The sequence below is a fragment of the Sphingomonas lacusdianchii genome, assembly GCF_022664395.1.
In the GTDB taxonomy this organism is placed as follows: domain Bacteria; phylum Pseudomonadota; class Alphaproteobacteria; order Sphingomonadales; family Sphingomonadaceae; genus Sphingomonas; species Sphingomonas lacusdianchii.
In genome coordinates this window covers 1-55,570 of sequence record NZ_JAKRET010000017.1, presented here as the reverse complement: position 1 = coordinate 55,570, position 55,570 = coordinate 1, and the positions used below count along the sequence as shown (strand labels likewise).

General features: G+C 65.3%; 58 protein-coding genes, 1 pseudogene and 1 riboswitch (1 of these 60 cut by a window edge). Of the genes and pseudogenes, 26 read left to right on the top strand and 33 right to left on the bottom strand.

What is annotated here, in order from left to right; all coding sequences use genetic code 11:
* Positions 1–52 (top strand): annotated as a pseudogene (locus MF607_RS18650) (Tn3 family transposase) (its annotated part extends 1,592 nt beyond the left edge of the window); the annotation flags it as partial.
* Positions 53–248: 196 nt separating this feature from the next.
* Here MF607_RS18650 and MF607_RS18645 read toward each other — a convergent pair.
* The 13 genes from MF607_RS18645 to MF607_RS18585 form a co-directional block, all read right to left on the bottom strand.
* On the bottom strand, positions 249–998 hold the full coding sequence (locus tag MF607_RS18645; protein ID WP_042469173.1) for an HAD-IIB family hydrolase: 750 nt from the start codon (positions 996–998) through the stop codon (positions 249–251).
* Positions 995–3,496: a heavy metal translocating P-type ATPase gene (locus tag MF607_RS18640; RefSeq protein WP_004212886.1), complete on the bottom strand. Its 2,502-nt coding sequence runs from the start codon at positions 3,494–3,496 to the stop codon at positions 995–997. The genes MF607_RS18645 and MF607_RS18640 overlap by 4 nt, the downstream gene beginning before the upstream one ends.
* Positions 3,493–4,101 (bottom strand): cation efflux transmembrane domain-containing protein, encoded by a 609-nt coding sequence (locus MF607_RS18635; RefSeq protein ID WP_004212885.1) that lies wholly within the window; start codon positions 4,099–4,101, stop codon positions 3,493–3,495. The genes MF607_RS18640 and MF607_RS18635 overlap by 4 nt, the downstream gene beginning before the upstream one ends.
* Positions 4,098–4,784, bottom strand: a complete 687-nt coding sequence (locus MF607_RS18630) for a ZIP family metal transporter (protein WP_004212882.1) — start codon at positions 4,782–4,784, stop codon at positions 4,098–4,100. The genes MF607_RS18635 and MF607_RS18630 overlap by 4 nt, the downstream gene beginning before the upstream one ends.
* A 3-nt stretch (positions 4,785–4,787) precedes the next feature.
* A complete protein-coding gene (locus MF607_RS18625) occupies positions 4,788–5,201 on the bottom strand; it encodes a hypothetical protein (RefSeq protein WP_004212881.1) in 414 nt (137 codons plus the stop codon).
* 47 nt (positions 5,202–5,248) lie between these two features.
* The gene (locus tag MF607_RS18620; RefSeq protein WP_004212880.1) at positions 5,249–5,626 is read right to left on the bottom strand and encodes a hypothetical protein; all 378 of its coding nucleotides are present in this window, start codon (positions 5,624–5,626) and stop codon (positions 5,249–5,251) included.
* Entirely contained in the window at positions 5,623–6,111 is a 489-nt protein-coding gene (locus MF607_RS18615; protein ID WP_004212879.1) for an SRPBCC domain-containing protein, read from the bottom strand. The genes MF607_RS18620 and MF607_RS18615 overlap by 4 nt, the downstream gene beginning before the upstream one ends.
* Before the next feature lie 53 nt (positions 6,112–6,164).
* On the bottom strand, positions 6,165–9,410 hold the full coding sequence (locus MF607_RS18610) for an efflux RND transporter permease subunit (RefSeq protein WP_242121622.1): 3,246 nt from the start codon (positions 9,408–9,410) through the stop codon (positions 6,165–6,167).
* Between the two features lie 3 nt (positions 9,411–9,413).
* Entirely contained in the window at positions 9,414–10,592 is a 1,179-nt protein-coding gene (locus tag MF607_RS18605; protein ID WP_004212877.1) for an efflux RND transporter periplasmic adaptor subunit, read from the bottom strand.
* Entirely contained in the window at positions 10,592–11,869 is a 1,278-nt protein-coding gene (locus MF607_RS18600; RefSeq protein ID WP_004212875.1) for a TolC family protein, read from the bottom strand. The genes MF607_RS18605 and MF607_RS18600 overlap by 1 nt, the downstream gene beginning before the upstream one ends.
* Before the next feature lie 60 nt (positions 11,870–11,929).
* Positions 11,930–12,226 carry a hypothetical protein gene (locus tag MF607_RS18595; RefSeq protein WP_007406840.1) on the bottom strand — a complete coding sequence of 99 codons (297 nt, stop codon included), beginning with the start codon at positions 12,224–12,226 and terminating at the stop codon, positions 11,930–11,932.
* A 73-nt stretch (positions 12,227–12,299) separates the two neighbouring features.
* Complete coding sequence (locus MF607_RS18590; RefSeq protein WP_020486673.1) at positions 12,300–14,267, bottom strand: cytochrome c/FTR1 family iron permease; 1,968 nt, start codon at positions 14,265–14,267, stop codon at positions 12,300–12,302.
* On the bottom strand, positions 14,267–14,893 hold the full coding sequence (locus tag MF607_RS18585; RefSeq protein WP_004212870.1) for a cation efflux transmembrane domain-containing protein: 627 nt from the start codon (positions 14,891–14,893) through the stop codon (positions 14,267–14,269). Before MF607_RS18585 ends, MF607_RS18590 begins: the two co-directional genes overlap by 1 nt.
* A 78-nt stretch (positions 14,894–14,971) precedes the next feature.
* Here MF607_RS18585 and MF607_RS18580 point away from each other — a divergent pair, with 78 nt between their 5' ends.
* On the top strand, positions 14,972–15,388 hold the full coding sequence (locus tag MF607_RS18580) for a MerR family transcriptional regulator (RefSeq protein ID WP_004212867.1): 417 nt from the start codon (positions 14,972–14,974) through the stop codon (positions 15,386–15,388).
* Here the strand turns inward: MF607_RS18580 and MF607_RS18575 are convergent.
* The 3 genes from MF607_RS18575 to MF607_RS18570 form a co-directional block, all read right to left on the bottom strand.
* The gene (locus tag MF607_RS18575; protein WP_081609172.1) at positions 15,382–16,584 is read right to left on the bottom strand and encodes an aspartyl protease family protein; all 1,203 of its coding nucleotides are present in this window, start codon (positions 16,582–16,584) and stop codon (positions 15,382–15,384) included. The two genes, MF607_RS18580 and MF607_RS18575, sit on opposite strands and share 7 nt — an antisense overlap.
* 262 nt (positions 16,585–16,846) lie before the next feature.
* A complete protein-coding gene (locus MF607_RS22810; RefSeq protein WP_081609171.1) occupies positions 16,847–17,068 on the bottom strand; it encodes a GDCCVxC domain-containing (seleno)protein in 222 nt (73 codons plus the stop codon).
* Entirely contained in the window at positions 17,068–17,484 is a 417-nt protein-coding gene (locus MF607_RS18570) for a mercuric transporter MerT family protein (RefSeq protein ID WP_017980799.1), read from the bottom strand. Before MF607_RS18570 ends, MF607_RS22810 begins: the two co-directional genes overlap by 1 nt.
* A 62-nt stretch (positions 17,485–17,546) precedes the next feature.
* Here MF607_RS18570 and MF607_RS18565 point away from each other — a divergent pair, with 62 nt between their 5' ends.
* The gene (locus MF607_RS18565) at positions 17,547–17,963 is read left to right on the top strand and encodes a MerR family transcriptional regulator (RefSeq protein ID WP_017980798.1); all 417 of its coding nucleotides are present in this window, start codon (positions 17,547–17,549) and stop codon (positions 17,961–17,963) included.
* 73 nt (positions 17,964–18,036) lie between these two features.
* Here the strand turns inward: MF607_RS18565 and MF607_RS18560 are convergent, their stop codons facing one another.
* On the bottom strand, positions 18,037–19,284 hold the full coding sequence (locus MF607_RS18560; RefSeq protein WP_017980797.1) for a cytochrome P450: 1,248 nt from the start codon (positions 19,282–19,284) through the stop codon (positions 18,037–18,039).
* Positions 19,285–19,496: 212 nt separating this feature from the next.
* On the opposite strand from MF607_RS18560, the gene MF607_RS18555 reads away from it, so the two are divergent.
* A complete protein-coding gene (locus MF607_RS18555) occupies positions 19,497–20,018 on the top strand; it encodes a DUF6118 family protein (protein ID WP_017980796.1) in 522 nt (173 codons plus the stop codon).
* A 52-nt stretch (positions 20,019–20,070) separates the two neighbouring features.
* Here the strand turns inward: MF607_RS18555 and cueR are convergent, their stop codons facing one another.
* On the bottom strand, positions 20,071–20,454 hold the full coding sequence (gene cueR, locus MF607_RS18550) for a Cu(I)-responsive transcriptional regulator (protein ID WP_017980795.1): 384 nt from the start codon (positions 20,452–20,454) through the stop codon (positions 20,071–20,073).
* The gene (locus tag MF607_RS18545; protein WP_371262954.1) at positions 20,451–22,808 is read right to left on the bottom strand and encodes a heavy metal translocating P-type ATPase; all 2,358 of its coding nucleotides are present in this window, start codon (positions 22,806–22,808) and stop codon (positions 20,451–20,453) included. The genes cueR and MF607_RS18545 overlap by 4 nt, the downstream gene beginning before the upstream one ends.
* Positions 22,809–23,139: 331 nt before the next feature.
* On the opposite strand from MF607_RS18545, the gene MF607_RS18540 reads away from it, so the two are divergent.
* The 3 genes from MF607_RS18540 to MF607_RS18530 all read left to right on the top strand — a co-directional run bounded on the left by MF607_RS18540 (position 23,140) and on the right by MF607_RS18530 (position 25,824).
* Positions 23,140–24,453, top strand: coding sequence for a hypothetical protein (locus MF607_RS18540; RefSeq protein WP_017980793.1), 1,314 nt, complete (start codon positions 23,140–23,142; stop codon positions 24,451–24,453).
* A 70-nt stretch (positions 24,454–24,523) separates the two neighbouring features.
* A complete protein-coding gene (locus MF607_RS18535) occupies positions 24,524–25,402 on the top strand; it encodes a DUF4396 domain-containing protein (RefSeq protein ID WP_017980792.1) in 879 nt (292 codons plus the stop codon).
* An 89-nt stretch (positions 25,403–25,491) separates the two neighbouring features.
* Positions 25,492–25,824, top strand: coding sequence for a four-helix bundle copper-binding protein (locus MF607_RS18530; protein ID WP_017980791.1), 333 nt, complete (start codon positions 25,492–25,494; stop codon positions 25,822–25,824).
* Between the two features lie 45 nt (positions 25,825–25,869).
* Here MF607_RS18530 and MF607_RS18525 read toward each other — a convergent pair whose 3' ends face one another.
* From MF607_RS18525 to copC, 3 genes are read right to left on the bottom strand one after another with little or no spacing between them, the layout of a single operon-like run.
* Positions 25,870–26,139, bottom strand: a complete 270-nt coding sequence (locus MF607_RS18525; RefSeq protein ID WP_242121619.1) for a flagellar biosynthetic protein FliQ — start codon at positions 26,137–26,139, stop codon at positions 25,870–25,872.
* Positions 26,140–26,191: 52 nt separating this feature from the next.
* Positions 26,192–27,118: a copper homeostasis membrane protein CopD gene (gene copD, locus MF607_RS18520; RefSeq protein WP_017980789.1), complete on the bottom strand. Its 927-nt coding sequence runs from the start codon at positions 27,116–27,118 to the stop codon at positions 26,192–26,194.
* Between the two features lie 4 nt (positions 27,119–27,122).
* A complete protein-coding gene (gene copC, locus MF607_RS18515; RefSeq protein ID WP_020486671.1) occupies positions 27,123–27,491 on the bottom strand; it encodes a copper homeostasis periplasmic binding protein CopC in 369 nt (122 codons plus the stop codon).
* A gap of 127 nt (positions 27,492–27,618) precedes the next feature.
* Between copC and MF607_RS18510 the strand changes: the two genes are divergently transcribed.
* From MF607_RS18510 to MF607_RS18445, 14 genes are all read left to right on the top strand, one after another.
* The gene (locus MF607_RS18510) at positions 27,619–27,888 is read left to right on the top strand and encodes a hypothetical protein (RefSeq protein WP_020486670.1); all 270 of its coding nucleotides are present in this window, start codon (positions 27,619–27,621) and stop codon (positions 27,886–27,888) included.
* Entirely contained in the window at positions 27,885–28,325 is a 441-nt protein-coding gene (locus MF607_RS18505; RefSeq protein WP_017980786.1) for a periplasmic heavy metal sensor, read from the top strand. The genes MF607_RS18510 and MF607_RS18505 overlap by 4 nt, the downstream gene beginning before the upstream one ends.
* Positions 28,326–28,335: 10 nt before the next feature.
* Positions 28,336–28,905 (top strand): RNA polymerase sigma factor, encoded by a 570-nt coding sequence (locus MF607_RS18500; protein WP_017980785.1) that lies wholly within the window; start codon positions 28,336–28,338, stop codon positions 28,903–28,905.
* Between the two features lie 67 nt (positions 28,906–28,972).
* A complete protein-coding gene (locus tag MF607_RS18495; protein ID WP_017980784.1) occupies positions 28,973–31,006 on the top strand; it encodes a copper resistance system multicopper oxidase in 2,034 nt (677 codons plus the stop codon).
* The gene (locus MF607_RS18490) at positions 31,003–32,295 is read left to right on the top strand and encodes a copper resistance protein B (protein WP_024310688.1); all 1,293 of its coding nucleotides are present in this window, start codon (positions 31,003–31,005) and stop codon (positions 32,293–32,295) included. The genes MF607_RS18495 and MF607_RS18490 overlap by 4 nt, the downstream gene beginning before the upstream one ends.
* A 3-nt stretch (positions 32,296–32,298) precedes the next feature.
* Positions 32,299–32,895, top strand: coding sequence for a c-type cytochrome (locus tag MF607_RS18485; RefSeq protein WP_017980781.1), 597 nt, complete (start codon positions 32,299–32,301; stop codon positions 32,893–32,895).
* Between the two features lie 25 nt (positions 32,896–32,920).
* A complete protein-coding gene (locus MF607_RS18480) occupies positions 32,921–33,658 on the top strand; it encodes a PepSY domain-containing protein (protein ID WP_017980780.1) in 738 nt (245 codons plus the stop codon).
* 133 nt (positions 33,659–33,791) lie between these two features.
* Positions 33,792–34,184, top strand: a complete 393-nt coding sequence (locus tag MF607_RS18475) for a DUF305 domain-containing protein (protein ID WP_042469554.1) — start codon at positions 33,792–33,794, stop codon at positions 34,182–34,184.
* Positions 34,185–34,252: 68 nt separating this feature from the next.
* Positions 34,253–34,705 (top strand): DUF411 domain-containing protein, encoded by a 453-nt coding sequence (locus MF607_RS18470; protein ID WP_017980778.1) that lies wholly within the window; start codon positions 34,253–34,255, stop codon positions 34,703–34,705.
* Positions 34,706–35,602: 897 nt separating this feature from the next.
* Positions 35,603–36,412 carry a TolC family protein gene (locus MF607_RS18465; protein WP_242121617.1) on the top strand — a complete coding sequence of 270 codons (810 nt, stop codon included), beginning with the start codon at positions 35,603–35,605 and terminating at the stop codon, positions 36,410–36,412.
* Between the two features lie 37 nt (positions 36,413–36,449).
* Complete coding sequence (locus tag MF607_RS18460) at positions 36,450–36,821, top strand: TolC family protein (protein ID WP_347340900.1); 372 nt, start codon at positions 36,450–36,452, stop codon at positions 36,819–36,821.
* Complete coding sequence (locus MF607_RS18455; RefSeq protein ID WP_061780583.1) at positions 36,818–38,317, top strand: efflux RND transporter periplasmic adaptor subunit; 1,500 nt, start codon at positions 36,818–36,820, stop codon at positions 38,315–38,317. Before MF607_RS18460 ends, MF607_RS18455 begins: the two co-directional genes overlap by 4 nt.
* A complete protein-coding gene (locus MF607_RS18450) occupies positions 38,314–41,451 on the top strand; it encodes an efflux RND transporter permease subunit (protein ID WP_018251208.1) in 3,138 nt (1,045 codons plus the stop codon). Before MF607_RS18455 ends, MF607_RS18450 begins: the two co-directional genes overlap by 4 nt.
* Positions 41,451–41,777 carry a copper-binding protein gene (locus tag MF607_RS18445; protein ID WP_017980774.1) on the top strand — a complete coding sequence of 109 codons (327 nt, stop codon included), beginning with the start codon at positions 41,451–41,453 and terminating at the stop codon, positions 41,775–41,777. Before MF607_RS18450 ends, MF607_RS18445 begins: the two co-directional genes overlap by 1 nt.
* Before the next feature lie 21 nt (positions 41,778–41,798).
* On the opposite strand, the gene MF607_RS18440 is transcribed toward MF607_RS18445, so the two are convergent.
* Complete coding sequence (locus MF607_RS18440; RefSeq protein WP_125960891.1) at positions 41,799–42,566, bottom strand: glutaredoxin family protein; 768 nt, start codon at positions 42,564–42,566, stop codon at positions 41,799–41,801.
* Between the two features lie 63 nt (positions 42,567–42,629).
* On the opposite strand from MF607_RS18440, the gene MF607_RS18435 reads away from it, so the two are divergent.
* Positions 42,630–43,034, top strand: coding sequence for a MerR family transcriptional regulator (locus MF607_RS18435; protein ID WP_017980772.1), 405 nt, complete (start codon positions 42,630–42,632; stop codon positions 43,032–43,034).
* Here the strand turns inward: MF607_RS18435 and dmeF are convergent.
* The 6 genes from dmeF to MF607_RS18405 all read right to left on the bottom strand — a co-directional run bounded on the left by dmeF (position 43,031) and on the right by MF607_RS18405 (position 48,236).
* Positions 43,031–43,975 (bottom strand): CDF family Co(II)/Ni(II) efflux transporter DmeF, encoded by a 945-nt coding sequence (dmeF, locus tag MF607_RS18430; RefSeq protein ID WP_017980771.1) that lies wholly within the window; start codon positions 43,973–43,975, stop codon positions 43,031–43,033. The genes MF607_RS18435 and dmeF overlap by 4 nt on opposite strands.
* A 10-nt stretch (positions 43,976–43,985) precedes the next feature.
* A complete protein-coding gene (locus MF607_RS18425) occupies positions 43,986–44,261 on the bottom strand; it encodes a metal/formaldehyde-sensitive transcriptional repressor (protein WP_081609170.1) in 276 nt (91 codons plus the stop codon).
* A 134-nt stretch (positions 44,262–44,395) separates the two neighbouring features.
* Complete coding sequence (locus tag MF607_RS18420; RefSeq protein WP_125960890.1) at positions 44,396–44,878, bottom strand: hypothetical protein; 483 nt, start codon at positions 44,876–44,878, stop codon at positions 44,396–44,398.
* Positions 44,879–44,890: 12 nt separating this feature from the next.
* Positions 44,891–46,126 (bottom strand): molybdopterin-dependent oxidoreductase, encoded by a 1,236-nt coding sequence (locus tag MF607_RS18415; protein WP_125960889.1) that lies wholly within the window; start codon positions 46,124–46,126, stop codon positions 44,891–44,893.
* A gap of 89 nt (positions 46,127–46,215) precedes the next feature.
* Complete coding sequence (locus MF607_RS18410) at positions 46,216–47,367, bottom strand: TDT family transporter (protein WP_125960888.1); 1,152 nt, start codon at positions 47,365–47,367, stop codon at positions 46,216–46,218.
* Positions 47,364–48,236: a LysR family transcriptional regulator gene (locus tag MF607_RS18405; RefSeq protein WP_058733710.1), complete on the bottom strand. Its 873-nt coding sequence runs from the start codon at positions 48,234–48,236 to the stop codon at positions 47,364–47,366. Before MF607_RS18405 ends, MF607_RS18410 begins: the two co-directional genes overlap by 4 nt.
* Before the next feature lie 146 nt (positions 48,237–48,382).
* Between MF607_RS18405 and MF607_RS18400 the strand changes: the two genes are divergently transcribed.
* A complete protein-coding gene (locus MF607_RS18400) occupies positions 48,383–49,450 on the top strand; it encodes a molybdopterin-dependent oxidoreductase (RefSeq protein WP_058733711.1) in 1,068 nt (355 codons plus the stop codon).
* Entirely contained in the window at positions 49,447–49,959 is a 513-nt protein-coding gene (locus tag MF607_RS18395; RefSeq protein ID WP_058733712.1) for an MgtC/SapB family protein, read from the top strand. Before MF607_RS18400 ends, MF607_RS18395 begins: the two co-directional genes overlap by 4 nt.
* Before the next feature lie 51 nt (positions 49,960–50,010).
* Here the strand turns inward: MF607_RS18395 and MF607_RS18390 are convergent, their stop codons facing one another.
* The 4 genes from MF607_RS18390 to MF607_RS18375 are packed head-to-tail and all read right to left on the bottom strand — an operon-like array spanning position 50,011 to position 53,095.
* Positions 50,011–50,781, bottom strand: coding sequence for an anti-sigma factor family protein (locus tag MF607_RS18390; RefSeq protein ID WP_007406229.1), 771 nt, complete (start codon positions 50,779–50,781; stop codon positions 50,011–50,013).
* Positions 50,778–51,287 (bottom strand): RNA polymerase sigma factor, encoded by a 510-nt coding sequence (locus MF607_RS18385; protein WP_007406239.1) that lies wholly within the window; start codon positions 51,285–51,287, stop codon positions 50,778–50,780. The genes MF607_RS18390 and MF607_RS18385 overlap by 4 nt, the downstream gene beginning before the upstream one ends.
* A 1-nt stretch (position 51,288) precedes the next feature.
* Complete coding sequence (locus MF607_RS18380) at positions 51,289–52,728, bottom strand: YncE family protein (RefSeq protein WP_007406255.1); 1,440 nt, start codon at positions 52,726–52,728, stop codon at positions 51,289–51,291.
* A 1-nt stretch (position 52,729) separates the two neighbouring features.
* Positions 52,730–53,095, bottom strand: a complete 366-nt coding sequence (locus MF607_RS18375; RefSeq protein ID WP_219994278.1) for a DUF305 domain-containing protein — start codon at positions 53,093–53,095, stop codon at positions 52,730–52,732.
* A gap of 163 nt (positions 53,096–53,258) precedes the next feature.
* A riboswitch (Fluoride riboswitch) is annotated at positions 53,259–53,335 on the top strand.
* A 23-nt stretch (positions 53,336–53,358) separates the two neighbouring features.
* Here MF607_RS18375 and MF607_RS18370 point away from each other — a divergent pair.
* Both MF607_RS18370 and MF607_RS18365 read left to right on the top strand, forming a co-directional pair.
* The gene (locus MF607_RS18370; protein WP_042489218.1) at positions 53,359–54,717 is read left to right on the top strand and encodes a voltage-gated chloride channel family protein; all 1,359 of its coding nucleotides are present in this window, start codon (positions 53,359–53,361) and stop codon (positions 54,715–54,717) included.
* The gene (locus tag MF607_RS18365) at positions 54,674–55,126 is read left to right on the top strand and encodes a DUF190 domain-containing protein (protein WP_204200589.1); all 453 of its coding nucleotides are present in this window, start codon (positions 54,674–54,676) and stop codon (positions 55,124–55,126) included. Before MF607_RS18370 ends, MF607_RS18365 begins: the two co-directional genes overlap by 44 nt.
* Positions 55,127–55,570 lie beyond the last annotated feature (444 nt).

Sequence of the window (55,570 nt, the reverse complement as noted above, 5' to 3'; positions counted from 1 at the left end):
GGAACACATCAATCCAACCGGGGAATATCGCTGGCCCAAATCCTTAGCGTAGGATTCCGCCCCCTCCCGCAAACGCCCCCTACGATTGAGAAGCGCGGCGGAATCTCTTAGATTGATCGCTGGAGGCTTTGTTCGCGGAGACGCGCACATTGCCTTCTTTTCGTTTTAGGAAGCGCTGCCCTAAGCGACAGAAGCCAGAGCTTTGACAATGCGGCATTCCGCGATGGAGCCGACCATGTATCTTGATCCTATCGGTGCAGACACGCGATGATGGCGGTCACGACGGCGGTGGTTTCCGCGACGTCGCGCACCCTCACTGTGTCGAGGCCGATTTCAGCAGCGGGATAGTCATTCCCACCGGGGAATATCGCATCCCCAATGAACAGCATCCCGTCGAGCGGGACACCGCTCTCGGCACTCAGGCGCTTCAGGCCATAGCCCTTGTCGATCCCTGCTCTGGTCACGTCGATCGATGTCGTGCCACCGAGATTGATCGAGAGCTCCGGCAGCTTCGCGCGCAACGTGGCCTGCAACGCGGTCCTCTTCTTTCGGTCAGGATCCCACGCTTCCTTTTCCTTCAGCGGCGCTGCCTGCCCCAGGCCCGAAAAGGTGATCTGGCTGCCCCGGTCCTCGATCCGTTCGCCCCAGATACGTTCGTCGGCGAGACCGGCATCGGTCAGCGCCTGATCGAAGGCCATGCGGATCTTCGCCTTCTCCGCGTCGTCGAACAGTTCGGCATAGACCGCGCGCCAAGCGCCATTGATGAACCGATAGAGTTTCGTGCCTGTGGTCGGCATCAACCAGAGACGGTCGAGCGCGACGCCGGCAGGAAGGCGCGAGGCGATCTGCTTTTCGAACTGCGGCCAGTCCCCGCCCGAGATCACCGCCACATCCGTGATGGCGAGCAATCGGGCGAGGATTGCGGCCATATCCTCCGATAACGGCCGCTTGCTCTCGGCAAGCGTGCCGTCGAGGTCGAAGGCGATCAGCCACTTCATGCCGCCTTCCCTGCCGGATCGCGGTAGGCGAGCAGCCTGAGCGCATTGATGACGACGAGCAGCGTCGATCCCTCATGAACCGCCACCGCTGGCCCAATGCCGAGGCCGAGGATGGTAGCAGGCACCAGGAAGGCGACGACACCCAGGCTGACGAAGACGTTCTGCCGGATGATTCCACGGGTATGGCGGCTAAGACCGACTGCGAATGGCAGGTGCGCCAGATCGTCGGCCATCAGCGCCACGTCGGCTGTCTCCAGCGCAACGTCCGACCCCGCCGCGCCCATCGCGATGCCGACCGTGGCGCTTGCCATCGCCGGCGCATCGTTCACGCCGTCGCCCACCATCGCGACCTTGTCTTCGCCGGCGAGCTTCTTGATCGCGGCAACCTTGTCTTCGGGCATGAGGTCGCCCCACGCTTCGTCGATCCCGACTTCGTCGGCGATCGCTTCGGCGACTTTCTGGTGATCGCCGGAGATCATTATCATCCGCGACACGCCCATCTCGTGCAGCCGACGCAACGCGGTCTTGGCAGCTTCGCGAGGCGTGTCCATCAGGCCGATCGCGCCCAGGTCGCGGTCCCCCTTGCGGACCACCATTGTCGTGCGGCCGTTCTCGCGCAGCTTCGCGATTGCGTCCTGCGCGCCCTGCCCCAGCGCCGGAATGCCCTCACTTCCGAACATCTCGGCCTTGCCGATCCACACCGTCTCGCCATCCACGCTCGCGGTGACGCCCCGACCGGTCAGGCTCTTGAGGTCGCCGGCAGTCGGCACGGCACGATCGTTCAGACGTTCGCGGCCGTCCTTGACGATCGCTTGGGCCAGGGGATGGTCGCTCAACGCTTCGACGGCGACAGCCAGCGCCAGCAACTCGCCTTCATCGGCGCCATCGACGGGCACGACATCAGTGATGCGCGGACGACCTTCGGTCAGCGTGCCCGTCTTGTCGAAAGCGATCGCTTTGAGCGACCCGAGGTTTTCGAGCGGTGCACCGCCCTTCACGAGCACGCCGCCCCGCGCTGCACGGGCAACGCCCGACAGGACCGCGCTCGGCGTTGCGATCGCGAGCGCGCACGGGCTTGCCGCCACCAGCACCGCCATCGCGCGATAGAAGCTGTCGCGGAACGGCTCGTCGACGACCACCCATGCGAACAGCAGGAGCACTGACAGGACCAGGACGGCGGGCACGAAGATCCGTTCGAACCGGTCGGTGAAGCGCTGCGTCGGCGACTTCTGCGTCTCCGCTTCGCTCACCATCTTCACGACCTTGGCAAGCGCGCTTTCATTGGAACGGCGTGTCACCTCGATCTCGATCGCGCCGCCGCCGTTGATCGTACCAGCAAAAACCCGGCTTTCCGCGTCGACTGCATCGGGCTTGGCGCGTGCCGCTGCGGCATCTGCGACCGGCACCTTGTCGACCGGGATGCTTTCACCCGTGACCGGGGCCTGGTTGATCGCGCTGGTGCCCTTGATGACGAAGCCGTCGGCAGGCAGGCGCTCGTTCGGGCGGACGATGGCAATGTCCCCGACGACCATCTGCTCGACCGGGATTTCGCTGGTCTGCCCGCCGCGTCGCACGGTCGCGGTTTCGGGCGCGAGCTTCGCCAGCGCCTCGATCGCCTTCTTGGCGCGGCCCATTGCATAATGCTCAAGCGCATGGCCGAGGCTGAACAGGAACAGCAGCAGCGCACCTTCGGCCCATGCGCCCAGCGCAGCGGCGCCGGCCGCAGCGACCAACATCAGCGTGTCGATCTCGAACTTCTTCATCCGGAGGTTGTCGATCGCCTCGCGCAGCGTGAAGAATCCGCCGAAGAAATAGGCTGCGATATAGCAGGCGGTCGGCAGCCATTCGGGCGCGCCAGCGACCAGCCTCTCGATCGCGTAGCCGATCCCCAGCAGCGCGCCACAGGCGAGCGCGAAGATCAGCTCGGTATTGGGGCCGAGAAATTCGGCGTGGCTATGGTCGTGGCCATCGCCGGGGCCGTGCTTCTCTTCGCCCGCGCCGTGGCCCCCGGGGCCGTGGTCGTGGCCGGCATGTTCATCGGCAGCGACCCGCTTGCCCACCCTCACCTTCAGCTTGCGAAGCGCAGCGCGCACCTCCTCTTCGGTGGTTTCGCGGCGATCATATTCGACCCGGACAGACCCGCTGGTGCTGGCGCTTGCCTGGACCACGCCGGGCAAGGCGCACAGCGCATCGCTGACCGTGCGCGCCCGACGTTCGTGGTTGATCCCCGTCACCTGCCAGATCGCATGGCCGTAGCGCTCGGTGATTTCGGCACCTGCGGCGCGCACCATTTCGCGCAACCGTGGCAGCGGCAGCTTGGCGGCATCGAAATGGATGCACAGCGCCGCTGGCGTGTTGCCGTCGAGACAGATCACATGCGCCCGCTCGACACCTTCGCGCTTTGACAGGGTTGATACGAGACGGTCCAGGCAGGCATCGGCCGCGTCAGGAAGGTCCGGCAACAACACTGGAATGTCGAGTTCGAGCTTGTCGTTCATGACGACCTCCTTTCGCTTTTCTTGGTTTCGGCGCGCGCGTCGCGCAGGATTTCGACACCGCCCTTGATGGCGATGATGGCGGTGGCGAAGCCGACCAGCAGGTCCGGCCAATTGGTACCCAACCACAGCACCAGCACGCCGGCGATCAGGATGCCGCCGTTGGAAATGAAGTCGTTGAAGCTGAAGGTGGTTGCGGCCCGGAGATTGACGTCCGGATCCTTGAGGCGCTGGAGCAGCCGCAGGCAGAGGTAATTCACGACGCCGGCGATCGCGGACATGACCATCATGGTAGGTCCGATGGGCTCGCTGCCCTGCACGTAGCGCCGTCCGACATCGATCAAGATGCCGCCCGCGAAGATCAGCAGCATGACGCCCGAAGCGACCGCGGCGCGTGTCTTCCATGTCTGGCCCCGGGTGAGCGCCACAAGGCTCAGCGCATACACAGCCGTATCGGACAGGTTGTCGACGCCGTTGGCGATCAGCGCGCTCGAGTCCGCGAAGAAGCCGGAAACGAAGAAGCCCGCAGCGATCGCCGCGTTCAGCAGCAGGACGATCCACAGTGTGCGGCGCTCCTGCCCGCCATTGTTGTCGTTGCCCGGGATCATCCCATCATCTCCTCAAGTGTCAGCAGGGCCAGGAAGCCGACGAAAAACATCGAGCTGATGAGCGGGGTGTCGGGTTTCTCGTGCGCCTCGACCAGCAACTCCTCCGTGACGAGGTAGAGCAGCGCCATCAGCCCGAAGCTGAGGAAGCCGGCGATCATCACCGGCGACAGCGCGGCGACCGGCACGGCAGCGAGCGCGCCGATCGGCAGCAGCAGGGCCAATGCCGAGACGATCACGATGATGCGCAAGCGCGAGCGATAGGTTTCCGCCAGCTCGTCGGTCAGCGTCAGTCCCAGAAATAACACTTCCAGAGTGAGCGCGATCGTCAGCAGGAGACCTGCCTTCTCGCCCGCCACGAAAGCGAGGCCGAGCACCAGGCCGTCGACCAGAATGTCGATGCCGATCGCGGCGAGTAGCGCCATCGGCCCCTTGAAGCGGGCCTCAAGAGCCTTGAGCCCCAGCATGGTCGCGACGCCCGCCGCCCCGCCGATCAACGTCGCGCTGGGCGATGCCTCATGCTTGACCTGCGGCAGGATTTCGGTCGCTGCCGCCGCGAACACGACGCCGGCAGCGAGATGCTGTAGGCCCGCCACGAGGCCAGGTTTCAACTTGGTGCGGCTCGCGACAATCGCGCCGAGCACGACCGCCAGCACAGGCGCAAGCGTATAGAGCAGTGCCTGCATTTCCTAGGACTCCTCCGGGGTTCGGTGGCAGACGCGGATCTTCCCGCGTCGCGTGAACGCGATCGATCCGCCCGCCACGACAGCCCGCGAATGGTCGCCGCGAAACTCGTCACCGGTTCGCTGCGCGCGCAGGATCTCGGTCCTGCCCTTCGGCAGCCAGGTGACGGCCATTTTCAAGCCGTCATCGATGAAGTCGACATCGGCGCGTGTGCCGTCGTCGCAGTACATGATGCGCTGCGCGATTAGTTTCGACGTCAGATGCTTTTCATGCGCCGGCTCGGTAGGCTGGGTCGGCGCTGGATTACACGCCCCTATAACCGCCCCGGAGACGAGAACGACGCCGAGGCGCGCGATCGCCAGACCGGCCCGATTCAGGCCGCACAAGGTTGTCACATTTGAAATCGACGTGTCAGACATCGGTCTCTTCCGACGAAGCGCCCTGTGGCGTTCGAAGGCAGGGCAGTTCATCGCGTGCCTTCCCGCTCGCAGATCCGGGTACGGCCATCGCCTTCCACGATGGTGAGCTGCGACCCCTTGAAGGTCGCGGTGGCTGTTTCGCCGACATATTGCAGGCCCTGCGCTGGCGCGGTCAGCATCATCGGCGGTCCCCCGTTGGAGCGCCGCAAATCGATCTGCAGGCCGTTGTCCTTGTAATCGACGAACAGCGGTTCCCCGTCGGAACAGCGATATCTATGCCGCCCCATTTCCCCGGTCGCCACGGCGCTGTCGGACGAATGGATCTGCTGCTCCGTTGGCGGGGCTGGCGGCTTTCTTTCCGAGCACGCCGCGAGCCCGACAACGAGGATGACGGCGGGCAGCACCCGCTTACAGTGCATCATCATCGCGCCTTCCTCCTGTAGCGGAAGGGGACGCGCTGACGATTGATAGCCCGGGCAGGCTGACCTACCCGCCAGCGGAGATAGGTTGCGAGGCGATCGTCAGATTCGACCATCAGGGATCGCAGGCGGCGCAACATCATCGCCGCGAACGGCAGGGAGAGCGCCCCGCGCAGCGTGCAGCTATGCGTTAGCCTGGTGCCGCCATCGTCCCCCGCCAGCTCGTACCGCTCTTCGAGCGTGAACAGATAGGGGATGCCGCAGGACCAAGCGAAGGCGTGCGGTTTATCGAATCGATCAATCCGTGCTGGCGTCCGAATTGGCCGGGTGATGCCCTGGATCGCAAAGGTGCATTCTGTGTCGCCGAGCCGGGACGGATCATCGAGAAATACGAGCGGACTCCACGCCCGGCGATGATCCGGATCGGTGAGTGCCGACCAGATGCGCAGTGGCCCGCCGTGAAGCATCGAGCTGGTTATGGTGCGAGGCATATCCCCATCTCCCAGAGATGGGCGGGGCGATCGCGGATCGCCCCGCCCATCCATCAGGCCAAGTTGTTCACGAAGGTCTGACCGTGGTCGTCCCCTTCATGCTCCTCATTGTAGTGCTCGGGTTTCTCGATCACTTTCTGCCCGAACCGGGCATAGAGTGTCGGCAGCACGAACAGCGTAAGAAGCGTCGCCGAGATCAGACCGCCGATGACGACCGTCGCCAAAGGCTTTTGAACCTCTGCGCCGGCGCCTTCGCCCAGCGCCATCGGCACGAAGCCGAGGCTGGCGACTAGCGCGGTCATGATGACGGGTCGCAGACGCTGCATCGCGCCAACATGCGCGGCTTCCTCGCGGCTCATCCCTGATCGGATCAGATCTTGGATCGAGCTGACCATGACGAGGCCGTTGAGGACCGCGATGCCCGAGAGGGCGATGAAGCCCACTGCCGCCGAGATCGAGAAGTCCATGCCCCGCAGGAACAGCAACAGGACGCCGCCCACCAGCGCGAAAGGCACGCCGGTGAACACGATCGCGGCGTCGCGGACCGATCCCAACGCCCCGTAGAGGAGCAGCAGGATCAAGATGAAGCAAGCCGGAATGACCAGCTTCAGCCGTTCGCTTGCCGATTGGAGGTTCTCGAACTGGCCGCCCCATTCGAGATAGGTGCCGGCAGGCAGCCGGAGTTGGCTGCCGATCGCCGCCTGCGCATCCGCCACGACGGATCCGACGTCGCGGCCACGCACGTTGGCTTGCACCACCACGCGCCGCTTGCCGTTCTCGCGGCTGATCTGGTTCGGACCATCGACCACCTTGATCTCGGCGACGCTGGACAGCGGTACATAGCCGCCGCCTGCCACCGGCACCTGCACCTGTTGGAGCAGGCCGATGTCGGCACGCTGCGCCTCCGACAGGCGGATCACCACGGGGAAGCGACGGTCGCCCTCGAAGATCTGGCCCGATGTTCGCCCGCCGATCGTCGCAGTCACGGTGTCCTGCACATCCTGAGCCGTAACGCCCAACCGCGCCATCGCGTCGCGGTTGACGCGAATGTCGAGCATGGGAAGACCGGTCGTCTGCTCCACCTTCACGTCCGCTGCGCCTTGCGTTCTGCGCAGCACCGCCGCGATTTGCTCGGCCGTCCGGTTCATCTGGTTGAAGTCGTCCCCGAACACCTTCACCGCGATGTCGCCGCGCACGCCGGCGATCAGCTCGTTGAAGCGCATCTGGATGGGCTGGGTGATCTCGTAGGCATTTCCCGGAATCTTCGCGAGATTACCCTCGATCCGGCTGACCAGCTCCTCCTTGGGAAGCTCAGGATCCGGCCAATCCTTGCGCGGCTTCAGGATGACGAACATGTCGGTCGCGTTCGGCGGCATCGGGTCGGCCGCCAGCTCGGCGGTGCCCGTCTTGGAATAGACGAATTGCACCTCCGGCTGCTTCGACATCATCCGCTCGATCGGCACCTGCATCGCCTGGCTCTGCTGGACCGACGTTGCCGGAATGCGGAGCGACTGGATCAGCAAATCGCCTTCGTCGAGCTGCGGCAGGAACACCGAGCCGAGCGTAGTGAAAGCAAGCGCCGCCACCACAAGGCTTCCCACACCCGCACCGATCGTCAGCGTCGGGCGCTTCATGGCCCGGTCGAGACCGGGTTCGTAGCGCTTCTTCAGCCACGTGATGATGCGGCCGTCCTTCTCCTCGACCTTCTTCGACAGCCAGATCGCAATCATCGCCGGCACGAAGGTGAGAGAGAGGATGAAGGCGAAGGCGAGCGCGATGATGACGGTCAGCGCCATCGGTCCGAACGTTTTACCCTCCACGCCGGTCAGCGTGAGCAGCGGTACGTAGACGAGGATGATGATTGCCTGCCCGTACACAGAGGGACGGATCATCTCACGCGCAGCGGCTGCCACGGTCGCGAGCCGTTCCTTGACGCTGAGCAATCGGCCTTCATGATGCTGTTGCTCGGCAAGCCGGCGCAGCGCGTTTTCGACAATGATGACGGCGCCGTCGACGATCAGACCGAAGTCCAAAGCCCCAAGGCTCATCAGATTGGCCGAGACCCCAGCGCGCAGCATACCAAAGCCTGTCAGCATCATGGTGATCGGGATGACCAACGCCGCGATCAGGGCCGCACGGAAGTTGCCGAGCAGCAGGAAGAGCACGACGATGACCAGCACCGCGCCTTCGGACAGGTTTCTCGCGACCGTCTTGATCGTCGAATTGACCAGCTCGGTGCGGTTCAGCACCGGCTGAATTACGACGTCAGGAGGCAGCGAAGCGTTGATCGTCTTCAGTTTCTCAGCGACCGCGGTCGACACGATGCGGCTGTTCTCGCCGATCCGCATGATCGCCGTGCCGACGACGACTTCGGTACCGTTCTCCGATGCCGAACCCATGCGGATCGCCTGACCCGTCTTCACAGTCGCAACTTGTTCGACCGTGATCGGCACGCCGTTACGTGTCGCGATCACGGTCCTGGCCAACTCGCTGGCATTGCGAACGAGCGCATCCGAGCGAACAGCCAGACCTTCGCCATTGCGATTGACGAAGCCACCGCCGACGCTGGTGTTATTGCGCTCCAGCGCATTTCCCAGGTCCGTCAGCGTGATGCCGAGCGAGGCCAGCTTCTGCACGTCGGGCACGACGAGGAACTGCTTGGCGTAACCGCCAATCGAGTCGACACCGGCGAGGCCCGGTGTGGTCTTCAGAAGCGGCGTCACGATCCAGTCCTGCGCGGTGCGCAGGTAGGTCGCCTTGTCCTCTTCGGTCGTCAGTCGCTCGCCCTCTGGCGTGATGTAGCTGCCATCGGGCTGTTGGCCCGGTTCACCGGGCTTGTGCTTGTCGTCCTCGCGATGATCGAGACGAACGGTGTACATGTACACCTCGCCCAGGCCTGTCGCGATCGGACCCATTTCAGGGTTCACGCCGTCGGGCAGATTCTCTTGCACGCCCCGCAGACGCTCGCCCACCTGCTGGCGGGCGAAATAGATGTCCGTCGCGTCCGAAAAGACCGCCGTGATCTGCGCGAAGCCGTTGCGGCTCAACGAGCGCGTATATTCCAGGCCGGGGGTGCCGGCGAGCGCGGTTTCGATTGGAAACGACACCTGCTTCTCGACCAGCTCGGGCGAGAGGGCAGGCGCGCGGACGTTGATCTGGACCTGATTGTTGGTGATGTCCGGCACCGCGTCGATCGGTAGCCGGTAGAGGGAAAAGGCGCCGATGGCGGCGACGATGACGGTGAGGAGCAGGACTAGCCAGCGCTTCTCGACCGCCCAGGTTACGATACGGGCGATCATGGCTTAATCCTCGTGGCTCGCTTCGCCCTTGCCGATCTCGGCCTTGAGCGTGAAACTTCCGGTGGTGGCGATCTGTTCGTTGCCGGTCAGGCCCGACCGGACGATCACCGTGTCGCCCGACGCATCGCCGAGCTGGACCGGGGTCGCCTTGAAGCCGGTGGGCGTGCGCACGAACACGACCGACTTGCCCTCGAAACTCTGGACCGCCGTCGTCGGCACGCGGACCGCCCCGCTCCCGCCGCTGCCCGTGAGCTGCACGGCTGCCGTCACAGGCTCGCCGACCCGCCATTCGCCACCGCGATTGTCGAGGGTGGCGAGCGCAGGCACGAGCCGCGTCTGCGGATCAAGCGCCGGCGACACGAAGGTCACGCGGGCGGTCGCCTGACGGCCTGCCGCCTTCACCAGCACCGTATTGCCGGGACGCACCCGGCCCGCATCCTCGGGCTTGAGATTAAGCGCGATCGACACCTGGCTCAGGTTGGCGATGCGATAGAGTTCGGCATCCGCCGCGACCGTTTGTCCCAGCGTCACGGGGCGCGCAATGATCTGGCCCGAGATCGGCGCGGCAATGCCGAGCCGGTTGAGCCCGCCGCCGCCGACACCCGCCGCCGAAACCATGCTCTGCGCCTGCGTCAGGGCGATCCGCGCCTCCGTCGCCGCTGTGCGGGCGGCGATCAGATCCTGTTCAGGGGAGACTCTCTGCGCGAACAGCCGCTGTTCGCGCGCGAGGTTCGAATTAGCGAGCTGAAGCCGCGCCCGCGCCGCCTCGACCTCGCCCTTGATCTGCGCCGCCTCGCGGCTTTCGATGACCGCAATGGTCTGGCCGCGTCCGACCGATTGGCCGAGGTTACGGGTGAGCGCGACCACGCGTCCCGCAATTGCGGCCGAGACGACCTGCGTTCCCTGTGGGTCGCCCTCGATGATCGCGGGCAGCTCGATCGTCCCGGCCCCGCCGATGATCGGCCGTCCGACCTGGACGCCCGCTGTGGCGATCTGGTCGGCACCCAATGTGACGACGCCTTCACCGGCATGACCGCCTTCAGCACCGCCCTTTTCCGTGCCCGCTGCCGTCTCATTGGCAGCTGCGCCTTCGGCAGTTGCCTCGTTTCCGCCATCCTTGCCGCCGCAGGCAGCCAAGAGCAGGGCGAGCGACGCCGCGCCCGCGAGATAAAAGCTCTTCATCACTGATTCCCCCCATTGGGCGCACGAGCGGTCAGTCGCTCCACTTGCGCGCGGGCATTCTGGTAATTGGCAAGCGCGTCGATCGCGGCGACCCGCGTTTCGGCGAGCGTGCGTTCAGCATCGAGCAATTCGAGCTGGCCGAACTTGCCCTCGCGATAGCCGATCCGCGCGATGCGGGCGGCCTCCTGTGCAGCCGCCAGCGCCGGCCCCGACGCCGCACGAGCCGTCGTTGCGGCATTGGCCGCCTGCGCCTGCGCGTCCGTGATCGCCTGTTCGATGTCGAGCGCGGTCACGCGGCGCTGCGCATCCGCCTGGGTCCGCTGCGCGGTCGCCTGCGCAATCGCGGCGCGACCATTGTTGAACACCGGGATCGGGATCGACACGCTGAACACCGCCGCCATGTCGTTGGTCGCTTCCAGGCGGCGGATCGACGGCCCGACGTTCAGGTCAGGCACGCGATTGGCGCGCGCGAGCCGCACGCCGGCTTCGGCAATGGAGAAATCCGCGTTGGCTGCCGCCAGCGCGAGTGTGCCGGTCGTGTTGACCGGTGCCAACGGCCCATAGACGTTCACACCGGGAAGGCGATCGAGCAGCGTGTCATCGAGCAGGCCGTCGATCGGCCGTCCGATCCGACGCGCCAGATTGGCGCGGGCCGCCTCGGCCAAGCGAAGCTGCCGCTCCACATTGGCGTCGGCATTGATACGCGCGACATCCGCGCGCTGTTGCTCGAGTGGCGATGCCCGCCCTGCCTGCACGCGAACGCTCGCGGCCCGCAGCGCATCGCTGGCGATCCGGGCCTGATCGCGGGCTGTCATTACCCGGCGATCGGCCGCGACCGCTTCGACATAGAGCTGCGTTACCTGAAGCCGGACATCCGCCGCGATGATCGCGGCCTGGATCTCGGCCCGGGACAATTGCGCATTGGCGACCGCGACGCGGGCGCCGCGCTTGCCGCCTAGCTCGATCGGGATCGCAAAGCCGACCGTGGTTTCCGCGCTGCGGACCCCCCGATACGGCCCGGAGCCGATGACATTCTCGACTTGGCCTTGAACCACCGGATTGGGCCGCAAGCCGGCGACTGTGCGACCTGCACGGGCCGCGTCGATTCCAGCTGTCGCCGCTTCCGCAGCAGGGGCCGAACCGCCCGCTGCACTGACCGCTTGGTCAAGCGTGTAGACCGGCGCATCCTGCGCAACAGGCGCGGACGGTCCGACCTGCGCCTGCGCCATCGTGGCGCAAGACGCTGCGGCCAGCATGGCCGCGAGGATACGATTCATGAAAATAGGACTCCTGACGATGATCGACAGGGGCGCGCCAACGCACGCCCAAATCGGACGTCAGGCTTGGGGGGGCCTCAAATGGACCATGCCGGTGCGGCCGTCGAGCGACGCAGAGGCGGAGATTGTCGGCTTGGGCACTGTGAGGACGGGGGTATATTCCATCGTCGTGCGCGCAGGCGCGCCGACGTCGTGTCCGTGACAATAATTGTGATGATGCGGGACATTCTTGTCCGAGTCCGATGGCACCTGATCGATGTCACCGGCGGTATGGACCGTGAACTCAACGCCCGCGATGCTTCCCCCCGCCAGATCGGCGGCATGGGCCATGCCGGAGAAGCTGGTCAGGACCAGCATCAGGCATGTCAGGAAAGGCAAAAAGGCTCGCACTAGCTTGCCTCTATCACGGAAGGGTTTTCATGTCATTGCACTAATTCGAACCAAGGGTCACTGAGCCGGAACCCGAGCGGGATCGGTCGCGCCCGTTCCAGGCGAACCCGACCGCAATGGCGACCGCCATCAGGAGTTGCGCCAGCACCGATTGCCAAGTGGGAAACACGCCGAGCATCGACAGCCGTGGCACGTCCGCGAGCGGTGCGATGTTGATAAGGCCGGCTTCCTGGAGCGCGGCGACGCCTTTACCCGCCAGCACGACGGTCAGGACCGCCATGAGCCAGGAGCTATAGCGGAAGAACTGCGCGATCGGCAGCTTGCGACTGTAGCGAAGCATGGCCCAAGCGATCAGGCTGAGCAGTCCAATCGCCGACCCGGCCCCCGCGAGAAGCATCCCGTTGTCACCTTGCGCCGAAAGCGCGGCATAGAACAGGATCGTCTCGAAGACCTCGCGATAAACTACGACGAACGCCAGCCCGAACAGGAACCAGCCCGACCCGCCCGAGAGCGCCCGCGACATCTTCTCGCGAATATAGCGCTGCCACTGATCGGCCTGCGCCTTGCCGTGCATCCAAATCCCGACCGAGAGCAGCACGACCGCGGCGAACAGCGAGCCAAACCCTTCCGTCAGCTCCCGGCTCGCACCGCTGATCCCGATCGCATAGGTGGCGACCGCCCAGGTGATCCCGCCCGCGATGATCGCGCTGACCCAGCCGCCATGCACGTACCGCAGCGCCTCGCCGCGCTCGGCTTTACGCAGGAACGCGATCATGGCGACGACGATGAGCAGGGCTTCGAGCCCTTCACGCAGCAGGATCGTGAACGCGCCCAGGAACGTGGACGCCTCGGTGGCGGCATCGGGCGCGAGCGCCGCTTCTGCATCATCGAAAAAGCCGCCCAGCACCGTGACCTTCTCCGCGAGATCATCGGGCGATGCGCCCCGGTCGATCGCGGCGCGGAACTCCCCCATGGCGCCCTCGATTCGGCCCATCAGCGTCGCGTCGCGCGCGGTGAGCGTTGGTTCGATCGGCTCGAACCCATCGAGATAGGCTGACAGCGCCAGCTCTTTTGCCATCCGCGCATCGCCACGCCGGGCAGCGGCCACGCTTTCGGCGAGTTTGGCGCGGGCGACCGCGAGCGAGCCGGGAGCCTGTTGCATCACCTGTTCAGGGTGGCGACGCAGGAACGCGAGCACGGCGTCAGCCTTGGCGTCGCCGATCGCCGCGCCGAGCGCGGCCGGGGTGAGTGCGACCAGGGTTTTCAGGTCCGGGATGCGACGGCGAAGGGTCGGATCGGATTTCCACAGCCGCTCGCCTTCGCGCGCCTGCGCGTCCGTGAAGGCGAAGCTCCCGGCTCGGAATGCTACCGCCCAGCGCTGATCGTTCGGCAGATCGGCGAAGCTCTGCATCGCCGTCCCGTCGATGCCCTGCGTCACCACCTGATAGAGCGCGAAGACGCTGCGCTGGCGCGCACGTTCGGCATCGGTAAAGGCGATCGGGGGTGTCGCGAGCTTGGCGGCGTCGGGGCCACGGCCGTTGCCCGTCATGCCGTGACAGGACGCGCAGGATTGTTGGAACAGGGCATGGCCGGAGACGAGGTTCGGAGCCTTATCGGGCGCGAGCGGCACCGGGTAGGCGCGCAGCAGATCGGCCGCGAGCCCGTGCGCCAGTGTTGCCACCTGTTCAGTCGATCCCTTTTCCGCGATTACCGCTTGGAGGTTGGCGGCCCGCTGAATGAGGGCTTGGCGCTCCGGCTTCGCCGGCAGGCCTTGAAGCCGTGTCGAGACCGACGCGGCAAACTCATTCATTTCGGCGTATTCCGACGCGCTCTTGATCCGACCGTTCGCGACCGCGCCTCCATAATCGACGGCCATATAGTCGAGCAGCCGCCATGCGGTTTGCACGTCGCCGGGTTCGGCGAATGCCGCAGCAGGGATCAGCAGCGCAGCGAGCGCGGCGAGCAGCCGCAGCGAGAGCATTGCCCGGATCAAGGTGAGCAGACGCACTACCGCTCTCCCAGTTCGCGCCGAGCGCCAGTGACGATTTCATAAGCGGAGTGGAGGAACAGGAGGGCGATGAGGCCGGCGACGGCGAGGTCCGGCCAGGCGCTTCCTGTCCACGCCACCAGACCGGCCGCGGCGATCACCGCGACATTGGCGAGCGCGTCGTTGCGGCTGAACAGCCAGATCGCGCGAACATTGGCGTCCCCTTCCCGGAAACGCGCAAGCACCAAGGCGGACACGACATTGATCGCGAGCGCGACAACGCCGATTGTGCCCATCAGTTCGGCATCCGGCGCGGTTGCGTTCAGGGCGCGCCAAATCGCGAAACCGATTACGCCCACGCCAAGCGCACCGAGAAACAACCCCTGCGTCAGCGCGACCTTTGCCCTCGCCCGTGCGGACCAGGCAAGCGCGAGAAGACCGATAAGGCTGATCGACCCGTCCCCGAGAAAATCGAGGGAATCCGCTTTCAGCGCTTGGCTATCGGCGATGAACCCGCCGAACAGCTCGGCGACTCCGAAGCCGAGGTTGAGCACCACGACGGTCAGCAGCGCACGGCGATAGGCCGGATCGGTTTGCGCGCGCGCGGGCTCCCCGTGGCACCCGCAGCTTTCGGTAGAAGCATTCATGCGGCCTTCCTTACCACCTCCAGTCGCTGTAGAAGCAAGCGAAATGTGCGACACGTTCGCATTAGCAAGGATGGCATGATGAAGCCGGTGATGATTGGGCAGCTCGCCAGCGAGACGTCGACAAAAGTGACGACGATCCGGTTTTATGAGTCGATCGGGTTGCTGCGCTCCGCCCCGCGCACGGCGTCGGGCCGTAGAACCTATGATGCCAGCGACATCGAGCGTTTGCACTTCATCCGCAACGGTCGCCGGCTCGGCTTTTCGGTCGACGAAATACGATCGTTGATGGGGCTGGCGCAGAACCCGGACCAGGATTGTGGTGCCGCCTCAGCTATCGCTGCTCAGCACCTCAAGGATGTTGAGGAGAGGCTGGCGCAACTCGCGGTGTTGCGGGATGAGTTGGCAATGCTCAGCCAGAGCTGCACCAAGGCGCGCATGGCCGATTGTCGGATCATGAAGGCGATCGGCAAAGGCCACCCTCAAGCCGATCAGTAATAGTCGGCTAGCCTGAGGTCGCGCACATCACCCGAGGCTATCGTCAGCTTTACGAGGGTGCCAGCAGGCCGGGAGCGCACTTGCCAGAGCTCCCCACGCGTATAGTTCGCATCGATCGAATGGCCGTTCACCGCCACGATCCGGTCGCCAACCGCCCAGCCAGCCTTTTCCGCGGGACTGTTCGCCGCCACATGAACGACGGTGAGCGCCGTTGGTGAGGCTGCGAGGCCAAGGCCGCTACGGTCCTTCAGCATCGGCAGGCGACGACGAGGACCGAGTGGCCGGAGCCACACGAATCCGGCGGTCACGTCGAACACCACGTCGAATTGAGCGATCAGCGGTAGGCCGACATTGCCAACCGTGCTGGTGGAGAGCCAAGCTCTCATCCCGAGTGTGGGGACGTTCGAGACGCCAAGCCCTTCAATGTTGATGTTCTGGGTTGTGAAAGCATCGTTGACCCGCACGCCATCGACGCCGCCGATCGCCGCGGTCGAGACGAGCTTCCCGTTCAACAGCCCTTGATCGCGGGCATAGGCCGACGAGAGCATCAGCGCGGCCGAGCTGCCAAGATCGATCATCAAGGGCACGGGAGACAGGCCCTCGACGGAGGCCCGGATGAACAGCTCCTGCTTGGCACCGCGTCCGAGCGCGACAGCGCGCCAGTCGGGGCCGGCGAGAAACGTGCCTGACTTGACGACCGCCATACGCCTGTTCGCGAAATCGAGCGCGATGCAGCTGCCCGTGAACATATCGGCACCGAGGAGAACGTCGATCGGTCGTCCGAAGGCCGCCGACACTGAACTCAGATCACCAACAACGGCAAAGGGTAAGCGACGGGTTTCGCGGGCGAGCTGTACGTCGATGTCGCGGACCAGCAGCACCGGGGCCTTGGCGCTCAGCCCGCTAATCATGCGCCGCTCACCATTGTTCAAGCCGAGCTTCGTCGCGAGCGCCGTGCTCATGATCGACGCGCCGCTGCCACTGTCGAGCACCGCCCGCGCCGGCACTCCGCGCACTTGTGCCGAAACAAGGAGGGTATCACCCGTGCCGACTTCCAGCGGCTCCCATTCGAGGTGAGCCGCGCCGAAGTTCCACGAGGCCGCAGACCGGGAAGTCTGTCGCGCGAGCGTTGGAGAACCGAGCACCAAGCCGGTTCCACAGGCCACCAGCCGCGCCACTAATGAGCGTCGAGACATACCGATTGCTTCAACACGGGCCGTCAAAAAGCCACCTCCAGCCCCCCGTCCGCAGGAGAGCAAATTGCGGTTACATGCTCTAGCAACTGGAGGAGCAAGGGTTTTTGAAGCGCCCGAAATGCTATCCTGTTCAAATGCCCTCTCGAAAATGAGCAGTTGAGGCAGGTCAGGAACCGGTCGAATAAGACCGAAGTAGGCAATTTCGCTTGCGCGACCTTGGCGAGCAGGACCCCAGTTCACGAAGAAACGTGAAGCTATCGCCTCACCCGCAGCAGCCCGCCACAGTCCCGTTTGCTTTCGCTTCCTGGATCGGAGGGCATGGGACATCGCCAAATGAGCAGAACACGCAGCAGTCGCCAGCCAGGGGCCGCAGCACCACCGCGCAATGCCGGCAATCATAGAAGAATTGGCAGGCGTTGGTGGGCATCCTTTCGGTGGCCACCCCGCCGCATTTGGGACAGGTCAGGGTTGAGGTGAGCTGCATCAGGAAAGCGCGTTCATCAGCGGCGCTTCTAGGAGGTCCCAGGCGAACGCGATAAGCGTCAGAACCGTTCCGATCGCGAGCAGGATAGGTGTCGCGCGCGAGGGCAGCGGCATTGTGCAGGACCGGTCCCCAGCACAGGACCTCCGCCGCTGCGCGTAGGCCCACCACCCAGCAGCCAAGCCGATGAGGGAGGTCGCCGTTAGCGGCCACCGTAGTGGTATCAGCGCGGCGAAGTTGCTGGACAGGCCCGCCCCCAGGCCGAGCGCCGCGAGTGCGAGGGGCAGGACGCAGCATGACGCCGCAGCTAGAACAGCGGCTAAGCTCGCAAGCGCGCCGAGGGCGGATAGCCCCGTGTCGGCGCGACGTCGTGACGTTGGTGCGCCTAGGGGTTCACGCGGGATGGTCTCTTGGTTCATCTATCGCCTCTAGCGGGTTAGCCCGTTATGCATCCTGTAGTGACTACAGGAGCAAGCAATATATGCGCGTTGAGGAAAGCATCACGATCGGCGAGCTGTCTCGCCGGACTGGCGTGAATATCGAGACGATCCGGTACTTCGAGCGCGTTGGTGTTCTCGCAACGCCACCCCGCACAAGCGGCGGGCGGCGGGTATATGGGACCGGTCACGTCCGCGCACTTGGGTTCGTCCGTCGCGCGCGCGAACTCGGCTTCTCCCCGGCCGAGGTGCGCGCGATCCTGTCTCTTGGCGGTTCTGCGCAGGCGTCATGCAGTGAGGTCCGCGAGATCGCGGCTCACCATCTAGAGCGTGTGCGCGCTAAGATGGAGGATCTGGCGCAACTAGAAAGCCTGCTGGCTGCGACCATCGACCGTTGCGAAGGCGACGGGGCGGCGAGGTGCGCCGTGATCGACTTGCTGAACCAACATTCGACTGCGTAGATGTCGCATCGCACCCCGTACTCGCGCAAACGGTCGATAACGGAGCCGATCACCATCACCACGGCACGCGGCCCTAGCCACCTATGTGGACGTTGCGCATCACGAAGCCGCTTTTCGGAAGCGCTGGCAGCCTGGCGAAATCGATGCTCAGGTCTTGGTCCGGTACGTCATAGCGCATCGCGTTGACGAGGAGGTGTGCCGCCACCTTCATGATCGCGAGGACGATCCATTCGCCGGGACAGCGATGGCCGAGATAGTGATCGCCGCCGCCCTGCGGAATGAAGTTGAAGGAGTCTTCGTCCCAAGCCCTGAAACGCTCAGGGCGAAACTCCTGGGGGTCGGCCCAGGTCGCTGCGTCGTGATTGCTCCCATAAAGGTCTAGCACCACTTGACGCCCTTCCGGAAAGGCCATCCCCTCCCACTCGAAATCTTGGCTCGCGCGCGCCACCACAGCGGGAAAGAAGGGATAGAATCGGCGGACCTCTTGGACGAAGAGCTCGGCATAGTCCGGCTGCTGAACCAAGGCCGCCCTGATCCCTGAACAGGTTTGCAGCGCGTGGGCGACGAAGGTGATGTACACTGCGATCGCGACGGTCGGGCGAAGGACATTTACCAGTTCGACCGCTGCGACGTGCGGCGAAAGAAGATCGTCGTGCCGGTCGCGATGCCAGGCTATCGCGTAAGCCGCGGTCCCCGAGCCCGAGCCGATGCTCCCGGCCCGAATGCCTTCAATGATCCGCTTCGCCCATGCGTCGACGCGACGACGGGCCAGCCGTGACCAAAGATGCCTTGGGCTCGCCGAGCCGGCGGCGTCGAACAGCGCCCGCAGCTCGCCCGCGCGGTTGCCGGCTTCATCGTCCGGAAGAGGAACTCCCGCCCAAGCGCATACCGCTCGCGTCAGCGGCTCATGCAACTCGTCATAGAAGACGATCTCTCCTTTGCGCGTCCAGCCCGGCACCGCCCTGCGCCACTCGGCCTCGAACAATTGCGCCAGCGCCCGCACGCGCTCTGGTGTCATCAGGCCCATGAACATCTGCTTGCGGTGCCGATGGGTCTCGCCGTCCAGACCCTGAACGCCGCCTTGGCCCAGCAGTGTCTTCTGAATAGCGACCGGCATGGCACCTTCGCGCTCGAAGCGGGTCGTATCGTAGAAGATTTCGGCGGCCTTGGCCCCCTTAAGGCAGTTGGTCTTTTTCAGCAGGAAACGGGATTCAAAAGCGTTTGCGCCTAGGCGCTGGCACTGCCTGGAGATGAACCGATAGGGATCGGCGAGGAGAGAAAGGGTTTCGTCCGGGCCTTTCGTGTGTGGTGTCTTAGGCATGACCGGTCCGGTGATTGTTGGGTCTCCTTTGATTAACTCGGAGGAATATCACGGGTTGCAGGCTCACGACAGGTGACGAACGAGGACGATCAGGGCGGAGCAGGCGCGGCCGAGGCGTTCGAGGCCATGCGCGGCGAGCTGGCGCTGCGCCGTGGAGGGCTTGGCGGCCGAGCGCGGCGATCGACATACCCGACCATACCGAGACGCTTGGCGTGCTCCAGCAGAACGTGAACACGGCAGGCGAGAACGTCGCGCGCATCGGCCAATTCCTGAAAGCGGCCCCGGCGCTGGCGATGACGCCGGAGCAGATGGCGCAGCGCATCGCCGCGGCGGGCAGCGCCGCCCGGCGCGAGGATCAGGCGGCGCTCGCCAAGGCGGGCGAGGACAAGGCCCGCATCATGGCCGATCTTCGCGCCATCGCCGGGTCCGCATGGACACGCGCCGACCAGAAGAATCGGCAGCTATGGTTTGCCCTGGGTGGGGTGGCGGCCGGCATCCTCGCATGGGCGATCGTGCCGGGCCTGGTCGCGCGCGAGATCGCACCGGCGAGCTGGCAATGGCCCGAGCGCATGGCGGCGCGGACGCTCGACTTGCCCCGCTGGGAAGCCGGGCAGCGTATGATCCAGAGCGCCAGTCCCACCGCGTTCCGCGCCATCGTCGGGGCCGACAGGATCGTGACGGCCAACCGCGCGGCGATCGAGGGGTGCGGCAAAGCCGCAGCGCGAAACGCGTGAAACGGTGCGACGCACGATCACGCTCAAGTGGAGTAAAAGTTAGCCGCGCAAGTTATTCAGCCAAGCGTTCGATGATCGGACAATCAGGCCGATCATCGCCATGACAGGCTTGGGCGAGCCCGGTAAGCGAGCGGCGCATGGCGTCCAAGACGCGGACCTTGCGGCCCAGTTCGGCAGCGCGGGCTTCCGCCAGCGTCTTCACTTCCGCGCTCGACCGATCGCGATCCGACCACAGCCCCAGCAGCGTGCGGATTTCCTCGATCGGGAACCCCAGGTCGCGCGCGTTGGCGATAAATCGCAGCCGATGAACGTCAGCGTCGGCGTAGTCCCGGTAGTTCCCGCGCCGTGGCGGCGCGGGCACCAAACCAATCTTTTCATAGTGGCGGATCATGCGTTGGGAGACGCCGCTGGCGTCCGACGCCGCTCCGATGTTCACAGCTTTACCGCGTTGAGCCGCAGTGCGTTCAGGACCACGGTGAAGGACGAGAGCGCCATCGCTGCACCGGCCAGCATCGGCGACAGCAGGATACCGGCAACCGGGTAAAGCACGCCGGCCGCAACCGGCACGCCGATTCCGTTGAACAAGAACGAGAAGAACAGGTTTTGGCGGATATTTCGCATCGTCGCGCGAGCGAGCTTGCGGGCGCGCACGATCGCCGAGAGATCGCCGCGCGTGAGCGTCATGCCGGCGCTTTCGATCGCCACGTCTGTTCCCGTTCCCATCGCCAAGCCGACATCCGCGGCGGCGAGCGCCGGGGCGTCGTTGATCCCATCGCCCGCCATTGCGACCCTTGCGCCGCTCGCTTTCAGCTCGCCGATGATACGCGCCTTGTCTTCCGGCAGCAGATCGGCGCGCACGTCATCAAGACCGCCCACGGCGCGCGCGACAGCATCGGCCGTCCCACGATTGTCGCCGGTGAGCATGACGACCCGCAGGCCCTCCTTGCGAAGCGCGGCAATAGCGTCGCGCGCCGATGCGCGCACCGGATCGGCGACTGCGAGCAGACCGGCGAGCGCCCCGTCGATCGCGACGAGGATGATGCCCGCGCCTTCGCCACGGTGACGATCGGCCGCGGCGTCGACCGGCTTGAGATCAGCGCCGATCCGGCTCATTTGCACCGCATTGCCAATCACGACCGAGCGGCCGCCCACCGTGGCGCTGACACCCAGCCCGGTTTGCGAGGCAAAGTCCGCGACTGTGCCGAGCTGCAATCCTCGTTCTTTGGCGGCAACGACGATTGCGTGCGCGAGCGGATGTTCGGATTGGCCTTCGACGGCCGCGGCAAGCGCGAGCATGTCGTTCTCTCCGACCGCGCTGACCGTCTCGACCGCGATCAGCTTGGGCTTGCCTTCCGTGAGCGTACCCGTCTTGTCGATGACAAGGGTATCGACCTTTTCCAGCCCCTGTAAGGCTTCCGCGTTCTTCACCAGCACGCCGGCCTGAGCGCCGCGTCCCGTGCCGACCATGATCGACATGGGCGTGGCGAGCCCGAGCGCGCACGGGCAGGCGATCACCAGCACTGCGATGGCGTTAAGCAGGGCATGGCCCATGCGCGGCTCAGGGCCGACCAGCGACCAAGTGATGAAGGTCGCAATCGAGATCAGCACGACGAGCGGCACGAACCATCCTGAAACCCGATCGGCGACCGCCTGTATCGGGGCGCGGCTTCGCTGCGCTTCCGCGACCATGCGGACGATACGCGCGAGCATCGTGTCCGAACCAACCGCGCGGGCTTCCATCACCAGGCTGCCCGTCCCGTTGACGGTGCCCCCGGTAACGATCGCCTCGACTTCCTTGAGGACCGGCGCGGGTTCGCCGGTGAGCATGGCTTCGTCGACCGACGAACGACCCTCGACCACGACGCCATCGACCGGGATGGCTTCACCGGGGCGGACCCGCAGCCGGTCACCGGTTGCCACGTCGGCAAGCCCGACTTCTTCTTCAGAACCGTCAGGCTGCAAGCGTCGCGCCGTCTTGGGGGCGAGATCCATGAGAGCGCGGATCGCGCGCCCTGTCGCCGCCCTAGCGCGCAGTTCGAGCACTTGCCCGAGCAGCACCAGTGTCACCACGACGCCGGCCGCCTCGTAATAGACGGGAACCATGCTCCCATGCGTGCGGAAGGTCGCTGGGAAGATGCCCGGCGCGAGCGTCGCGACCACGCTATAGAGGAAGGCGGCACCTACGCCGATCGCGATCAGTGTGAACATATTGAGATGGCGGGTACGAAGCGATGTCCACCCCCGCTCGAAAAACGGCCAGCCCGCCCACAGCACGATCGGCGCGGTGAGTGCGAGCTGGACCCAAGGCGAGGCCGCAGGGCTAACCACATGCAGGCCTAACATTTCCGCGAACATCGAGACGACGAGCAGCGGGATCGTGAGCGCGCCCGCCACCCACAGTCGGCGCGTGAAGTCGACCAGCTCAGGGTTGGGAGTATCGTCGAGCGACGGTTCTTCGGGTTCGAGCGCCATGCCGCAGATTGGGCAAGTTCCCGGCCCTTCCTGGCGAATTTGCGGGTGCATCGGGCACGTCCACATCGCCCCCGGCGTCGCCATCGGCTCCGGTTTCGGCTTATCGCTCAGATAGGCGTCAGGATTGGCGACAAACTTGCTCCGGCACCCTGCGCTACAGAAATGATAGGCATGACCAGCGTGCTCGGCATGGTGTGTCGTTTTTGCGGGATCGACCGTCATGCCGCACACCGCGTCGATCACTGCTGCTGCGGCATCGTTGTCCTTACTGCCCGAGCAGCAGCCGCCCGCTTCGGTGTGATGATGTTCGTGCTCGATCTTTGCGGGAGCGGCCGAGCCGCCCCCGCAACAGGATGAGGGCGTGGAGACCGATTCAGGCGCAGGCTTCGAACAGCCGCAACCCCCGGCTTGGGAATGGGAATGAGGGTCGTTCATGGCAAGACTCCTTCGACCCGAGAGCATGTAGGGTATGACACCGTGTTAGGGTCAAGGCCCTGTCGGCACCGCTGGCGTGTATGTTGAATCTACGCGCGGGAGCGGCGTTGCCCTCATATTGCGGGGGCCAGCTCTACACCCTCGACGCCATAAGGGCCGCAGCTTAGGTCTATTACTAGCTCGCCAAACGCGGGCCGGGGGCAATCGGGGACATATGGCAGCGCAGATCGACAGTCTTTCTACTGGCACCGACCATGACGGCCTGGTGCGCCGCTTAATTGCCCGCTGGCGTGACGATCAGGGCGCGACCTATCGGAGCTGGTTTCTTTGGGACGAGCGGTTGAAGAACTTCCGATCAATCCGGCGCGGCATCACCCAGGTTGTCGGCGAGATCGAGCGCGGCACGTTCGGCGTCGCCTACCGCGGATCGTCGCTCGAAACCGTCGTCCATTCCGTCGCCGAGCAGCGGCAAATCTTCAAGGGCGCGGACCATGCGTTCCTCTGGAAGCCGAAGCTCCGCATCCCCGACATTTACGAGAGCCCCGACAATCAGCGCGCGTTCGGCCGCTTGCTCGACGCCTGTTCCTGTTGCGACACGGCCGAGGAGATCATCAGCCATATCCACGCGATCGACCGTTTGAAGATCAAGGGGCTGGGTCCGGCGGTCGCCAACCTCCTCTACTTCCTTCACCCGACGCTGGTGCCGCCCTTCAACACCGCAATCGTTAAGGGCTACAACGCGCTGACGGGGGCGAATGTGAAGCTCGGGAGCTGGGAGCATTTTCTGGCGATGCGGACCGGCATCCTCGATCTCAACGACCGCTTCCGCGAGCTGCTATCGAATGATTTAGGCGCGATCGGCGGTCTGTTGTTCGACATCGGCTCCGATCGCTATCCGGCTCCGCCCCTCGACGTGAGCGGCGCGACGCTGGCGAGCTGGGGGCAGCGGCTTGAGGCGGCGCGCGAGGAAGCGCGCACGCTCAGCAAGGCCGCTCAGCGCGAGGGCGAGAACGAGCGCACCCATACCGAAATCCAGGCATGGCTTCGCGATCTAGGGTTGGCGCTCGGCTATGACGTATGGATCGCCGCGAACGACCGCAGCCGCGCCTTCGACGGATCACCCTTGGGCGCAGGATGCCTTGAGCGCCTGCCCGACACGATCGCGACGTCGAAGGGCGCTGACTCGATCCGGCTGATCGACGTGCTGTGGCTTGAGAAGGCCGGCGATCATGTCGCCGCGGCGTTCGAGGTGGAGCATTCGACCTCGATCTATTCGGGCATCGTCAGGATGCTCGACCTGGCCTTGAGCGGTGGCGACCTTCACGCGACCGCGGGGCTGTTCCTTGTCGCGCCCGACGCGCGCGAGACGGACGTTCGCGCGCAGTTGCAGCGGCCCGCGTTCAGCCGCGTAGCCGACCTCGACATATCCTACCTGCCCTATGGCGAGCTGGAGAAGAACCGGGAGGCCATCGCGCGGTTCGGATCGGGACTGAAAGCGATCAAGGCCGTTTCCAGCAAGCTCGCCTAGCCCGCTCCGCGCAAGGGATGATCCGGAGAGCCGCGTATCCTCTAGCATGTAGAGGAGTGCTGCCGTGACGATGCCATCCCCGGCCCCCTGGCTCGACGCCGTGCTGATCGGGTGGTTCGTGCTGACCGCCCTTTCGGTCGCTTACGTCGCGTGGGATGCCTTCACCCGCAACCCCGAGCTGCGCGTGATGAAATGGGGGTGGCTGTTGGTCACGCTCTATGGTGGCCCGATCATGGCCGCGGCCTATGTCCTGTCCTGCCAGGAGCCGGCGAACGAGCGGCACGAGGATTTCGTTCGACCGCTCTGGAAGCAGGCGTTCGGCTCGGCCATCCATTGCATGGCGGGCGATGCAACCGGCGTCATCGCCGCAGCCGCGATCACCACGGCGCTCGGCCTGCCGATGTGGCAGGACGTGATCGCGGAATATGTGTTCGGCTTCGCGTTCGGACTGCTGATTTTCCAGGCGCTTTTCATGCGCGACATGGCGGGCGGTTCCTATTGGGGCGCGCTTCGCATGTCGTTCATCCCCGAATGGCTGTCGATGAATGCCGTCATGGCCGGCATGATCCCGACGATGGTGGTGTTGATGAGCCGCGACATGGCCGCGATGCACGCCAGCTCGCTCCGCTTTTGGGGCGTCATGTCGCTGGCGACACTCGTCGGGTTCGCAGTCGCCTATCCGATCAACCTTTGGCTGGTTGGCGTGCGCTTGAAGCACGGCATGGGCACGGTGCGCGCGCTGGGGCATGGCGGACACGAAGTCGGCGCGGACCGGCAATCGGCCACGCCGATGCCGGACATGGGACACGACGCAATGGCAGGGATGAGCGGCATGGCGGCCGGCGCGCGCGTGACCGGACCTCAGATCGCCGCGATGACAGTGTTGACGCTCATCATGCTTGGCGCGGGCATCATCGTTGCGACGCTGTTCGGTCGGTGGGCCATGTAACTTGCCGCGAACGACGGAGATCGCGGCAAGGGGTGATCGCGCGGCGCGCGTATCTAGGAATAGGCGGGGGCTCATACGGAGATAATGCGATGCACCAGATCGACCCCGGCATGAAGGCGTGCATGGACGCCTGCCACGAATGCCATGTGACCTGTCTTCACATGGCGATGAACCATTGCCTCGAAATGGGCGGCCAGCACGCCGCGCCCGAGCATATGAAGATCATGGCCGACTGCGCGCAAATTTGCGCGGTTGCGATCGACTTCATGGCGCGCAAGTCCGCCCACCATCAGCATATCTGCCGCGAGTGTGCCGAGATCTGCCGGGCTTGCGCAGCGAGCTGCGAGGCCCTGGGCGGCATGGAGGATTGCGTGGCAGCGTGCCGGAAGTGCGCCGATTCCTGCGATCGGATGGCGGCATAGCGGGGCTTGCGCGGGCGGTCGCCCGCCCGCGCAGCTATCTGCATATCAACGGCCCATGCTCGCGATCACAGCGAACAGCTCGGCCGTGAACTTGGTCAGGAGCTCGGTCGCTGCGCTCCCGAAAATCACCAAACATACGCCTAGCGCGATCAGCTTAGGCACGAAGCTCAGCGTCTGTTCGCTAATCGACGTCGCCGCCTGGAAGATGCTGATTATCAGCCCGACGATCATCATCGGCACGAGCAGCACCACGCAGATCAGGCCGGCCACGGCCAGCATCCTCCCCGTCTCGTCGAGCAGGATCGACTGATCCATCAGGCGCGGCCCCGTGAACGGCCGGGGACCGCGAGGGCTCCCCGGCCGCGCATCACATCGCCGATGCAGGCGGCGCGAGCGTCCCGAGCCAGGCGATCAGCCCGAGAACCGCGATGACACAGGCGGTTTCGATCGCCAGACTTGTCCGCAGCGCGCCGAGGGCGCCCTTGTGATCGTCCGCTGCGATCGACCGCTCGAATGCCGGCGTGAGCCGGAAGCGGTTGAGCGAGGCGAGCCCTAGCATGGCGACGAACAGCGCCAGCTTTGCGATCAGGAGCTGACCATAGAGCGTCGCAGGAAGCGTGGCGAGGTTGCCGATCCCGACCAGCATCCAGCCGTTGACCAGGCCGGTGACGAGGATCGTGCCGACCACAACCGTCCCGATCGCGCCGAACCCGTGCAGCGCGCGGTGCGTCAGCCCCAGATGCGCCGCGTCTACGCGCGCCGCGGGTCGGGAGACGAGCAGGAGCAGCCCCAGTAGTGCGCCAACCCAAGCGCCCGAGGCGATCAGATGGAGAATGTCGACGATGAGGTGGACCCAGCCCATCACGGCTTCGTCCATCGCGCCGTGTCCGGTCCACGCCAGCGTTGCGAGTGCCACGGCCGAGCAGAGCGCGACGATGCTCAGCCAGATGCCGCGCCCGCCCGCGACCAGCGCTGCCAGCGCCGCGAGGGCCACCATGACCATGCGCAGCTTCCATGCTGCTCCGATCGCAGAGCCGGTGAGCAGCGCGCCGACTGCTTCACGGTCGATCGGCCAGGCCGGCGTTCCGGCCATTGAGGAGGCCATCAGCACGACCCAGGCGCCTGAAAACAACAGGCTCAGGCCAGCGCTGGCGATGAACCAGGGACGCAGCGCGAGCGCGTCGCCGCGCTCGCGCGCCCGCAGCCCATAAAGGCTGAATGCGGCAAGGCCGAACAGCGCAGCCAGCGTCACGTAGAGCGCGAAGCGGACGCCGATAAGCGACCAGTCCCCCATCGCCTCACTTCACCGCGAAGACGTAGGTTCCTGCGACCTTGTGGGTGTCGGTCGAGACGACATTCCACGCGACGCTATACCGACCCGATGGGAGCGGCGATTTCGGGGTGATGACGAGGGTCCGGCCATCGGACGAGAGCGCGGAGGCGCTGGCCATCTTCATGGCTGCCATGCCGGGCATCGCTGCCATCGTGAGATCGGCCTTGGAGAAGGCTGGCATCAGCTTCTCGCTGAAATGAAGTTCGATACGAGCGGGCTTCGCGACCGTCGCATTGGCGGCCGGCGATGCCGACACCAGCTTAGGATGGGCGTTCGCCGTTCCGGCGAACATGACGAGAGCGGCAGCAGCAGTCAGAACGGATAGGCGGCGCATAGGGGGCCTTTCGACAGGAGGGTTCCTGTCCTTCATTACGCGCCCCGATCGACCACCCCTCACGGATGGATTTGAGGGATGGGCGCGTCGCTTGCGTAATCCATGCTAGAGGGGTGGAGTGAACGACATGGACCTCGACGCAGTATTGATGAGGCTGGCGCAAGCACCCGTGCCCGCGAGCCTTGATGGCATGGAAGATCGCGTGCTGGCGCGGGTCGCCGCACGTCCAGCGGCGCGCGCCGGCTTAGGCGTTGGGGCAATGACGATCGCTGCGGCGCTCGTCATGGGCATCTTCGGTGCCGGTGTGCCCGCGAAGGAAGCCAGCGCGGCTTCGCTATCGCCCTTGGGGCCGGTGTCGCCGCTCGCGCCCTCCACGCTGCTCGTCGGCGTGCAATGAGCGGCCGCATCCGCCTTCTGCTTGGCATTGTCGCGTGCTTCATCGCCGCGATCATCGGTGTGTTCGTGGGGCGGGCGCTACTTCCGCCACGTGCCCAGCCCGGCTCGGAGCTGCACGACGTGCTGCATCATAAGCTGGCGCTGGACGCCAACCAGGAAGCGCGACTTGAAGTGCTGGAGCAGCGTTTCGCCGTGCAGCGGCGCGCATTCGAGCTGGAATTGCGGGCGAACAATGCCCGGCTCGCTGAAGCGATCGAGGCCGAGCATGGCAACGGGCCGCGCGTCGCCGCAGCGGTCGACCAGAGCCACGCCGTCATGGGCGAGCTCCAGAAAGCGACGCTGGCGCACATCTTCGCCATGCGCCAGCTCTTGCGGCCCAATCAGACCGGCCAGTTCGATCAGGCCGTGGTGAAGGCGCTCACCGACGACGCACGTTGAGGTTCGGCGCGTGAGCCTCGACTGGACCACGCTTACGGACGGCGAGCTGGCGACCCTCAGCATCGCCGGGCGCGAAGCCGCCTTCGCCGAGATCATGCGCCGCCATCGGCAGTCAATCTTCCGCATGGTGCGCGCGTGCGTCGGCGAGGCCGACGAGGCGCTGGACCTTCTGCAGGAGACCTTCGTCGCGGCGCATCAGGCCCTGCCCCGCTACGACGGCGATCGATCGATGCGCGCGTGGCTATCGACGATCGCGATCAACAAGTGCCGCGATTGGGGGCGCAAGCGCACCGTGCGGCGCTTTCTGGCGTTCGCCGCACCGATCGGCGCGGAAGCCGAAGCCATTGCAGACGACCAGGTGGCGATCGACGACGCGACGGGCGACCGACAGGAACTCGACCGCGTGACGCGCGCCATTGCGGGCTTGCCGACCGCATTGAAGGAATCCTTGGTGCTGCGCACGATCGAGGGGTTGAGCCAGGCTGAAACCGCGGCAGTGTTGTCGATCAGCGAAAAGGCGGTAGAAACCCGCCTCTATCGCGCGCGATCGAAGTTGCTGGAGCGATTGGGCGGGCGCTGAGGGATAGCGCCCTGAGCTGCGTATCAAGGCTAGAGGGACACTCCCGTTCGAGAGCCTTGAGGACCGTATGAGCCGCACTATCGATCGCCGCCAGATGCTTCGCGGCGCCGCCCTTGCTGGCGGTGGCATGGCGCTGACCGCCTATATGCCCGCGTGGGCGCAGCCTGTCTCGGGCGGGATCGTCAAACCGCTGCCGACCGTCTCGGGCACTGACATCGCGCTGACGATCGACAGTTTCAGACTTCCCGTCGACGGCAAGTCGACGCCCGCAATCGGCGTCAACGGCACGGTGCCGGCCCCTCTCATTCGCTTGAAGGAGGGGCAAAAGGTCCGCCTCTCCGTCACCAACAATCTCGACGAGGACAGTTCGATCCACTGGCATGGGCTGCTCGTGCCGTTCGCGATGGACGGCGTGCCCGGCATCAGCTTCCCCGGCATCAAGGCGCGCTCGACCTTCATCTACGAGTTCCCGATCATCCAGTCGGGCACCTACTGGTATCACAGCCATTCCGGCGAGCAGGAGCAGGGCGGACTTTACGGGCCGATCGTGATCGACCCGGCCGGTGCCGATCCGATCGCGTTCGACCGCGAGCATGTGATCGTGCTGTCCGACCACAGCCAGATGACCGGCGAGCAGATTTTCCGGAAGCTGAAGCAGATGGGCGGCGCCTATTTCAACTATCAGCGGCCGACCCTCGCGGGCTTGCTCGCGGGTCGGGAAATGCCGCTCAAGGACCGGATCGAGTGGGGAAAGATGCGAATGGACCCCGCCGACATCGCCGACGTCACCGGCTCGACCTATACCTTCCTGGTCAACGGCTACGGGCCGTATGACAACTGGACGGGGCTGTTCAAGCCGGGCGAGCGGGTCCGCTTGCGGATCATCAACGCCGCGGCGCAGACCAACTTCAACGTCCGCATCCCCGACCTGCCGATGACCGTCGTGCAGGCCGATGGGCAGAATGTCCGTCCGGTGAAGATCGACGAGTTCCAGATCGGCGTTGCCGAGACGTTCGACGTGATCGTGACGCCCGAGGACCGGGCCTACAGCTTCGTCTCCGAGGCTATCGATCGCTCCGGCATGGGCCGGGCGACGCTCGCCCCGCGTGAGGGGATGGTCGCCCCGGTCCCGCCGCTTCGTCCGCGCACGCTGCTGACCATGACCGATATGGGCATGGACATGGGGAGCATGGGCGGGATGCAGGGCATGTCCGGCATGAAGGACGAGAGCCCGGTCGCCACGCGCGGGCCGGACCCCACCTTGATGCAGAACGCCTCGCGCAATCTTTGGAAGCTGACGGGCTGGAAGGGGCCGACCGATCACGGGACGGTCGCGGCAGGCGCAGCGATGGCGGGCATGTCCGGCATGTCGGGCATGGACCACAGCCAGATGGGCGGCGCTGTAATGCCCGGGATGGACCATAGCCAAATGGCAGCGGGCGGTGCTGGCATGGCCGGCATGGACCATAGTGCCATGTCGGGCGGATCGGGCCAGGCTGGCGGCATGGCCGGGATGGACCACGGGTCGGGTGGCGGCATGAACATGAACATGCGCGACCCGAAGAATGCGCCGGGCGTGAAGATGGGGCCGGGCGTGCAGACCATCTCCCCGATGCCGAAGGACCGTAGCGGTGAACCGCCCCAGGGTCTGGGGGGCCTGGATCACCGCGTCCTCACCTATCGCGACCTCGTTTCGCTCGCGCCCAACCCCGACGTGCGCGCGCCGTCGCGTCAGTTCGAGATCCATCTGACCGGTAACATGGAGCGCTACATGTGGGGCTTCGACGGGCAGAAGCTGAGCGATCCCGCCGACCCCATCCCGTTCCGCAAAGGCGAGCGGGCGCGGGTGACGTTGGTCAACGATACGATGATGCCGCACCCCATCCATCTCCACGGCCATTTCTTCGAGCTGGTGACGGGGCACGGCAATCATGCGCCGCGCAAGCACACCGTCAACGTGCCGCCTGGAGGCAAGATGACCTTTGATCTGACCGCCGATGCACCCGGCGATTGGGCGTTCCACTGTCACAATCTCTACCACATGACCGCAGGCATGATGCGCGTCGTCACCGTTCGCCCGTTCGCGGGAGAGGCGGCATGAACCGGCTGACCGCGGCGCTCGCCGCCACCACCATGCTCGGCATCGCCGGTCCTGTCGCCGCTCAGTCGATGCAGGGCATGGATCATTCGGCAATGCCGGGCATGACCATGCCGATGCCTGCGAAAAAGAAGCCGGTGGTGAAGCCCACGGCCAAAGGCAAGCCGGCCAAGACTAGGTCAGCTCCTGCGAGGCGACCATCAGCTTCGACGACGAAACGCCGCGCCGCGCCAACGGCCGGCATGAATGGTATGGATCACGGGACCATGCCGGGCATGGATCACTCGTCTATGCCCGGCATGGACCATGCGGCTCCGCAGGGCTCACAGCAGGGCATGGAAGCCATGCCGGGGATGCAGATGCCCGGAAACGGCCAAACGGTCCCTCAGGGCTCCCAGCAGCCGATGCAGGGCATGGACCATTCGGCGATGCCGGGGATGACCATGCCAGCCGACCAGCACAGCGGCCACGACATGCAGGGCATGTCGGGAATGGCCGGAATGCCAGGCATGGCGGCCGATGGGGTGCAGCAGACTGGCACCGCGCTTCCCGCAGGAAACGCCCCCGCCCCGCCCCTGCCGACCGACCATGCGGCCGACAGCGTTTACGGCGCGGACGCGATGGCGATGGGTCGCCATCACCTTCAGCAGCATCACGGCGGTCAAAACTTCAGCCAGGTGCTATTGAACCTCGCTGAGTATCAATTCCGCAACGGTCGTGACGGCTATCGCTGGGATGGCGAGGCGTGGTTCGGGGGTGACATCAACCGCCTCTTCATCAAGTCTGAGGGCGAGGGAGCCTTCCGCGAGGGCATCGAGAGCGCCGAGGTGCAGGCGCTCTATAGCCGGACCATTGGCCCTTATTTCAATCTACAAGCGGGTGTCCGCCAGGATTTGGGGCCGTCCCCGAAACGCACCTATGCGACCGTCGGGCTGGAGGGGCTGGCACCGGGCTTCTTCGAGCTAGAGGGCGCGGTATTCCTGTCCAACAAGGGCGACCTGCTAGGGCGGCTTGAGGGCTATTACGACCAGCGCATCACCCAGCGGCTGATCCTGCAACCGCGCGCCGAGCTCAATTTCGCTGCGCAGGACGTGCCGGAAAACCGGATCGGATCGGGCCTATCCAACGCCGAGCTTGGATTGCGGCTGCGTTATGAGATCCGGCGCGAGTTCGCCCCCTATGTCGGCGTGTCATGGGATCGCCGCTTCGGCGACACCGCCCGCTACGCGCGCGCCGATGGGGATCGCGCAACGTCCAAGAGCATCGTCGCCGGCGTTCGTGTCTGGTTCTGATCGATGGAGGAACAGATGGCTCAAGACGGCAGGCGCTCGATAAGGCAGCACTTCCCGAGCCTGCCGTTCGTAGGCGCCCTGGCGATCGTCCTGGCGCTGGGCGCAGCCGCGTTTATCTACCTTGGCGTGTATAACATCGCGGCCGACGAACCGCACACGCCGGCGGTCTATTCAATGCTCGAACGCCTGCGCGATCGGTCGATTGAGGCACGCGCGCGCGGCATAACACCCCCGGCCGATCTGGCATCGGCGCAGCGCGTGTCAGTCGGCGCGGGCCTTTACGGAGAAATGTGTTCCGGTTGCCATCTCGGCCCCGGCGTCGAGAAATCCGAGATGAGCCAGGGCCTCTATCCACAGGCGCCGGAACTCGCGCGCGCTCAAGATCTCACCCCCGCCCAGCAATTCTGGATCATCAAGCACGGGGTGAAGCTCAGCGCCATGCCGGCATGGGGCAAGACGCATCCCGACCCCCTAATTTGGAATATGGTCGCGTTCGTCCGCAAGCTCCCCGGCATGACGCCCGAACAGTATAAGGCACTGGTCGCGAGCGCCCCGGCCGATCACGACGAGATGATGAAGGACATGCCGGGTATGAAGTGACCCCGGCGACGAGGTTGAGGGAGGAGTGGTTCTGAAAAGCGCGAAACTGAGGCTGCATCTACTCGCGAGCCGCACGCACAAATGGCTCGCGATCATCATCGGCGCGCAGCTCCTGCTATGGTTCGCAAGCGGCGCCCTGATGAGCTTCCTGCCGATCGATCGGGTGCATGGCGATCACCTCGTTGACCGCAAAGCCGCGGCGCCCCTTCCCCGCGGCAGCACGTTCGCCCCACCATCGGCGATCGTAGGCGCAGCAGATGCGCCCATCGAGGCCATCACCTATCGCATGTGGCTTGGCCGCCCGGTCGCCGAGGTCGCGACAGCCAAGGGAACGCGCCTGTTCGACGCCGCGACGGGCCAAGCGCTGCCAGCACCAACGGCTCGTGAGGCCGAGGAGATCGCGCGTTTGGCATGGCGTGGCGGTGCTCGACCAGCGGCGAAGGTAGAGCGGATCGAGCGCGCCAGCCCCGAATATCGCGGCACGCTCCCCGCCTGGCGCGTCGCGTTCGCCGACCTCGATTCCACCCGCGTCTTTGTCGCGGCCGACACCGGTCGGATCTCGGCTGTCCGAACCGGCACTTGGCGGCTCTACGACTTCTTCTGGGGCCTTCACATCATGGATTGGACGAATCACGAGAACTTCAACACGCCCTGGCTGCTCGCCTTCGCGATCGGTGGGCTTGCGCTTTGGTTAGGGGGGGCAGTGCTTCTCTACATGCGATGGCCCAAAACGCGGCGTCGCAACATCGTGATCGAGGCATAATATACGCGGCTCAGGAGCGTAGCCCTCGGAAATAAAGTCCTGTTTCCTGACAATTTCTCGCGCGTTCTAGCACCCCGGGTGAGGGATAGCCGCCTCGCACGCGTAGAAGTCTTAGAACCCAGGGAGATCAATAATGCGCTTCGCACCAACATTCGCAGCTTTGGCGCTGCTCGCCACGCCCGCCCTCGCGCAGCAGAGCGGCGGAATGCAGGGCATGAACCACGGTCAGATGGCCGGCATGAACCACGACGACATGGCGGGCATGATGGCCGGCAATCCCTACGGCCAGGCCGAGATGGACATGCATCAGAAGATGATGGCGGCCAAGCAGGGCGACGCGGCCGAAATGTGGACGCGCAAGATGATCGAGCATCACCGAGGCGCCATCGCCATGTCGCGCGTTGCGGTGCGTGACGCGCGCGACGCCGAGACCAAGCGCATGGCGCAGATGACGATCACGAAACAGGAAAAGGATATTGCCGAGCTGCAGGCGTGGCTCAGCAAGCACGGCAAGCGCCCGCAATAAGGGAGCGCTGCCCCGCCCTGTCGATCCCCCTACCCCCCGGCAGGGCGGGGATTTCCTTTTAGGAGCTGATGATGAAGAATGGTGTTCGTGGCGCCGTCGCCGCCTTGCTAATGACCATCCCAGCGGTCGCATCGGCCGCGGCCGACATCGCCATGCACCGCGATCCGGGTTGCGGCTGTTGCGAGAAATGGGCGGCGCAGGTGCGTCAGCAGTTCGGCCGCAAGGTCCAGATCATCGACGATGATCGCCGTGAGGTGCTGCAGCGTAAGATCGGCCTGCCCGCTGACCTCGCGTCCTGCCATACCGCGATCATCGACGGCATGGCGTTTGAGGGACATGTCCCGATCGCGGACATGAAGCGCGCGCTGGCCCAGCATCCTAAAGGCGTGCGCGGCTTGGCCGTGGCCGGAATGCCGATGGGCTCACCGGGCATGGAGGTGCCCGGCATGAGAACCCAGCCCTATGACGTCATTGCGTTCGGTGCCGCTGGCCGGCGTGTCTTTGCTAGCCACGGCGCCTAAACGACAGGTTGTCTTGTGAGCGGCAAATCTTCCCCGGCGCTTCATGCCGGCACTACGGCACCCGGCAAACCACCCGTATTGACCTCGGCGTTGACAATTGGGATAGTATCCGGGTGTTGAAAGCTCGTCTTTCTCTCTTGCTTCTTGTTGGAGCGTTGCTTGGCCTTTTGGGCCAAGGAATTGCGTATGCGGCCGGCCCATCGCTCTCACCCAAGATGGCGATGAGCCATGTCACCCCATCCCGCATGGATTGCGCGGGTATGGCGACCCCGGATCCGTCATCGGAACACCCATGCAAAGGACTGACGCTGGCGTGTATCGCCCAAATGGGATGCGTTGTTCCCATGACGTTTGAGAAGCCGGCAAGAGTGCTGAAGCGCTCGATCGCATCTCAAATCGTTATCTGGCCTGCCAGCCGGGCACTTGCCGGCCTCAACGTCGCTCCCGAGCCCGAACCGCCTACCGTTTGATCGAGTCAAGCCGTGTCAGGCTGCAGCCGTTCGCCGGTTGCGGCTCTGCCGATTTTAAATCTCGATCAAATTGGAAAGTGACATGAAAACGTTCATCTTGGCGGTATTTGCCGCTAGCCTCGCCGCGTCGGCAGCGACGGCGGCCACATCTGAAAATAAAAGCAATGGTCATTGGGAGTGGCGTTCCAATTACCAGCCGGGCCCGCGGGCGCCGCTTCAAGCCCCACGTCGCGTATGGGTTACGGACGTTCCCCAGTCGAGCGCCTGCGTGTGCCCGATGATGGAACGCGGTCGCGACGCCTGCATGTCAATGAAGGGCGGCCAGTCAACTTAAGCTGGCGAGCCTGAACAGGTGCCGGGCTCCGATCAACCATTTGGAGCCCGGCCATCATTATGACATGAAGGGACTAGAGGGATGCGCGCATCCATGATGCTCGCGGTCGCCGCGCTCACGACGAGCGCCGCGCACGCGCAGACACTTACCTATGACCAAGCGCTGCGCGATGCGGTTGCCAACGCCCCGGGAGCGGTTGCCGGTCGCGCGGGGGTCAGCGCCGCCCAAGCCGATGCACGTGCGGCGGGAAGCCTTCCGGACCCCCGTGTGTCGATCGGAATCGAGAATTATCCTGTCTCTGGGCCACCCGCCTTCTCCCTATCCAGAGACGACATGACGATGGGGCGTGTCGGTTTCCAACAGGACCTACCCAACCTTGCCAAGCGTCATGCCGCGCAAGCGCAGGCACGCGCCGTGATCGCAACGGCAGAAGCATCGCAAGCGACCAAGCTCCGGGAGGTGCGATTGGGAGCGGGGCAGGCATGGATCGACCTTGCTTATGCCGAGCGTCGACTAGCTGCCCTCGACACCGTTCTGCTATTCCTTCGATCTCTCCCTTCCGCTGCGCGGGCCGCCGTGACGACCGGTTCGGTCCGCCCTGGTCAGACACTGACGACCGATCAGGAGATCGCGGCACTCGACGACCGCCGCGACGAGTTGATGGCCGCCGTTGCGCGCGCCCGCGCGATGCTGGCTCGCTGGACCGGCGTATCGGCGCCCGAGATTGCCGGCGATATGCCCGCGATCGATCTGGCTCCGGCGCGGCTGCGGGACGCGCTCAGCCTTCACTCCGACATGGTTCTCGCCGAGGCCGGTATTCAGCGCGCCCAGGCCGACGTGGATGCGGCGCGAGCGGAGAAGCGACCCGATTGGGGGGGTAGAGGTAGCTTATCAACGCCGTGACCCCCGGTATGGCGACATGGTGTCGGCGGGAGTTTCGATGAGCCTGCCGCTGTTCGCTCGATCGCGTCAGAACCCGCGCATCGAAGCCCGCAAATCCGCACAGGCGCAGGCCGAGGCCGCGCGCGAAGAAACCCGGCGCACATTGGCAGCCGATCTGGAGGCCGCGCTGGCGGACCACCAAATGCATCACAGCCAATGGCAGCGCGCGCGCGACGTGCTCCTTCCGCTCGCTCGGAAGCGAGCCGATCTGGAGATAGCGAGCTACTCTGCCGGTCGCGCGAGTCTTGCGGATGCCATCGAAGCCAAGACCGCGCTCGCCGACGCCGAGCTGACCGTGCTCGACCGTGAGGCGCTCGTCGCCGCAGACTCTGTCCGCCTCACCATTACCTTCGGGAGCGCCGATCGATGAGCGACACTACCATTACCCGCGCCCGCCTTGTCACCGCGGTAAGCGCGCTGGTGCTGGTCGCAGGGGGCGTGGGCTTCGGGCTCGCGAAACTTGGCACGTCCTCGGCTGCCGATCAAACGGCATCCCCAGCCCCGCAGAAGAAGATCCTCTACTGGTATGATCCGATGATCCCGGGGGAGCGGCACGACGGCCCGGGTCTCTCGTCGATGGGGATGAAACTGATCCCCCGCTATGCCGACGAGGGCGCAGGCGGTAGCGCCGCACCGGGCGTAGCGATCGATCCGGCCAGCCTCCAGCGGCTCGGCGCGCGGATCGTCACGGTCGAACGCGGATCGTTGTCAAACTCGGCCTCGGCAACCGGCAGCATCGAGTTCAATGACCGCAACGTTGCGGTCGTGCAGGCACGCAGCGGCGGCTTCGTTCAGCGCGTCTATGCGCGCGCGCCAGGCGATGTCGTGCCGGCAGGCGCCCCGCTCGCCGATATCCTTGTGCCCGAATGGGCGGGCGCGCAGGCGGAGTATCTCGCCGTGCGCCGCACCGGGGATGCCGGGCTCACGCGGGCGGCACGAGAGCGCCTGTTGCTTCTCGGGATGCCCGCCGGATCGATTGCATCGGCGGAGTGGCGCGGCCGACCGCAAGGTGTGACGACGATCAGCACGCCCGTGGGGGGCGTCATCAAGACGCTCGGCGTCCGACAGGGGATGACGGTCGCGCAAGGACAGACACTGGCGGAGGTGAACGGCCTCGCCACCGTGTGGCTGAACGCGGCTGTCCCTGAGGCCCTCGCAGGAAACCTGCGGATCGGCACGCCCGTCATCGCCACGCTGGCGGCTTTCCCGGGCGAAAGCTTCAGGGGCCGCATCGCTGCGATCCTGCCCCAGGCCGAGGCAGCGAGCCGCACGCTCACAATCCGCGTCGAGCTCCCCAACCGTGCCGGCCGGTTGCGCCCCGGTATGTTCGCCAGCGTGGCGCTCGACCAGGGGAGCCGCGATGCACTCCTTGTTCCGAGTGAGGCCGTGATCCGGACCGGCCGGCGCACACTCGTCATGTTGGCAGGGCCGGGTGGACGCTTTCGACCCGCCGAGGTTCGCACTGGCGCAGAAGGCGGCGGCAAAACCGAGATAGTCGCCGGCCTGACCGAGGGTGAGAAGGTTGTCGCGTCGGGCCAGTTCCTGATCGACTCCGAAGCGAGCCTCGCTGGCCTCGATGCGCGTCCGATTGGTGTCGAAGCGTCACCCGCAACAAAGCCGGCCGTGAAACCCACCGCGTCGATCTACGAGACGGTCGGCAGCATCGAGGCGATCGATCGCAGTTCCGTCACCCTGTCCCATCAGCCCGTTCCGGCGATCGGCTGGCCGGCCATGACAATGACGTTCCGCGTCGCCGATCCCGCGTTGGTGCGTGGGTATCGCAAGGGTGAGCGGGTGCGGTTCGGCTTTGATCAACCCGCCGATGGTCCAACGCTGCGCCGCATGACGCGCGAGGCTGGGCGATGATTGCCGCGATCATCCGCTGGTCGGTCGCGAACCGCTTCCTCGTCGTCCTGGCGGCCATCGCGCTCGCCATGGCCGGGGTGTTCGCAATGCGTGCCACCCCCGTCGATGCGCTCCCCGACCTGTCCGACACGCAGGTCATCATCCGCACGAGCTGGCCGGGCCAAGCCCCGCAGATCGTCGAGAACCAGGTGACGTATCCGCTCACCACGACGATGCTGTCCGTGCCTGGCGCGAAAACCGTGCGCGGCTATTCGTTCTTCGGCGACAGCTACGTCTATGTCCTCTTCGAGGATGGGACCGACCTCTATTGGGCGCGCTCACGCGTGCTGGAGTATCTGAGCCAGGTGCAGGGACGGCTTCCCCAAGGCGCGCAGGCCGCGCTGGGTCCTGATGCGACGGGGGTCGGCTGGGTCTATGAATACACGCTGTTGGACCGCACCGGCCGCCGTGACCTGTCGCAGCTCCGATCCTTGCAGGACTGGTTCCTACGTTATGAACTGAAAACGCTGCCCGGCGTTGCGGAGGTGGCGAGCATCGGCGGAATGGTGAAGCAATATCAGGTGCTGCTCGACCCGACGCGGCTCGCCGCATTCGGTGTCACGCACACTCAGGCCGTCGATGCCATTCGCCGCGCCAATCAGGAGGCCGGCGGGTCCGTCCTCGAGCTGGGCGAAGCCGAATATATGGTGCGCGCGTCAGGTTACTTGCGCACCGTCGACGATTTCCGCGCGATCCCGCTCAAGGTCGCCGGTGCCGGCGTCCCCGTTACCTTGGGCGACGTCGCGTCGATCCAGATCGGCCCCGAGATGCGCCGCGGCATCGCCGAGCTGAACGGCGAAGGCGAGGTCGCGGGCGGAGTCGTCATCCTGCGTCAGGGCAAGAATGCACGGCAGACGATCGAAGCCGTCAAGGCCAAGCTCGCGGAACTGAAAGCGAGCCTTCCCCCCGGCGTCGAGATCGTCACCACCTATGACCGCTCGCAATTGATCGACCGCGCGGTGGAGAATTTGACGGGCAAGCTGATCGAGGAGTTCGTCGTCGTCGCGATCATCTGCGGGTTGTTTCTGTGGCATGTCCGGTCTGCGCTGGTCGCGATCGTCACCTTGCCTCTGGGGGTGCTCGCGGCCTTGCTCGTCATGCGTGTGCAGGGGGTGAACGCCAACATCATGTCTTTGGGCGGTATCGCCATCGCGATCGGCGCGATGGTCGATGCCGCGATCGTGATGATCGAGAACGCGCACAAGCGGATCGAGCGATGGGAACACGACCATCCGGGCGTGGCGCTGGCGGGCGAGGAACGCTGGCGCGTCATCACCGAGGCCGCGGCCGAGGTCGGGCCGGCGCTGTTCTTCAGCCTCGTCATCATCACGCTGTCGTTCGTGCCGGTGTTCACGCTCGAAGCGCAGGAGGGACGGCTGTTCGCCCCGCTCGCCTTCACCAAGAGCTATGCGATGGCGGCAGCGGCGATCCTGTCGGTAACGCTCGTGCCGGTCCTGATGGGATGGCTGATCCGGGGACGCATTCCGGCCGAGAACGACAACATTATCAACCGCGTGCTCACCCGTGCCTATCGCCCGGCGCTCGACCGCGTGTTGGCGCGGCCTTGGGCGGCGATCGGCATCGCCGCCCTGGTACTGGCGACGACGGCATGGCCGCTGACCCGATTGGGTGGCGAGTTCATCCCGACGATGGATGAGGGCGATCTGCTCTACATGCCGTCCGCGCTTCCCGGCCTTTCGGCCGCGAGCGCCTCGGCCCTGCTCCAGCGCACAGACCGGCTGATAAAAACCGTTCCCGAGGTCAAAACCGTGTTCGGCAAAGCCGGGCGCGCCGAGACCGCGACCGACCCGGCACCGCTCGAGATGTTCGAGACGACCATCCAATTCAAGCCGCGCGATCAATGGCGCGCGGGGATGACGCCGGCAAAGCTGGTGGAGGAGCTGGACCGCACAGTGCGCGTGCCCGGCCTCACGAACGTATGGGTGCCTCCGATCCGCAATCGGATCGATATGCTCGCGACCGGCATCAAGAGTCCCATCGGGGTGAAAGTGTCGGGGTCCAACCTCTCCGAGCTGGACCGCATCGCCGGCAGCATCGAACGTGTCGCCAGGACCGTGCCGGGCGTCAGCTCGGCATTGGCAGAACGGTTGACCGGAGGCCGCTATGTCGATGTCGATATCGATCGGGTGACCGCGGGGCGCTACGGTCTCAACATCGCCGATGTGCAGGAGATTGTGTCCGGCGCGATCGGCGGCGAGACGATCGGCCAGACGGTGGAGGGCCTTGCCCGCTACCCGATCAGCGTCCGCTACCCCCGCGAGCTGCGTGACAGTCTGGAGGGACTGCGAACTCTCCCAATCGTCACCGCATCGGGTCAGCAGATCACACTCGGCACCGTCGCATCCGTGTCGATCGCGGAAGGTCCACCGATGCTCAAGACGGAAAATGGTCGACTCTCGACATGGGTCTATGTCGACGTGCGCGGGCGCGACCTGGCCTCCACGGTCGCCGATCTGCGCCGTGCTGTTGGCAAAGATGTTCGGCTCAGCCCCGGCGTCTCGATCGCCTATTCCGGACAATTCGAGTATCTGCAGCGTGCCGAGGCTCGGTTGATGCTCGTCGTGCCGGCGACACTCGCGATCATCTTCCTTCTCCTCTACCTTACCTTCGGTCGCCTCGACGAGGCGGCGCTTATCATGGGCACACTGCCCTTCGCGCTGACCGGCGGCATCTGGACATTATGGCTGCTCGGCTATGCGCAATCGGTCGCCACAGGTGTCGGGTTCATCGCGCTCGCCGGCGTGTCGGCGGAGTTCGGCGTCGTCATGCTGATCTACCTGAAACACGCATTGGCCGAGCGCGGGCCGTCACCGTCGGGCGAGCAAGTATCGGAAGCGATCAGGGAGGGCGCGCTGTTGCGGGTACGTCCCAAGGCGATGACCGTCGCTGTCATCGTCGCCGGGCTGTTCCCCGTGCTGATCGGGCATGGCGCCGGATCGGAGGTGATGAGCCGGATCGCCGCGCCGATGATCGGTGGAATGCTGACCGCCCCTTTCCTCTCCATGTTCATCCTGCCAGCCGCCTACTTGCTCTTGCGGCGGCGAGCTTCAACCCGCCCCGAAAGGAAGATCTGATGAAAGCCACTTTCTCCATGCGCGCCGCATTCATGCTACTAGTCACGCCGATCGCAGCGAGCGCTCTTGCTCAAGGCAGCAGGCCGGCTGCATCGGCTGTAAAATCCGGCAGCGGATCGGGGACGATCACTGCCGTCGACGCGAAAGGTGGAACCGTAACCATCAAGCACGGCCCGATCCCGACGATCGGCTGGCCCGCAATGACGATGACCTTCCGGGCATCCCCCCCGACCCTGCTCAAGGGACTGCGGTCGGGGCAGCGGGTCGCATTCACCGCCAAGGCGAAGGGTATGACGGCAGAAGTTACGGCGATCAGCCCGCATTGACGACGCGTGCCGACCTTCGCGTCAGTGCGCCATCGCCAGCACGGGCGGCGCAGCGATCATCCACAGCGCCATCGCGACCATCATCAGGTTTTCGGTGAGCGAGATGAAGCCGAGCGGCACGTTGCTGTCCCCGCCCACGCACGCGCATTTCAGCTCACGCTTGTCGATGTAGACGGCCTTGAACACCGACACCGCGCCGATCGTACCGATAACGAGCGCGACGGGCACCGACAGCCAGGTCAACGCGCCGGCTGCCATCAGGACGCCCGCCGCTCCTTCCGCGTAGGGATAGACATAGGAATAGGGCACCCAGCGCTTCGCGAGCAGATCGTAGTTGAGGAACATGCTCGAGAAGCTCTCGACGTTCTGGAGCTTGAGCATCGCCAGAGCGCACATCGAGAACGCGATGAACCATTCACCCGCCCGCACCGTGAAGGGCGTGCCGAGTACCGCATAGCTGGCGGCGAGCGCCATCAGCGCCGTCATCGCGAACACGGCAATCACCGGGCGATAGGTGACGGCCTTGGGGTCGCGGACCATCTTGCCGAAGAAGCGGCGCAGATCGTCATAGCCGCCGACCCGCTCCCCGGCGATAAAGATCTGCGGGGTCGTCTTGACGCCGTGCGTCGCCTTGAAAGCGTCGGTTTCTTCCCGCGTCATCAGCCAATGGTCATCGACCGCATAGCCTTCCCGGCGCAGAAGATCCTTCGCCTTCAGCCCGAAAGGGCAGGTATGTTCCGGCATCACCATCCGGTAGATCGTCGCCTGTTTGGCGGGGGCGCTCGCCATGCCGCTTCTCCAATATCCTCGCCCCGCCTATATAGGGTCCGTACCATAGTACGGAGTCAAGGCATGACCGGCATGACGATCGCGGCGCTCGCGCGCGAGGGCGGCGTCGGCGTCGAAACGGTGCGCTACTATCAGCGTCGCGGTTTGCTGGACGAGCCAGACCGGCCGACCGGGGCTGGCGCCGGAGGCGGCATCCGGCGCTACGGCACCGATGACGCCCGCCGCCTTCGCTTCATCCGCTCGGCGCAGGCAGCCGGTTTCACGCTCGAGCAGATCGGTGAGCTTCTGGCGCTGGATGCGACCGACGATCGCGCCCGCGCGCGCCAGCTCGCGGGCGAGCGCATTGCCGAACTGGATGCGAAGATCGAGGAGCTTGAGCGGGTGCGCGCCTCGCTTCGCCGGCTCGCACATGAATGCGGGTCAGGAGCGGAGGGACCATGCCCGATCCTGACCGCCTTCGAGGGCTAGCGGCACTCGACGGTCAGGTGCGCGATTTCATGAACCGGTGCGAGGCGGGCGCGGATATCGTCGCCGGTCACGCCCTGCCCGCCTACGACGCTGACGATCGCGGCGTGGGCTTCCGGACCGACGCGCCAGACATGAAGATCGGTGATACGCGCGTCGCCTGGCGCCTCGACCAACTCGCGCACTTCCTCCTCTACATGATGATCGGTCGCATCGAGCAACACGGACGCCGTGTCGCGCATCAGCGTCCATGACCAGCGCGCGATGACGATCGCACCGACGATGCCCATCACCGGATCCATCCACACCCAGCCGAGATAGCGGCCCGCCAGCAGCGCGGCGATGGCGAGAACCGAGGTGAGCGCGTCGGCCAGGACATGGACATAGGCGGAGCGCATGTTGTTGTCACCGCCATGCGCGCCGTGCGCATGCCCGTGCCCGTGATGGTGGTCATGCCCGTGATGATGGTCGTGCCCGTGATGGTGCCCGCCCGAGAGCAGGAAGGCGCAGGCGATGTTCACGCCCAGACCGACCACCGCGATGAGCGTCGCTTCCCCGAATGCGACCGTGATCGGCTGAAACAGGCGAAGGATGGACTCGACACCGATCCCGAGCGCGATCAGGCCCAGCACCATCGCCGACGCGAACCCGGCCAGGTCGCCGACCTTGCCCGTGCCGAAGCTATAGGCCCGGCTGGAGGCATGGCGCTTGGCATAGGCGTAAGCGGCCGCGGCGACCCCGAGCGCGCCCGCGTGTGTCGCCATGTGAAAGCCATCGGCGAGCAGCGCCATCGAGCCGGTCAGATAACCGGCGATGATCTCCACCACCATCATCCCGGCGGTAAGCGCCACGACCCACAGGGTCCGGCGGGCATTGTCGTCGTGCGCCGCGCCCAGGAATACATGGTCGTGCGTGAAGGCGTCGATTTCGGGCAAAGCCGCCATGAAAAGCGTCCTATTTGGCGTAGCGGCGGATCACCGCCAGCAGTTCTTCGGCACCTGCCGCCCGCTCGGCATCATCGAGGCCGGGCCGCGACACATGCGCTTCGAGGTGTTCGGCGATAATCTCGTCCATGAGGCCATTCACCGCCCCGCGCACGGCGGCAACCAGATGGAGCACGTCGGAACACGACGAGTCCGATTGAAGTGCTCGCTCGACCGCGCCGACTTGTCCGGCGATGCGACGAACGCGGGCGACCAGATCGACATTGGTTTGAGACAAATGTGACATAGGATACCCCCCTAGCCTATAGGCCAGTAAACAGCAAGTCGGTGTCAAAACCGTCCGTGGCTGTTGAAAAAGTCCTACTGAAGGCTGCCGATCGTCTGTCGAAATCGCCTTTTTAGGTTATGCGAGAGGTTTGCTTATCCGGTTCCACCTGAGACATCAGGAGCCACCTTGGGGTCGGGATCCTGTGCCTTGCCGGTTGCGGGTGCCGCTTTCTGGCTCGGCATAGCGATGAGATAAGCAACGATCGCGTCGACGTCCTTTTCGGCCACCGGCGCCTTGTACACCTCACGCATCTTGGTGACGGTCGCCTTCCACTGATCCACCGATAGCGCAGGCTGAGTTAGCGCCATGCTGGCCGAGTGGCACGAAGTGCAGTTGGCGTTGATGACGTCGGCGTGCGGACCATCGGGGTAGGTAGCGTCATCGACCGGCAGGTCGACGCTGGTCGAGGCGAGCGAAAAGCCGCGGGCTGAGACGCTGGTGGGCGGTGCCGGCTCGGATGTCTCGGAGATCGGGGCAGGCGCCTTGCGGCTGCTCGGCGCCCCGATCGAGACGAGGATAATGCCGGTCAGGCCGATCAGGCCAGCAGCCATGATGCCGGGAGACGGGGTCTTCATGCTACTCGCTCCTCAGGCCGCGATGATGGTGGTGGTCTCGATATTGCCGCGCATGAACCCGCCCGGGTTCCAGATCGGCTTCATCGGCTGGGCGACACCGTTGGTGTTCCAGCAGCGCACCATGATCGGGTTGGCACCGCGTCGCAGCGGCACGCGACCATCCCACCGACGGAAGCTGTACCTGCCCTCGTCCGCTCCGAGCGTCGTCCTGTACCAGGTGCGGCCTCCGTCCGACGACACATCGACCTTGGCGACGCCGCAGTCGCCGCCCATCGCGATGCCGCCGACCGGGATCGATGCCTCATAGGCTATCGTCTGGCCATCGGGCAGGCTGGTCATCCAGCTGCGCGGGATCATGCGGTTGATGGGGACAGTCGGGAAGTCTCTGGCGCCGGGCGCGACATTCGCGCCCGGCGTCGCGGGGATCTTGTAGGCCTTGGCCATCCAATACTGGTCGTCGGGGCCGGGCAGTACCTCGATCGAGTTCAGCATCTTGACCCAATAGGTCGAGTACCAGCCCGGCACGATCAGCCGGCAGGGAAAGCCATTGAGGAGCGGCAGCTGCTCGCCGTTCATGCCGAAGGCGATCATCACTTCGCCGTCGCGGGCATGGTCGATGTCGAGCGCCTTCTCAAAGTCAGGGGCGCCCGCCACGACCGGTTGATCGAGCGCACCGAAGCGCACCTGCACCGCGCCTGTCTTGACCCCGGCGAGGTCGAGCACGTCGCGCAGGCGCACACCGAGCCATTTGGCATTGCCCATCGCGCCGTTGCCCCATTGCGCGCCGGCAACACGTGGCTGGAACAGCCCACGGCTGTTTCCCGAGCATTGGTTGACCGCCGCCATCTCGACCCGCGGCAGGCGCAGCAGCTGGGCGAGGCTGATCGACAGCGGTCGGTTGACGTGGCCGAAGACGTTGAGGCGGAAAGTCTCGACATCGATCGAGGTCGGGATGTCGGCCCAGTGCCAGCGGACGAAGAACTGGTCGTTGGGCGTGAACACCGACTTGTCGAACACGTCCATCGGCGTTTCCAGCAAGGGCGGATGGACACGCTGGAGGATCATGCTGCCCTTGCCGGGAAAGGCGCTGGTCATCGGCCGTTCGGCATTGCCGCCAGGCAGCTTCAGGTCGACGAGCTGCTGCGCCAGTGCCGGCGCGGCGGCAAGGCCGGCGGTACCGAGCGCGGCATGCCTGAGAAAGCGGCGACGGCTGGTCTCACTCGCCAGTCCGGCGTCGAAATTGTACATGACAAGGCTCTCCTGTGGCCAGCCACGCTGGCGGATCGAAGGGGCGTTTCGCAAGTGATCGGACCGACTGATCCGATCATCATGGCGGATCAGTTCGGGGTGGCGATGCAGGGTGAGACGAACAGGTTGCCGCGCCATGCGCCGGCCAGCGTCTTGGCGCCGACGAGCAGCCACATCGCCGCAAGCGCAACCGTCAGCACCGTGCCGACGAAACCGAAGAAACCGAGGTTCAGCGTCGTGCCTAGGCGGAAGGTGGCGACGGTGTAGACGCCGAGCGGAAAGGTATAGCCCCACCAGCCCAGGTTGAACGGGACGCCGGCGCGCCAGTAGCGGATGGTGATAAGCGTCGCGAGCGCCAGCCACCACAGGCCGAAGCCCCACAGGCAGAGTCCGGCCACAACGCCGATCCCTTCCGCGACGGTACCGACACCGGCCAGCCCGTGCGCCGCGAGGATCGCCGGCGCGTCCGCCCCGAGCACCAGCATGCCCAGAGCACCCGTGCCGATCGGTCCCAGCGCCAGCCAGGAGGATGCCGCCATGCTTTCATGCGGCAACTTATGGAGTGCCATGCGCAGGATGAGGATGGCGAGGATGCCAAACGCGACCGGCACCGAATAGGCCCACAGCACATAGGAGGTCGCAAGCGTGACTAGCTGCGCGTGGGGATCGGCCAGATGCGGCGCGAGCAGCCCGCCGCTGGCACCCGCCACTTCGGCAGCGACGACCGGCAGCAGCCATACCGCGGTCATGCCGTCCAGGCTATGCTCGTGGCGGGTGAACATCAGGTACGGGATCAGCACGCCGCAGGCGAGCGACATGGCGACGTCGATCCACCACAAGACCTGCGCGACCGGTACGATGCCATTCCCGAACCGCGCGATGCCGAAGGCGAGGCAGCCGTTGATGATTGTCGCCAGCCCCATCGGGATGGTCCCGATGAACATCGACACGGTGTTGTGCCCGAAGATGCGCCGCGCCTCATGCCCGAACATCACCCAGCGCGCGCCATAGAGGCCGGCGAACAGCGCGAAGAGTGCGATGTTGAAGAACCACAACACCTCGCCGAATGGCTTCAGCGAGGGTCCAATGCCGGGTACCTGCGGCAGTGCGAGCGCGAGGATGCCCGTGCCCATCGTCGCGGCGAACCAGTTGGGCGTGAACTGGCGGATCATCTCGCGGGGGTGATCGAGCCGGCTGAGCGGCTTGAGGCCGCTCAGAACGGAGTGCGTGTCGGCAGTCATGCGACCTGCTCCTTGATGAGGTCCGTCAGCGCGTCGGCCGCGCGGGTGCGATAGCGTTCCTTGTGGCGCAGCGCGTGAAAGGCGCGGTCGGGCAGCCCGAGCGGCAGCTCGACAAGGTCACCGGCCTTGAGCGCACGAGCTACGACCAATCGCGACAAGACGGCAACGCCGGCACCGGCCTCGACCGCGGTACGCACCGCCTCGTTGGACGGCAGCGTCATCGCTATCGTCAGCTGGGCCGGATCAAACCCGCGCGTTCGCAGCACGTCCTCGAAGGTCGAGCGCGTACCGGATCCCAGCTCACGGACGATCCAGCGTTCAGTGCGCAGCCAGGCCTCGTCGACACGTTCGGCGTCCTCGCGGCCGACCAGCACCATCGGATCACGCCCGACAGTCCAGTGGGCGAGTGCCGGTTCGTCCACCTCGCCCTCGACAAAGCCGAGTTCCGCCGCGCCGCTCAGGACCTGCGCTGCCGCACCTTCGGTGTTGTCGATCGCGAGCTCAACCGCGATCTGCGGGTGGCGTTCGTGGAAGGCGGCGAGCTTTGCCGGCAACCAGTAGCTCGCGATCGTCTGGCTGGCGACGATCCGCAATGAACCACGGGCAAGCCCGGCATAGTCCGCCAGCATCGTCTCGGCATGCGCTGCCCGCCCCAGCACCGCGCGCGCTTCCTCCAGAAAGCCGCGGCCTGCTTCGGTCAGCTGGATGCCACGCCCGACGCGGTGAAACAGAGGAACCCCGTAGCGCGCTTCGAGGGCAGCAATCGCGCCGGAGGCAGCAGACTGCGTGACGTTCAGCACCTCCGCTGCCTTGGTGACGTGTTCGCGCTCCGCGACACCGACGAATATTCTGAGCTGCTCCAGGGTCATGCAGCTTATATCGCGCAATCTGATCGATACGACCAACCGTTTGATCTGCTCATTCCAATCTGGATATCGGAACGATCGGCAGCCTTTCGTCTGTGATGGTCTTGAAGACTTGAAGCGATCCGCGCGCTTGCGGCGTTTGTTCGTCCATGACCGATATGATCGAGCGCAAATCCGATCCCTACAACGCCGAGCCGACGCCCAGTGCGTTGATCGAGCGGTTCCTGACGCCGCAGGCGCTGTTCTACGTGCGCAGCCACGGGCCAGTGCCGGATCTGCCCGCCAATCATCGGATCGAGGTGAGCGGGACGGGCATGGCGAGCCGCTCTTTCTCGGTAGAGGAACTGAAAGCTACGTTCCCCACGCGGACGGTGACGGCAGTTCTCCAGTGCGCCGGCAACCGGCGCACTGACCTCCAGCAGGTCGGAAAAACGTCGGGTGATCCTTGGGATGTCGGCGCGATCGGCAATGCAGAGTGGACCGGCGTACGCCTGGCCGATGTGCTCGATGCGGTCGGCGCACCTGATGCGTCCGACCTGTTCGTGGCGTTCACCGGCGCGGACGAGGTGGACGTGGAGGGCGAGGAAGCCTTGTTCGGGGTATCGATCGCCATGAGCAAGGCGCGGCAGCCCGACGTCCTCCTCGTCTGGGCGATGAACGGCGAGCCGCTGACGCCCGAACACGGCGCACCGCTCCGCATGGTGGTGCCGGGCTATGCCGGCGTGCGCAGCGCCAAATGGCTGACACGGATCGAGGTGCGAGACATGCCTTCCGACGCACCGATCCAGGCGCACGACTACAAGCTGTTTCCCGCCGATGTGACGAGCGACACCGTCGACTGGAGCCGGGGTCTGACCATCAATGCCATGCCGCTCAACGCCGCGATCTGCGTGCCCGGCTCTGGCGAAAGCCTGCCGGCCGGGGAGGTGCGGATCGAGGGCTATGCCATCGCCTATGATCGCCGCGTCTCTCGGGTCGAAGTGTCGGTAAACGGTGGTCGCGAGTGGCAACAGGCGACGTTCGCCGATGATCCGGAGACGCACTGGGGTTGGCGGCGCTGGACCCTCGACGCCACGCTTGCCAAAGGTCGCCAGCACCTTGTCGTGCGCGCCTTCGACGGGGCTGGACAGGGACAGCCCGAACGGCCGGACACGATGTGGAACTTCGCCGGATATCTGTGCACCGCCTGGCATCACGTCCACGTGCTGGTCGAATGATCGAAGCGTCAGCGGCATCGGACATCGGCTTCTGGATCGATGCGATCGGGCGGCTGGTGGTGGCGACCGCGGCCGGGATGGTGCTCGGCTGGGAACGCTCGCGCGAGAACCGGCAGATCATGGGCTTGCGAACGCTGGGTCTGGTCGGTCTGGCGAGCTGCATCGCCGTGCAGGCGGTCGTGCATAGTGGCCTGCCAAATGTAAACGCCGACGCCGCAGGACGGGCGATGCAGGGCATTCTGACAGGCGTCGGTTTCATCGGTGCCGGCGCGGTGCTGCGGGTCGGCCAGGGTCAGGAAGTGCATGGATTGGCGACCGCCGCGTGCATCTGGGTGACGGCCACGATCGGCGCGGCAGCGGGGTTGGCAGTGTGGCCGCTCATCATCGGCGGGGTGAGCCTTGCAATGCTCGTCCTGTTCGTCGGTGCGCCGCTGGAACGCCGCATCCGCGAGCGGGCTCGCCGGACGCCGGCCGAGGCCGACAGGAAGGACGTCGAGCGCAAGCCGTGATCCCGCTGGATCGCCCGGTGCCTGTCGGCGTCGGGAAGCGGCAAGGTGCAATCAGGACACCAGCGCCGCATCGGCCTGGCGCCGGACCTCGTCGGCGATCGGATGCAACTCGGCCGCGGGTCGCTCGCCCACCACACTATAGCCGATCCCATCAACCGCCCATGTGACCCGGCCCATGGTCCCGCTGGACGTGCTGGTCATGCTCGCGGTCTTGTCGATCTGCATGGGCCTCGTCAGCACCGCAAGTTTCGACGCTTGCGGTCCGTCGTAGAGGAGCAGTGCCGCAGGGCCGTGGGGCGTCGCGACCAGTCGCCCCCCGCCATAGCGATAGCCGGCCGTGCTGAGGTCCGGGATCGTGACGCGCTCACCCAATCGAGCGGAGGTCCATCGGATCAGCATGGCGCGCTGGTCGGGGCCGATCTCCGCCGGTCGTATCCGGTCGGCGGCATAGACACGGAAATTATCACTCGCCTCGTTGGCCAGCGCCGCGATGCCCGCGCGGGGTTCGCCGCTCCACCGCGCGCTCGACCAGCCACCGCCAAACCCCAACGCCAGCAGAAGTGACGCGGCGATGGCGAGCTGCCAACGCGGTTGCCGTTGCCGTCCCCTGATCGCTGCCACGCGCATCGTCGCCGGGATCGGTTCATCCGCGACGGGGGCGAACAGGGATGCAAGGGCTCGCGCCTGCTCCGCCTGCTCTCGCACACGGGCATGCACGTCCGGCTGGCCTTCAAGATAGGCGTCGACCAGGCGCTGCCGCTCGGGCGACAGCCTGCCATCGATCCATGCGGCCAGATCGTCCTCGCCGATCGGGCTGGTCATTGCACGCTCCTCAATCGCGGCCGTTCACCCTCCCGGAGGAGGGTCGCCAGACGGTCGCGCCCCCGCGATATGCGCGACATTACCGTGCCCAGCGGCACGCCGACTACGGCAGCGACCTCCGCATAGGGCAGGCCCTCGACCGAGACCAGGAGCAGCACCGTTCGCTGTTCTTCAGGCAACGCATCAAGCGCGCGCAGCAGGTCGCGGTGGTGCAGGCCTGTGTCCTGATCGGCCGGGCGGCCGAGCGCGGCGTCGTCCACGAGGTGGAGCGGAACCGCCGTACCTCGCCGGCTATGCTGCCGCTGATGATCGACCAACAAATTGTGCAGGATCGCATAGACCCACGGGCGGACCTCCGCACCCCGTCGCTGTCGCCAGCGCCCGACCGCGCGCTCCAGGCAATCCTGCACCACGTCATCCGCCATCACCCGGTCGCGCAACCACGACCGGGCATAGCGGCGCAGCCCGGGGATCAGCGGTTCGATCGCGGCGGCAAGCGGGTCCATCTCAGTCGCGCTGCACCTGCACGATGCGCCCCGGCGCGCCGTTCACCACCTCCGCAACCGCCAGAAAGCGCCGGGGTGTCGCGGTGCTGCCCTGAACGATCTGGCGGATCGGACCCGATGCGTTGACGATCGCCGCACCTGCCGGGTTGCTCATGAAGTTCGCAAGCGGCTCTACAGCGCCGCTGCCGTCCGCATTGGCGGTCAGTACGAGCATGTAAGGCTTCTTGGGCTGCAAACCGGTAACGGCACTCTGCACGACCTGAATGATGCCCTGGTCGAAGAGGGTGATGCTGCTTGCCGTACCTTTGCCGCCAATCGGCCCCATGGTCAGATGCAGCGCCTTGCCCGCTGTGCCGAGCGGCTGGAGATTGTCGGTGCCGGGGCCTGTCGGAACTGCGTTCGACACATAGGCGATCGCCTGCGGTGCCTGTCCGACCGGCACGGTAGCGACGACCGTGTTGCCGGCAGTGTCGATCGCGGCCAGCTCATCGGAATTCTCTAGCCCGACATAAACGCGCCGGCCGTCGCCCGATGGCCAAACACCGTGCGGCATCTTGCCGACCGGAATTGTTGCCACCGGCGTGAAGTCGGACGTGCGGAACACCTTGACCACATTCTCTCCGCCGACCGTCACATACGCGAACTGCCCCTTGGCCGTGCGGGCGAAATTGACATGGTTCGTGATAGGCCCGGTATCCAGCACCTTCAGGATCGCGAAGGGTGGCCGAGCATCGAATGCGACCGTCTTGCCGATGTCCTTCAGCGTAAACCACACTTGCTTGCCGTCCGGCGTCGCGGCGATGTTGGGGCAGAAGGGGCTTGGCTGCGCCACCTGTCCGACCTGCGCGTGGGTCGCGACATCGAACACAGCCAATACCGGATTGAACGAAGAGCAGACATAGCCGTACCGGCCATCGGGAGAGAAGATCGTCATGCCCGGACCACCGGGCGTCTTGATGCGCCCCGTCTCCTTGTACGTCGTGGGGTCGAGCACGGCGATATAATCCTCGCCGCGGACCGTGACCCACACCTCCTTGCCGTCCGGCGTGAAGAACGCCTCGTGCGGACTGCGCCCGACATAGGTCGTGTGCTTGACGGTGTTGGTGGCGGTGTCGATCCACGACACGGCGTTCGATCCGATCGACACGACCGCCAAGGTCTTCCCGTCCGGCGAGAAGCCCAGGCCGTGAACCAGCACCTGTCCCTTGTAGAGCGGGGAGAAGTTCATCGGCTGGGGATCGCCGAGTTTGATGACGCCGAGCAGCCGGTTGTCGGCCGGGTCGGTCACCGACACCGTGTTGGAGAATTGTTCAGACGCATAGACGCGGTCGCGGTGGCTGACGGGCATGTCCTTAGCGTTCCACGGCGCCTGCTGGGCCATGGCGAGGCCCGGTGCGGCGCTCATCAGCAAGGCGGCCGAGCGCAGGATGGTCCGGATCATGTCAGTGCTCCATAGGGCTATGGTGGTCGCCGCCCTGCGTCGGGGCTGGCGTCGAAGGCGGTAGCGGCTGGCCGATCGCCAGCTTCATGGCGGCGATCTCCTGCTGCTGATCGATGATGATTTCCTGCGCGATGCGCTTGAGCTGCTCGTTATGGCCGTAGCGCAGCTCCGCCACCGCCATATCGATGGCACCCTGATGATGCGGAAGCATCATCGCCACGAAGTCGCGGTCGACGTCACCGGACGGCTTGACCATCATGCCCGCCATCATCCGGTCCATCGCGACAGACATCATGGTAGCGTAGCCATCGGCGGGGGCGGCCGCGACTGCGCCGGTAAGTAGGGCCGAAGCCGTCAGACCCAGCATCCAATCTCGTCTACGCATAAGCCTCCAGCGCATCGGTCTCGAAAGCGTAGACGATGCTCGTCGGGGTTTATTCCGTGGCCAAAGCCATTTTATCGGTCCTCACCAAAACGATAGTCTCATGCTTCTGCGGTTGGTTGACCGGGTCGCGGTCGGACAGCATATGCGCAGGCACGGCGATGGATTTCCGCCGGGCCATTCGGTCGAACCGCCCTCGCAAGGGCCGATGATTCCTACCAGGCGCCGCAAGGCAGCAAGGAGGAATCGTGCGCGCGACATTTCGCAATCTCTATGACCAGTTCAACATGGCAGCGTTCATTCGCGATCGCCGCACCCATGCCACGTCGGTACTGCGGTGGGCTTTGATCCTGGTCCCGATGGCCGCAGCGGTGGGAACGCTCTGCGCGGCCTTCCTGCGGAGCCTCGACGCCGTAACCCGGCTTCGCTTCGCCTTTCCCTGGCTGCTCTACCTGCTGCCGATCGGCGGGTTCGTGGTCGGACTGCTCTACCATCTGACAGGGCGCTCGGTCGAAGGCGGCAACAACCTCATCGTCGAGCAAATCCACGAACCGGGGGGCGGCGTGCCGCTGCGCATGGCTCCGCTCATCTTCTTCGGCACGGTCGTGACACATCTGTTCGGGGGATCGGCGGGACGTGAAGGCACCGCCGTGCAGTTGGGCGGCAGTCTTGCCAGCGGGTTTGGACGCGCGCTCAGATTGGATGCGGAAGCGACACGCACCCTCCTTATGACCGGGATCGCGGCTGGGTTCGGCGCGGTCTTCGGGACGCCGATTGCGGGCGCGGTCTTTGCACTGGAGGTGCTGGCGATCGGTCGGGTCGAGTATCGCGCGCTGGTGCCATGCCTGGTCGCGGCGCTGGTCGGTGACTGGACCTGTCTTGCCTGGGGCATTCATCACGGCGTCTACCATGTCGATGCGCTGGTGCCGGTCGACGCGCTGCTCGTCGCCAAGGCCGGTGTCGCCGGCATTGCCTTCGGTCTGACCGGGCTGACCTTTGCCGAGGCCAATCACGCGCTGGGCGGATGGTTGAAGCGCGTGATCCCCTATGGCCCACTACGACCCGTTATCGGCGGGCTGGCCGTGATTGCGCTGGTCTGGCTGCTCGGAACCCGCGACTATCTTGGCCTGGGTACGCTCGCCGCGACACCGGACAGCCTGACCATCGCCAGCTTCTTTGGTCCCGATACGCACTCGTGGAGCTGGGCGCTGAAGCTGCTCTTTACCGTCGTGACCCTGAGCGCGGGCTTCAAGGGGGGCGAGGTCACGCCGCTGTTCTTTATCGGCGCGGCGCTCGGCAATGCGCTCGCGCCGATGTTCGGAGTACCGTCGGGGCTATTCGCAGCGATCGGCTTCGTCGCGCTGTTCGCGGGCGCGGCCAACACACCGCTGGCTTGCACGTTCATGGGGATCGAGTTGTTCGGCGCGGCCTATGCGGTGCCGATCGCAGTCGCGTGCTTCGTCGCCTACCTCTGCTCAGGCCACAACGGCATCTACCTGTCGCAGCGCGTCGCTGTGCCAAAGGTACCTGCCGCACACCTCACACCCGACGCGACCCTGCGCGATGCCCGCACGCACCGCGCTTCTCGCCGGCGCACGCGCGCCTGATCCTGTTTCCTGTCGAAAGCCCGTCATGCCCAATCGTTTCACCGTCCATCACCGCGAAGTCGGGATGCTGCGCATCTATCTGAAACCGTCCGACAAGATCGGCCCGCGTCGCTTCTGGGGGGCAAAGCCGCTCTATCGCGAGCTGATTCGCACCGCGAAGGCGGACGGCATCATCAACGCCGTCGCGCAAAATACCCATTACGGCTTCAGCAATCACGAACCGATCCGGGAGAACGGCTCGGAAATTGCCGATCCGCATCTGACGATCTGTGTCGAACTGGTCGGCGATCGCGATCAGCTCGACCTCTTCTGTCGCCGGCATGGAGATCTGATCGGCGACAAGGTGATCGTCTACAAACGACTGGAGCATTGGACTATCACGCGCAAAACTGAGCTAACCAGAGCCTGATCGGCGTTCCCGTAAAGGAACGGCCAGCGAGACAGCCGGGGAGTCTGCGCCGATCGCGCGCGTCGCGACTCCCCGGTTTCCCAAAATCTGTTCCCGAATGGGTTTTCCCAAAACGGCCCGTTGAAGATGGAGAAACGGGACGCTCCACAAACGTAGGTATGTGTGACGGAGCGCCTGTCCGCCTCGATCGGCATCGAACGTTGTCACCTAACCCGTCACACGATCTATGCACCCTAATCGGTCCCGGCTCGGGGCGGAATGACACGCTAAGGACCGATCCTTAGCGTACGATTTTGACCATTTTCTCACCGGACCCCAAGAAGGGCCGATTGTTACCAGCGGGTCGACAGCCACGTCCGCGCTCGGCCGGTAGCAGCGGCCCGATCAGCGACCATTCCTCATCCGACAAACCGATCCGCTCGCCCAAGCCTGCCTCCAAATGGC

Excerpts from the sequence above, each read along its gene's own strand:
- MF607_RS18395 (WP_058733712.1), top strand. The coding sequence starts at position 49,447 with ATGATCGAAGCGTCAGCGGCATCGGACATCGGCTTCTGGATCGATGCG.
- copD (WP_017980789.1), bottom strand. The coding sequence starts at position 27,118 with ATGGGGGACTGGTCGCTTATCGGCGTCCGCTTCGCGCTCTACGTGACG.
- MF607_RS18645 (WP_042469173.1), bottom strand. The coding sequence starts at position 998 with ATGAAGTGGCTGATCGCCTTCGACCTCGACGGCACGCTTGCCGAGAGC.
- MF607_RS18455 (WP_061780583.1), top strand. The coding sequence starts at position 36,818 with ATGAGCGACACTACCATTACCCGCGCCCGCCTTGTCACCGCGGTAAGC.
- MF607_RS18420 (WP_125960890.1), bottom strand. The coding sequence starts at position 44,878 with ATGAAGACCCCGTCTCCCGGCATCATGGCTGCTGGCCTGATCGGCCTG.
- MF607_RS18570 (WP_017980799.1), bottom strand. The coding sequence starts at position 17,484 with ATGAACCAAGAGACCATCCCGCGTGAACCCCTAGGCGCACCAACGTCA.
- MF607_RS18490 (WP_024310688.1), top strand. The coding sequence starts at position 31,003 with ATGAACCGGCTGACCGCGGCGCTCGCCGCCACCACCATGCTCGGCATC.
- MF607_RS18390 (WP_007406229.1), bottom strand. The coding sequence starts at position 50,781 with ATGACCAGCCCGATCGGCGAGGACGATCTGGCCGCATGGATCGATGGC.
- MF607_RS18565 (WP_017980798.1), top strand. The coding sequence starts at position 17,547 with ATGCGCGTTGAGGAAAGCATCACGATCGGCGAGCTGTCTCGCCGGACT.
- MF607_RS18410 (WP_125960888.1), bottom strand. The coding sequence starts at position 47,367 with ATGACTGCCGACACGCACTCCGTTCTGAGCGGCCTCAAGCCGCTCAGC.
- MF607_RS18375 (WP_219994278.1), bottom strand. The coding sequence starts at position 53,095 with ATGCTGGGTCTGACGGCTTCGGCCCTACTTACCGGCGCAGTCGCGGCC.
- MF607_RS18540 (WP_017980793.1), top strand. The coding sequence starts at position 23,140 with ATGGCAGCGCAGATCGACAGTCTTTCTACTGGCACCGACCATGACGGC.
- MF607_RS18595 (WP_007406840.1), bottom strand. The coding sequence starts at position 12,226 with ATGCTGGTCCTGACCAGCTTCTCCGGCATGGCCCATGCCGCCGATCTG.
- MF607_RS18630 (WP_004212882.1), bottom strand. The coding sequence starts at position 4,784 with ATGCAGGCACTGCTCTATACGCTTGCGCCTGTGCTGGCGGTCGTGCTC.
- MF607_RS18475 (WP_042469554.1), top strand. The coding sequence starts at position 33,792 with ATGCGCTTCGCACCAACATTCGCAGCTTTGGCGCTGCTCGCCACGCCC.
- MF607_RS18445 (WP_017980774.1), top strand. The coding sequence starts at position 41,451 with ATGAAAGCCACTTTCTCCATGCGCGCCGCATTCATGCTACTAGTCACG.
- MF607_RS18585 (WP_004212870.1), bottom strand. The coding sequence starts at position 14,893 with ATGAATGCTTCTACCGAAAGCTGCGGGTGCCACGGGGAGCCCGCGCGC.
- MF607_RS18450 (WP_018251208.1), top strand. The coding sequence starts at position 38,314 with ATGATTGCCGCGATCATCCGCTGGTCGGTCGCGAACCGCTTCCTCGTC.
- MF607_RS18560 (WP_017980797.1), bottom strand. The coding sequence starts at position 19,284 with ATGCCTAAGACACCACACACGAAAGGCCCGGACGAAACCCTTTCTCTC.
- MF607_RS18400 (WP_058733711.1), top strand. The coding sequence starts at position 48,383 with ATGACCGATATGATCGAGCGCAAATCCGATCCCTACAACGCCGAGCCG.
- MF607_RS18635 (WP_004212885.1), bottom strand. The coding sequence starts at position 4,101 with ATGATCCCGGGCAACGACAACAATGGCGGGCAGGAGCGCCGCACACTG.
- MF607_RS18580 (WP_004212867.1), top strand. The coding sequence starts at position 14,972 with ATGAAGCCGGTGATGATTGGGCAGCTCGCCAGCGAGACGTCGACAAAA.
- MF607_RS18535 (WP_017980792.1), top strand. The coding sequence starts at position 24,524 with ATGCCATCCCCGGCCCCCTGGCTCGACGCCGTGCTGATCGGGTGGTTC.
- dmeF (WP_017980771.1), bottom strand. The coding sequence starts at position 43,975 with ATGGCGGCTTTGCCCGAAATCGACGCCTTCACGCACGACCATGTATTC.
- MF607_RS18525 (WP_242121619.1), bottom strand. The coding sequence starts at position 26,139 with ATGGATCAGTCGATCCTGCTCGACGAGACGGGGAGGATGCTGGCCGTG.
- MF607_RS18605 (WP_004212877.1), bottom strand. The coding sequence starts at position 10,592 with ATGAAGAGCTTTTATCTCGCGGGCGCGGCGTCGCTCGCCCTGCTCTTG.
- MF607_RS18425 (WP_081609170.1), bottom strand. The coding sequence starts at position 44,261 with ATGTCACATTTGTCTCAAACCAATGTCGATCTGGTCGCCCGCGTTCGT.
- MF607_RS18505 (WP_017980786.1), top strand. The coding sequence starts at position 27,885 with ATGAGCGGCCGCATCCGCCTTCTGCTTGGCATTGTCGCGTGCTTCATC.
- MF607_RS18575 (WP_081609172.1), bottom strand. The coding sequence starts at position 16,584 with ATGTCTCGACGCTCATTAGTGGCGCGGCTGGTGGCCTGTGGAACCGGC.
- copC (WP_020486671.1), bottom strand. The coding sequence starts at position 27,491 with ATGCGCCGCCTATCCGTTCTGACTGCTGCTGCCGCTCTCGTCATGTTC.
- MF607_RS18615 (WP_004212879.1), bottom strand. The coding sequence starts at position 6,111 with ATGCCTCGCACCATAACCAGCTCGATGCTTCACGGCGGGCCACTGCGC.
- MF607_RS18510 (WP_020486670.1), top strand. The coding sequence starts at position 27,619 with ATGGACCTCGACGCAGTATTGATGAGGCTGGCGCAAGCACCCGTGCCC.
- MF607_RS18405 (WP_058733710.1), bottom strand. The coding sequence starts at position 48,236 with ATGACCCTGGAGCAGCTCAGAATATTCGTCGGTGTCGCGGAGCGCGAA.
- MF607_RS18435 (WP_017980772.1), top strand. The coding sequence starts at position 42,630 with ATGACCGGCATGACGATCGCGGCGCTCGCGCGCGAGGGCGGCGTCGGC.
- MF607_RS18465 (WP_242121617.1), top strand. The coding sequence starts at position 35,603 with ATGATGCTCGCGGTCGCCGCGCTCACGACGAGCGCCGCGCACGCGCAG.
- MF607_RS18440 (WP_125960891.1), bottom strand. The coding sequence starts at position 42,566 with ATGGCGAGCGCCCCCGCCAAACAGGCGACGATCTACCGGATGGTGATG.
- MF607_RS18365 (WP_204200589.1), top strand. The coding sequence starts at position 54,674 with ATGCCCGCACGCACCGCGCTTCTCGCCGGCGCACGCGCGCCTGATCCT.
- MF607_RS18530 (WP_017980791.1), top strand. The coding sequence starts at position 25,492 with ATGCACCAGATCGACCCCGGCATGAAGGCGTGCATGGACGCCTGCCAC.
- MF607_RS18415 (WP_125960889.1), bottom strand. The coding sequence starts at position 46,126 with ATGTACAATTTCGACGCCGGACTGGCGAGTGAGACCAGCCGTCGCCGC.
- MF607_RS18625 (WP_004212881.1), bottom strand. The coding sequence starts at position 5,201 with ATGTCTGACACGTCGATTTCAAATGTGACAACCTTGTGCGGCCTGAAT.
- MF607_RS18610 (WP_242121622.1), bottom strand. The coding sequence starts at position 9,410 with ATGATCGCCCGTATCGTAACCTGGGCGGTCGAGAAGCGCTGGCTAGTC.
- MF607_RS18600 (WP_004212875.1), bottom strand. The coding sequence starts at position 11,869 with ATGAATCGTATCCTCGCGGCCATGCTGGCCGCAGCGTCTTGCGCCACG.
- MF607_RS18460 (WP_347340900.1), top strand. The coding sequence starts at position 36,450 with ATGAGCCTGCCGCTGTTCGCTCGATCGCGTCAGAACCCGCGCATCGAA.
- MF607_RS18485 (WP_017980781.1), top strand. The coding sequence starts at position 32,299 with ATGGAGGAACAGATGGCTCAAGACGGCAGGCGCTCGATAAGGCAGCAC.
- MF607_RS18470 (WP_017980778.1), top strand. The coding sequence starts at position 34,253 with ATGATGAAGAATGGTGTTCGTGGCGCCGTCGCCGCCTTGCTAATGACC.
- MF607_RS22810 (WP_081609171.1), bottom strand. The coding sequence starts at position 17,068 with ATGCAGCTCACCTCAACCCTGACCTGTCCCAAATGCGGCGGGGTGGCC.
- MF607_RS18495 (WP_017980784.1), top strand. The coding sequence starts at position 28,973 with ATGAGCCGCACTATCGATCGCCGCCAGATGCTTCGCGGCGCCGCCCTT.
- MF607_RS18385 (WP_007406239.1), bottom strand. The coding sequence starts at position 51,287 with ATGGACCCGCTTGCCGCCGCGATCGAACCGCTGATCCCCGGGCTGCGC.
- MF607_RS18640 (WP_004212886.1), bottom strand. The coding sequence starts at position 3,496 with ATGAACGACAAGCTCGAACTCGACATTCCAGTGTTGTTGCCGGACCTT.
- MF607_RS18380 (WP_007406255.1), bottom strand. The coding sequence starts at position 52,728 with ATGATCCGGACCATCCTGCGCTCGGCCGCCTTGCTGATGAGCGCCGCA.
- MF607_RS18620 (WP_004212880.1), bottom strand. The coding sequence starts at position 5,626 with ATGATGATGCACTGTAAGCGGGTGCTGCCCGCCGTCATCCTCGTTGTC.